The sequence below is a fragment of the Mycobacterium asiaticum genome, from assembly GCF_001673315.1.
Taxonomy (GTDB): Bacteria; Actinomycetota; Actinomycetes; order Mycobacteriales; family Mycobacteriaceae; genus Mycobacterium; species Mycobacterium asiaticum_B.
Window position 1 is genome coordinate 56,727 of record NZ_LZLQ01000066.1, and the last position, 42,358, is coordinate 99,084.

At 65.3% G+C, this 42,358-nt stretch carries 38 protein-coding genes and 1 tRNA gene (1 of these 39 running past the window's edge); 20 read left to right on the forward strand and 19 right to left on the reverse strand.

Going from position 1 to position 42,358, the window contains the following annotated elements; translation table 11 throughout:
* The 7 genes from A5636_RS10375 to A5636_RS10405 all read right to left on the reverse strand — a co-directional run.
* Positions 1-5, reverse strand: the start of a protein-coding gene (locus A5636_RS10375) for a sugar transferase (protein ID WP_065158586.1). 1,486 nt of this gene lie to the left of the window's left edge; only the first 5 of its 1,491 coding nucleotides appear in the window; it begins with the start codon at positions 3-5; its stop codon lies beyond the left edge, outside the window.
* Between the two features lie 17 nt (positions 6-22).
* Positions 23-874, reverse strand: coding sequence for a WecB/TagA/CpsF family glycosyltransferase (locus tag A5636_RS10380; protein WP_253900559.1), 852 nt, complete (start codon positions 872-874; stop codon positions 23-25).
* 36 nt (positions 875-910) lie between these two features.
* Positions 911-1,450, reverse strand: coding sequence for a dTDP-4-dehydrorhamnose 3,5-epimerase (rfbC, locus tag A5636_RS10385; protein ID WP_065158547.1), 540 nt, complete (start codon positions 1,448-1,450; stop codon positions 911-913).
* A 56-nt stretch (positions 1,451-1,506) separates the two neighbouring features.
* Positions 1,507-2,172: a PIG-L deacetylase family protein gene (locus A5636_RS10390; protein ID WP_065158588.1), complete on the reverse strand. Its 666-nt coding sequence runs from the start codon at positions 2,170-2,172 to the stop codon at positions 1,507-1,509.
* A complete protein-coding gene (locus A5636_RS10395; RefSeq protein WP_065158548.1) occupies positions 2,169-2,966 on the reverse strand; it encodes a glucose-1-phosphate cytidylyltransferase in 798 nt (265 codons plus the stop codon). Before A5636_RS10395 ends, A5636_RS10390 begins: the two co-directional genes overlap by 4 nt.
* Positions 2,967-3,312: 346 nt before the next feature.
* Positions 3,313-4,467: a PPE family protein gene (locus A5636_RS10400; RefSeq protein ID WP_065158549.1), complete on the reverse strand. Its 1,155-nt coding sequence runs from the start codon at positions 4,465-4,467 to the stop codon at positions 3,313-3,315.
* A gap of 15 nt (positions 4,468-4,482) precedes the next feature.
* A complete protein-coding gene (locus A5636_RS10405; protein ID WP_065158550.1) occupies positions 4,483-4,782 on the reverse strand; it encodes a PE family protein in 300 nt (99 codons plus the stop codon).
* A 398-nt stretch (positions 4,783-5,180) separates the two neighbouring features.
* On the opposite strand from A5636_RS10405, the gene A5636_RS10410 reads away from it, so the two are divergent.
* Both A5636_RS10410 and A5636_RS10415 read left to right on the forward strand, forming a co-directional pair.
* On the forward strand, positions 5,181-5,858 hold the full coding sequence (locus A5636_RS10410; protein WP_065158551.1) for a TetR/AcrR family transcriptional regulator: 678 nt from the start codon (positions 5,181-5,183) through the stop codon (positions 5,856-5,858).
* Positions 5,859-5,998: 140 nt separating this feature from the next.
* On the forward strand, positions 5,999-6,685 hold the full coding sequence (locus A5636_RS10415; RefSeq protein ID WP_065158552.1) for a TetR/AcrR family transcriptional regulator: 687 nt from the start codon (positions 5,999-6,001) through the stop codon (positions 6,683-6,685).
* A gap of 3 nt (positions 6,686-6,688) precedes the next feature.
* On the opposite strand, the gene A5636_RS10420 is transcribed toward A5636_RS10415, so the two are convergent.
* From A5636_RS10420 to metG, 3 genes are all read right to left on the reverse strand, one after another.
* Positions 6,689-7,240 (reverse strand): serine acetyltransferase, encoded by a 552-nt coding sequence (locus A5636_RS10420; RefSeq protein ID WP_065158589.1) that lies wholly within the window; start codon positions 7,238-7,240, stop codon positions 6,689-6,691.
* Between the two features lie 259 nt (positions 7,241-7,499).
* Complete coding sequence (locus A5636_RS10425) at positions 7,500-7,865, reverse strand: PAS domain S-box protein (protein WP_065158553.1); 366 nt, start codon at positions 7,863-7,865, stop codon at positions 7,500-7,502.
* Between the two features lie 125 nt (positions 7,866-7,990).
* Complete coding sequence (metG, locus tag A5636_RS10430) at positions 7,991-9,556, reverse strand: methionine--tRNA ligase (RefSeq protein WP_065158554.1); 1,566 nt, start codon at positions 9,554-9,556, stop codon at positions 7,991-7,993.
* A gap of 52 nt (positions 9,557-9,608) precedes the next feature.
* Between metG and A5636_RS10435 the strand changes: the two genes are divergently transcribed.
* From A5636_RS10435 to A5636_RS10455, 5 genes are all read left to right on the forward strand, one after another.
* Positions 9,609-10,472, forward strand: coding sequence for a TatD family hydrolase (locus A5636_RS10435; protein ID WP_065158555.1), 864 nt, complete (start codon positions 9,609-9,611; stop codon positions 10,470-10,472).
* Between the two features lie 204 nt (positions 10,473-10,676).
* The gene (locus A5636_RS10440) at positions 10,677-11,798 is read left to right on the forward strand and encodes a resuscitation-promoting factor (protein WP_065158556.1); all 1,122 of its coding nucleotides are present in this window, start codon (positions 10,677-10,679) and stop codon (positions 11,796-11,798) included.
* Positions 11,768-12,682, forward strand: a complete 915-nt coding sequence (gene rsmA, locus A5636_RS10445; RefSeq protein ID WP_065158557.1) for a 16S rRNA (adenine(1518)-N(6)/adenine(1519)-N(6))-dimethyltransferase RsmA — start codon at positions 11,768-11,770, stop codon at positions 12,680-12,682. Before A5636_RS10440 ends, rsmA begins: the two co-directional genes overlap by 31 nt.
* Before the next feature lie 55 nt (positions 12,683-12,737).
* Positions 12,738-13,691, forward strand: a complete 954-nt coding sequence (locus tag A5636_RS10450) for a 4-(cytidine 5'-diphospho)-2-C-methyl-D-erythritol kinase (RefSeq protein WP_216638830.1) — start codon at positions 12,738-12,740, stop codon at positions 13,689-13,691.
* Positions 13,692-14,054: 363 nt separating this feature from the next.
* Entirely contained in the window at positions 14,055-15,689 is a 1,635-nt protein-coding gene (locus A5636_RS10455; RefSeq protein ID WP_065158591.1) for a fatty acyl-AMP ligase, read from the forward strand.
* 753 nt (positions 15,690-16,442) lie between these two features.
* On the opposite strand, the gene pth is transcribed toward A5636_RS10455, so the two are convergent.
* The 4 genes from pth to A5636_RS10475 form a co-directional block, all read right to left on the reverse strand.
* Positions 16,443-17,018, reverse strand: coding sequence for an aminoacyl-tRNA hydrolase (gene pth, locus A5636_RS10460; protein WP_065158558.1), 576 nt, complete (start codon positions 17,016-17,018; stop codon positions 16,443-16,445).
* A 6-nt stretch (positions 17,019-17,024) separates the two neighbouring features.
* Positions 17,025-17,681, reverse strand: a complete 657-nt coding sequence (locus A5636_RS10465) for a 50S ribosomal protein L25/general stress protein Ctc (protein ID WP_065158559.1) — start codon at positions 17,679-17,681, stop codon at positions 17,025-17,027.
* 243 nt (positions 17,682-17,924) lie between these two features.
* Entirely contained in the window at positions 17,925-18,794 is an 870-nt protein-coding gene (locus tag A5636_RS10470) for an oxidoreductase (RefSeq protein WP_065158560.1), read from the reverse strand.
* A gap of 4 nt (positions 18,795-18,798) precedes the next feature.
* A complete protein-coding gene (locus A5636_RS10475) occupies positions 18,799-20,034 on the reverse strand; it encodes a cytochrome P450 (RefSeq protein WP_065158561.1) in 1,236 nt (411 codons plus the stop codon).
* Positions 20,035-20,185: 151 nt separating this feature from the next.
* Here A5636_RS10475 and A5636_RS10480 point away from each other — a divergent pair, with 151 nt between their 5' ends.
* The 3 genes from A5636_RS10480 (at position 20,186) to A5636_RS10490 (ending at position 27,379) form a co-directional block, all read left to right on the forward strand.
* Entirely contained in the window at positions 20,186-23,485 is a 3,300-nt protein-coding gene (locus A5636_RS10480; protein ID WP_155763741.1) for a LuxR family transcriptional regulator, read from the forward strand.
* Between the two features lie 54 nt (positions 23,486-23,539).
* On the forward strand, positions 23,540-23,983 hold the full coding sequence (locus tag A5636_RS10485) for a nitroreductase family deazaflavin-dependent oxidoreductase (protein WP_065158563.1): 444 nt from the start codon (positions 23,540-23,542) through the stop codon (positions 23,981-23,983).
* Positions 23,984-24,064: 81 nt separating this feature from the next.
* Positions 24,065-27,379, forward strand: coding sequence for a helix-turn-helix transcriptional regulator (locus A5636_RS10490; RefSeq protein WP_065158564.1), 3,315 nt, complete (start codon positions 24,065-24,067; stop codon positions 27,377-27,379).
* A 22-nt stretch (positions 27,380-27,401) separates the two neighbouring features.
* Here A5636_RS10490 and A5636_RS10495 read toward each other — a convergent pair whose 3' ends face one another.
* The 5 genes from A5636_RS10495 to A5636_RS10515 form a co-directional block, all read right to left on the reverse strand.
* Positions 27,402-28,049: an LpqN/LpqT family lipoprotein gene (locus tag A5636_RS10495; protein ID WP_065158565.1), complete on the reverse strand. Its 648-nt coding sequence runs from the start codon at positions 28,047-28,049 to the stop codon at positions 27,402-27,404.
* Positions 28,046-28,393, reverse strand: coding sequence for an arsenate reductase (glutaredoxin) (arsC, locus tag A5636_RS10500; protein WP_065158566.1), 348 nt, complete (start codon positions 28,391-28,393; stop codon positions 28,046-28,048). The genes A5636_RS10495 and arsC overlap by 4 nt, the downstream gene beginning before the upstream one ends.
* On the reverse strand, positions 28,394-29,374 hold the full coding sequence (locus A5636_RS10505) for a ribose-phosphate diphosphokinase (protein ID WP_065158567.1): 981 nt from the start codon (positions 29,372-29,374) through the stop codon (positions 28,394-28,396).
* Positions 29,375-29,467: 93 nt separating this feature from the next.
* Positions 29,468-30,940 (reverse strand): bifunctional UDP-N-acetylglucosamine diphosphorylase/glucosamine-1-phosphate N-acetyltransferase GlmU, encoded by a 1,473-nt coding sequence (gene glmU / locus A5636_RS10510; protein WP_065158568.1) that lies wholly within the window; start codon positions 30,938-30,940, stop codon positions 29,468-29,470.
* A 98-nt stretch (positions 30,941-31,038) separates the two neighbouring features.
* A tRNA-Gln gene (locus A5636_RS10515) sits at positions 31,039-31,110 on the reverse strand.
* A 181-nt stretch (positions 31,111-31,291) separates the two neighbouring features.
* Between A5636_RS10515 and A5636_RS10520 the strand changes: the two genes are divergently transcribed.
* From A5636_RS10520 to A5636_RS27225, 10 genes are all read left to right on the forward strand, one after another.
* Entirely contained in the window at positions 31,292-31,885 is a 594-nt protein-coding gene (locus tag A5636_RS10520; protein WP_065158569.1) for a TetR/AcrR family transcriptional regulator, read from the forward strand.
* Positions 31,886-31,949: 64 nt separating this feature from the next.
* Positions 31,950-32,210: a hypothetical protein gene (locus A5636_RS10525; RefSeq protein WP_065158570.1), complete on the forward strand. Its 261-nt coding sequence runs from the start codon at positions 31,950-31,952 to the stop codon at positions 32,208-32,210.
* A gap of 86 nt (positions 32,211-32,296) precedes the next feature.
* A complete protein-coding gene (gene mfd / locus A5636_RS10530) occupies positions 32,297-35,974 on the forward strand; it encodes a transcription-repair coupling factor (RefSeq protein ID WP_065158571.1) in 3,678 nt (1,225 codons plus the stop codon).
* Complete coding sequence (locus A5636_RS10535; protein ID WP_065158572.1) at positions 35,971-37,095, forward strand: nucleoside triphosphate pyrophosphohydrolase; 1,125 nt, start codon at positions 35,971-35,973, stop codon at positions 37,093-37,095. Before mfd ends, A5636_RS10535 begins: the two co-directional genes overlap by 4 nt.
* Positions 37,096-37,291: 196 nt before the next feature.
* Positions 37,292-38,023 carry a lytic transglycosylase domain-containing protein gene (locus A5636_RS10540; RefSeq protein ID WP_065158573.1) on the forward strand — a complete coding sequence of 244 codons (732 nt, stop codon included), beginning with the start codon at positions 37,292-37,294 and terminating at the stop codon, positions 38,021-38,023.
* A gap of 78 nt (positions 38,024-38,101) precedes the next feature.
* Positions 38,102-39,391 (forward strand): phosphopyruvate hydratase, encoded by a 1,290-nt coding sequence (gene eno, locus A5636_RS10545; protein WP_065158574.1) that lies wholly within the window; start codon positions 38,102-38,104, stop codon positions 39,389-39,391.
* 5 nt (positions 39,392-39,396) lie between these two features.
* Positions 39,397-40,092 carry an FtsB family cell division protein gene (locus A5636_RS10550; protein ID WP_065158575.1) on the forward strand — a complete coding sequence of 232 codons (696 nt, stop codon included), beginning with the start codon at positions 39,397-39,399 and terminating at the stop codon, positions 40,090-40,092.
* Positions 40,085-40,573 carry a DUF501 domain-containing protein gene (locus tag A5636_RS10555; protein ID WP_065158576.1) on the forward strand — a complete coding sequence of 163 codons (489 nt, stop codon included), beginning with the start codon at positions 40,085-40,087 and terminating at the stop codon, positions 40,571-40,573. The genes A5636_RS10550 and A5636_RS10555 overlap by 8 nt, the downstream gene beginning before the upstream one ends.
* A complete protein-coding gene (locus tag A5636_RS10560) occupies positions 40,564-41,505 on the forward strand; it encodes a Ppx/GppA phosphatase family protein (protein WP_172827204.1) in 942 nt (313 codons plus the stop codon). Before A5636_RS10555 ends, A5636_RS10560 begins: the two co-directional genes overlap by 10 nt.
* A 432-nt stretch (positions 41,506-41,937) precedes the next feature.
* Positions 41,938-42,261 carry a hypothetical protein gene (locus A5636_RS27225; RefSeq protein WP_065156726.1) on the forward strand — a complete coding sequence of 108 codons (324 nt, stop codon included), beginning with the start codon at positions 41,938-41,940 and terminating at the stop codon, positions 42,259-42,261.
* Positions 42,262-42,358: the final 97 nt, after the last annotated feature.

Sequence of the window (42,358 nt, forward strand, 5' to 3'; positions counted from 1 at the left end):
GTCATGCTGGCCGCTCCCTCGGTCATGCGGACGCTGCTTGTGTTGCTGTGCCGGGGGGTTCGACAACGTCACGGATGGCTGGGCCGGCGTAATAACTGCCGGGGTAGCAGATCAGTTGTGCGCGCGCGGCGCGTAGCAACGCCAATGGTCCCTGCAGCAGGTAGCGACGGGCCAGTCGGCGCGGTTCGCGGCTCAATCGGTAGAACCACTCCAGTCCGCTGCGCTGCATCCAGGCGGGGGCGCGTCGGGTCATGCCGGCGAGAAAGTCGATGGCCCCGCCCGACGGCAGAAAAACCCGGGCGCCCGTGGCGTGCCCGTGCCGGTCGACCCACAGTTCCTGGCGTGGCTTTCCCAGGCTGACCACGAGAATGTCGGTGCGCGCGGCACGGATGGCGGAGCAGAATGTTTCCGCGTCTGATTCGACATCCTCGGGCGTTGGTGCCCACATTCCCGAGACGATCAGTGCTGGATAGCGCTCCTGTAGGTATCGCGACAGCAGTTGATGGGTTCGGCTACTGCCGCCGAAGAATCCGACCCGCTGGCCGTTGGCTTCGGCCAGCGCCAGCACCGCCGGGAGGAGGTCGGCACCGGTGACCCGAGGCCACGGCTTCGCGGTCAACAGTTGCCCGCGCCAGGCGATCGGCATGCCGTCGGCCAACAACAGCCAATCCAGCATGCCGTTGGGGGCGGCGCCTGCGGTGCGGAAATGATGCAGATGGTCGAGGTTGACCGATCCCACTGCCAAGCCGCGACCGGACCGCGACTGGAGGTGAGAGGCGATGAGCGCCAACACTTCGTCGGCGTCGCAGCGTTCTACGATGCTGCCGCTGACGACCATGCGTACGGCGGCTGCGGGCAGCGTGTCGTGAGCCATGTCCGACCTATGCCAGACGTTCGTCGCTGTGGTTGATCATGATGCCTCGCCCGCCAATAGCGGCCAGCTGGCGTCTTTTTCGGAGATGACCGTGACGGGTAGCGGCCACTCGATCCCGAATTCCGGCTCATTCCAACGGAAGTTCTGCTCGCTGTCCGGCTGGTACGGCCCGCTGATCTGATAGAGGATCTCGGTGTCATCGGTGAGTGTTTGGAACCCGTGCGCGACGTACGGGGGCAGGAACAGCGCGCGGCGGTTGTCGGCGCTCAACTCCACCATCACGTGCTTGCCGTACGTCGGCGACTCGGGCCGCACGTCCACGGCGACATCGGCAATTGCACCGCGAATGCAGCGCACCAGCTTGGCCTCGGCGTGTGGTGGCACCTGGCGGTGCAGTCCGCGCACCGTGCCGCGAGTCTGGTTGAAGCAGATGCTGGTTTGGGCGACGTCGGGAATCAGCCCGTGCCGGGCGAATTCCGCAGCGCAGAAAACCCGGGTGAAAAACCCGCGGTGGTCACGGTGTGGCTCGATGTCGACGATCGTCACGCCAGCGACCTGCGTGGGCGTGTATTTCATACGGATCCCCCTGTTATCCCCTCGGTATTCGCATTGCGGTGCGATTCGGACATGCGCTATGGGTTGCAGTGACCGGCGATCTGACCCAAGACCAGCTTTTCCACCACGAACGCTTCGGCGTAACGGGATCGGCTCTGGACGCCCCGGATCCGCATGAGGCCGAGAAATGTCTCCTCGTCGAACCAGTCCCGTCCCGTCTGCGACGGATAGCACTGCGTCAGAAGGTGTGCCTTCTGCAACCCCGCCTCGGTCGAAACCGGTACGTAAAGCGAGGGATTGGGCAGATCCGACTCCCACTTGAGAATCTCGTAGCCCAGGACGAGATGCGCGCGAAATTCAGTCGGAATGAGTTCACCGAGTAAGCGATGATCCTGGTGGTGGTCGGCTCGCTGCGGACCGAGTACCAGATCCGGTTCGCAACTGCGACGGAACTCGGCGAGCCGGCGCTTGACGGCACCCCAATGCTCCGGCAACCGGCCGTCGGGTAGGTCGGCCACCGTCAACCGCACGTCGGCTCGCGGAAAAAACGCGGCGAAGGCGCTCTTCTCCTCGATCTCGCGTTCGGTGCCGGCGCCGGTCAGCACCAGTGCGTGAATAACGAGACCGGGACGGGCGCTGGCGATCTGGGCCAGTGTTGCGCCGGCGCCGATGAGGATGTCATCGCAGTGAGCACCGATGACGGCGACCGACCGGACGTCGTCGCCGAAGGTCATGGGGTTCATGCCGGCTGTGCTGTTGGCTGCGCTGTTTCCCAGGCCGCCCACGGGCGGATGCCGCGGTTGTAGTCGGCGTCGAGTTCAGCGCGTTCCTTGAAGGTGTCGGCCGGCTTCCAGAACCCATCGTGCTGGTAACCCACCAGTCGTCCGGTCCCGGCCAGCGCCATGCAGGCGTCGCCGACCAGGTCGCCGTTCTCCGGGATCAGGTCGATCACATCTTGACGAAGCACGAAGTAGCCGCCGTTGACCCAGATGGGGAACTTGGCGATCGGTGCTATCTCTTTGATGTCGCCGTCGGTGCCGACATCCACGCAGTGGAACGACGACTGTGGCGGCACCACGAGCATCGACGCCGAGGCACCGCCGGCGTGGAAGCGTTCAATCATGGTGTCCAGCGGCGCGTCGGTGAGCACGTCGGCGTAGTTGGCCAGGAAGTACTCGTCGTCACCGAGGTACTTGCGCACTCGTCGCAGGCGCTCGCCAATGGGTGATTCCAATCCGGTGTCTACGAACGTGATGGTCCAGTCGGACATGTCGGATTCCAGCAGTTCGACTTCACCGCCGCGCATGACGAAATCATTGGATTCGGTTTCGCGGTAATTGACGAAGAACTCTTTGACGAGCGCCTGGCCATATCCCAGGCACAGGATGAATTCCTTGTGGCCGTAGTGCGCGTAATAGCGCATCACGTGCCACAAGAGGGGTCTTGGCCCGACCATTTGCAGCGGTTTGGGGACGAGGTCGCCGTCGGCGCTGCGCATCCGCATGCCGTACCCGCCGCAAAACAATACGACCTTCATGTCATGCCCCCCTCGATGGCCGAACGCAATCCGTTTCCCCCAGGCGGCCACTGAGCAGCGGCTGCCGCGACAGCGAACGTTTGGAAACTCATCCGCTGCCTGAATCTAAGTATACATACTTTTAGAATGAAGTAAAGCAATTTTGATAACTTTGAGTATGCAGACCGGTTGGATTCGACGAGCGGGGATCGACTAGCGATTTGTTTGGTCCCGGGTTGATCAAAACGGCCATCAAAACGGCCATCAAAACGGCCTTCGAAACGGCCGATCCGCCGTACACCGAGTGCCGGAACACGCCTACCTCGCGCTCCGGACGCCACCGAACCCAGCGTCATCATCGGTCGACTCAGACGGTGCCGTATCCGGCTGACGGCGGCTGTGCCATCACTGTGGGAACCATCCCGTAGCGGGGACCGGCGCCCGGGCCTTGAGCCGCCACGCCGCGCGGTATTCCGCCCAATAGGCTCGGCGGCACCGTTCCCATCCCGCTGCCGCCGCCAGCGCCCGGCAGCGCAGAACTGATGCCGGTCAGGTGGGCGTTAGGAATCACGCTGGTCCAGGCCGCGGGGACGGACAATGAGCCGAGGCTGGCGGCCTGACCCATCGCGCCCAGCGCACCCGCGCCGGCCGCTTCGGCACCCGCGGCTGCTGCCTCTGCGGCACCGGCCGCCACTTCGGCGGCCTGCTGCGCCGCGGCCGCCGTCAGGCCCTGCATGGTCTGGGCAATGCCCAGCAAACTGCTCAGCGCGAACAGCGGCATGACGGCGATGTTGAGGTAGTTGGCCATATCGCCGCTGGAGGTCGGTATCGGCATCCCTGCCGCTGCTGTGGGCGCGCTGCTCAGCGAGGCCGGCGTCGACATGCCGCGCAGGGTCGTCGGCACCGAATTGACCAGCGAGGCCAGTTTCGTCTGCGTCGCCGCGGCCTCCCCGGTGGTTTGCGACACCGCGGCGGCCTGGGCGGCCGTGCCCGCAGGGTTGGTGACCTGGGGTGGAGCTTGAAAAGGCGTCAGGGCGGAGGCCGATGCCGAACCCGCGGCGTAGCTATACATCGCCGCGGCATCCTGAGCCCACATTTCGCTGTAGTGGGCTTCGATCGCCGCGATCGCGGGCGAGTTCTGACCGAAGAAGTTTGTCGCGACCATCGTTGCCAGCAACACCCGGTTGGCCGTGACCACACCGGGTGGAACCGTCATCGCGTAGGCCGCCTCGTACGCGCTGACGGCGGTCCTGGCCTGGGCGGCAGCTTCCTCCGCCTGCGCGGCGGTTGCGCTCATCCAGACCGCGTAAGGGGACGCAGCGCCTGCCGCGGCGATTGCCGCAGGTCCCAGCCAGGGGCCGCTGGTCAGCCCGGAGATCGTGGCGGCATATGCCGACGCCGCCGCTCGCAATTCGGTAGCCAACTCGTCCCACGCGAAGGAAGCGCTCAGCAGTGGGCCGGCCCCCGCACCGCTGTACATGCGCGCGGAATTGATTTCCGGTGGCAGTGCGCCGAAATCCATCGCAGTCCCCGCGCGTCAGCCGGCCGCAGCCGCGTTGCCGGCCTCGGTCTCGGCATAGGAAGCCGAACTGACCCGCATGACGTCGACGAACATCTGGTGGATCGCCGCTGCCTGCGCGCTCACGGCCTGATAGAGCTGGCCTTGGGCAGCAAATTGCATGGCGGTGAGCGCGGACACCTCGTCTGCGGCCGCCGGCACGACGGCCGTGGTGGGCACTGCGGCGGTGGCGCTGCCGGTGCTCACGGAGATGCCGATGCCTTGCAAGGTGTTGGCCGATGCGGCCAAGGCTTCTGGCTGTGTGGTCACGAACGACATTTGAGGCTCCCCCTACCCGAACTTTCGGCTGGTGACGAGGGTTGCGGTCATTGGTAGTGAGCAATACGTGGAGATCAGACCCGTTGAACTCCCCGAACCAAACTACAACCCTGCTAAAAGGCAACTATACATACTTTTCGGACGATGCCAAGGGTGGCGATGGGCTTTTAGTATTTTTGAGCCGTCGATGCAGACATGTTGGCGCGGAAGGCCGCGGTAGGGGGCGTACCTTGATAACCTCTCTGATGGCGCGCTCCGGGTGGCGTCGGCACAACGGCGACTAGGCAACAGCTGACGAAGCGGCCACATGTCTAGGAAAGGCATCGCAATGGTGAAGGTGATCGCTCGACGAAACGGCCGTTGCCGCAAGACGCGGTCCGGCGAGTCTCGCGGGCCATATGTCGACTGAATCGGCCGACGGACGAGCAGATACCACCCGGCAACAGATTCTGCGGGCCGCCGCCCACCAATTCGCCCGCCGCGCCTACCACGACGTCGGACTGGACGACATCCTGGCCGAAGCCGCATTGACCAAGGGTGCGATGTACTTCCACTTCCGGTCCAAGCACGCGCTGGCGGTGGCGATCATCGAACAACACAAGGATGAAGGGCGGGCCGCCGTCGAGGACCTGTTGGCTCGTCAGCTGTCGGGCCTGGAAACCCTGATCGATTTCTGCTATCTGGCAGCGGTACGGGACATCAGCCAGGACGTGGCCAGAGCCGCATCGCACCTCATCGAGTCGGTAGGCCGTACCGAGGGGCTGCAGGCCCAACTGCTGGGCGGCTGGACTGAGATGCTGGCCCACGTCGTCAAGCGCGCGATCGCCGAGGGTGATGTTGTCGAGGGATGGGACCCACGCGACATCGCGCGCTTGATCGTTTCGATGTACATGGGGTTACGCCAGACCAGCGACCTCGACGATGCGCAACGGTATCTAGTCGACCTGGAGAAGAACTGCATGCTGGTGCTGGCAGGCATTCTGCAACCCGACCGGCTCGACTACTTCAAGCAGTTCATCAGGCGACGCACCCATCTGGCGACCAATTCACTGGCGGCCGCTGCTCCCGCCCAGTGACGACACCGGTACGGTTTGGCACGCACCAACGAAAACAAGCTATGAACGGCTGCTAGTCTTGACCGGCTGACCAGGAACAACGACTTACGGCGCTCCGGATTTAACCGGATCGACATCATTGTGGAGGTGCGGAAAGGGCGATGGCGCGCCAGGTACGGTCCGAGGTAACCCGGCGGAAGATTCTCGACGCCGCGATCGATGTCTTCGGCGAGGTGGGGTACGCGGCCGCTGGCTGGGGCACCATCATCGAGCGGACTGGCATGACCAAAGGTGCGCTCTACCACCACTTCGATTCCAAAGAGGCCCTTGCGTCCGACATCATCGACGAGGGAACCGAGGTGCTCGTCGGTGCTTTCCGCAGTGTGTGCGGCTCAGCGTCGCCGGCACTGGAGAACATGATCCACGGAACTTTCGCCATCGCGCAGGTGCTCACCTCGGACAAGACCGCCCAGGCCGCCGAGCAGTTGATCGCCGCATTGGCCGGATTCAACGACGCGGCGGCGCGCTGCTGTGCCAGCTGGATCGCCGAGATGACCGTCCAGGCCAGGCGGGCGATCGCGGAGGGGGACCTGCGCGCCGACATCGACCCGGAAGTCCTCAGCGAATCGATCGTGGGGGCCATGTTCGGCGCGCGGATGCTCTCCATTTCGATGTCACGCATCCGCAGCGGTGACGAGCTCAACAGCCGATTGAGTCAGTTATGGATGTTGCTGTTGCCCGGCATCGCGGCCGAAGCCTCGCTGCCGTATTTTCAACAGTTTCTGGCCCGCGAGGCCCTTCGTCACACCAGGTCCGCGGCGACTGCGGCTGCCGGAGCCGAAAACTAATCGCTACGCGCTGACGACGCTGAGGCGGCGATCTTTGATGATTCGCGCCGGAACGCCGGCGACGTCGACGTCGTCGGGAACCGGTTTGGTGACTACCGCTCCCGCGTAGATGCCCACGCGACTGCCTACATCGGCACCGAGCACCATGGCGCCGGGAAAGATGAAAACATCGTCGCCGATGGTGGGGTATTCCCCCGGGCGGCCTTCACCGATGGTCACCCCTTGGTGGATGCGGCAGTTGGCGCCGATTTTGGCTCGGTGGTGGACGTGGACCCAGCCGACGTGGGCCACCGAAAGGCCGGGGCCGAACGCGTTGAGCGGAATGCCGAATCCGAGCTTTTCGCCTAGAAATTTGAGCCGTAGCCGGAGGTAGGCGGCCACCAGGTGACCAGCCGGCGTGCGGGCGGTGTTGGTCCAGTATTCCGTCTTGCGCAGCATGCGCTGGAAGTAAGGCGCGCGATGCATGATCCGATAGCGATGCCGCCAACGGTCTAAGCCTTGAGCATGCAAGTCAGCCGCGAGGTACGACTCCAAGTCGTTGCGAGTCCTGATCATTCGCAAAACCATACAACAGGTATCTAAAAGTTGGTATAGCTATACTGAGAGTTTGTTGGCGTAGCGGAGGCGGTGGGAGCTGTGCTGGCAGTTGCGTACCGAACTCGCTGCCTCATTCGCGCAGACTCGTTAGGGACTGGCAACGCGCTAAAGCAAAGCTGCGAAAAGCTGCGAAAGGGTCAGTACCCACTGGCGCGGCGGTTAAACCTGCGAGGCCGGTGAGAATGATCACCGCTCCAGAACGCCCTCGGGCCGGGCTTTAGCGCTCCTCTTCCCAGAGTTGTTCAGTCAAATCCTGGAAAGCGGCAAGGGCGAATTTGTCGTCGGCGCGCATCACGGCCGACCTGCTCATCAGTGCTCGCACCACCGACCCGTCCTTGTGGGCCAGTTCGACGACCATGTTCGCCAGCGCATGGACGAAGGACAGCAGCGACGATTCCTCGTCGGGTGCCTGGTGAAATATTTCGTGAAACCGCAGCGCAAGGACCTCTTCTGGGTCACAGCCCACCATTTGGGCAAAGGCAGAATTGGTGAACAGGATGCTGCCGTCGTCGCCGATCGCCAGTACGGGAACCGGTATTCGCTCGAGGACCACCAGCGCAGGCAATTGCTTCAACGTGGTCATCGGCGATTGAGTTGGTTGCCGATTCCGTCTGCGTTCCACGAGCCGATTATGGCCCATATCGGAAATTACGCGAACCCGCTTCGTCGCTATTCATATCGAAGTTGCGTCCCCGCACCGGTTTCCGCTCATTCCTCCTGGGCGGGCGGCTGGTAGCGGGGGAACACCCCGCTTGGCGGCGGCAATGGTGTCCCGGGCGTCAGTCGCACCCCGGCGGCGCCGAATGTCCGACGGTCCGCGGTCTGCCCCAGCAGATCCAGCAACTTGCCGGCGGATTCCGGCATCACCGGTTGCACCAGCAACGCAGCAATGCGGACCACCTCGCACGTCACATAGAGCGTGGTGCGGAATCGGTCCTGATCGTCCTGCGACTCGCTCTTGCGCAATACCCAGGGTTGCTGCGCCGAAAAGTATTTGTTGGCGTCACCGAGCATCAGCCAGATTGCTTCTAGCGCCAGATGCATCGCCTGCACGTCGAATTGCGCGCGCACCCGCTCCAGCAGACCGTCGGCAGTGGCCAGCAACTCGGTGTCGGCCTCGATGAACTGCCCCGGTTCGGGCACCACCCCGTCCAGGTTCTTGGCCACCATCGACAGCGACCGCTGAGCAAGGTTTCCCAGTTCGTTGGCCAGGTCGGTGTTGATGCGGGTGATGATCGACTCGTCGCTATAGGCCCCGTCCTGCCCGAACGGGATCTCCCGCAACAGGAAGTAGCGGAGCTGATCCGCCCCGAACGTATCGACCATCGCCACTGGGTCGACGATGTTGCCCACCGACTTGCTCATCTTCTCGCCGCGGTTGTGCAGAAAACCGTGCGCGAAAACCCTTCGCGGCAAATCGATTCCGGCCGACATCAAAAATGCCGGCCAGTACACGGCGTGGAAGCGGATGATGTCCTTGCCGATCATGTGCAGATCGGCGGGCCAGTATCGCTCGAACAACTCCGAGCCGGTGTCGGGAAAGCCCGCCCCGGTCAGATAGTTGGTCAGCGCGTCCACCCAGACGTACATGATGTGGTCGGGATGCCCGGGCACCTGCACGCCCCAGTCGAACGACGTGCGCGAGATCGACAGGTTGTCCAGTCCGCCGGAGACAAAACTGATGACCTCGTTGCGGCGAGTCTCGGGTGCGATGAAGTCCGGGTTGTCCCGATAGTGGGCCAGCAGCTTGTCGGCGTATGCCGAGAGCCGGAAGAAATAGGTCTGCTCCTCTGTCCAGGTGACCGGCGTACCCGTCTCGACGGCGACGCGGGTGCCGCCGTCGAGCAGTTTGGTCTCAGATTCGACAAAGAAGCGCTCGTCGCGAACCGAGTACCACCCCGCGTAGTTGTCCAGATAGATGTCGCCCGCGGCTTCCATGCGCCGCCAAATTTCTTGCGAGGCATCGTGGTGGTCGGAATCGGTGGTGCGGATGAACCGGTCGAAGGAGACGTTGAGCTTCTCTTGCATGCGTTGGAAAACATCGGAGTTGCTGCGCGCGAGTTGCGCGGTCGGGATCCCGGCCGCCGTCGCCGCCTGCGCGACCTTGAGGCCGTGTTCGTCCGTTCCGGTCAGGAAACGCACGTCGAAGCCGTCGAGGCGCTTGAATCGCGCGATCGCATCGGTCGCGATGTATTCGTACGCGTGACCCATGTGCGGTGCGCCATTGGGATAGGCGATCGCCGTGGTGACGTAGTAGGGCTGCGGTGGCTTCATCGGGAACCCACCCTAGTGGGGTGCGCCGGCACCGCGCGTGTGGACATATCGTGTGGCCGTGAGCTCCAACCGGTCCGGCCAGCGCGACGCGCCCCCCGCCCCCGAGCCGCTCTCGCCGTTGATCGACGCCCACACTCACCTCGATGCGTGCGGTGCCACCGACGCCGCGGGAGTGCGCGTCATCGCCGATCGTGCCGCGGCGGTCGGGGTCGGCGCGATGGTCACCATCGCCGACGACCTGGATTCGGCCCGGTGGGTGCGGCAGGCAGTGGACTGGGACCCACGGGTCTACGGCGCGGTGGCACTGCATCCGACCCGAACCGATGCCCTCACCGAGAGCGCGCGCACTGAGATCGAGGCGTTGGTGGCCCACCCGCGGGTAGTGGCGGTAGGGGAGACCGGCATGGACATGTACTGGCCGGACCGGCTCGACGGCTGCGCGCGGCCCGACGTGCAGCGCGAGGCCTTCGCGTGGCATATCGATCTCGCCAAACGGACCGGCAAGCCGTTGATGATCCACAATCGGCAGGCCGACCGGGAAGTCTTGGACGTGTTGCGCAGCGAGGGTGCGCCGGCCACCGTGATCTTCCATTGTTTTTCGTCCGGGAGTGAGATGGCTCGCACTTGCGTCGACGCCGGTTGGTTGCTCAGCCTGTCGGGCACTGTGAGCTTCCGTAACGCCCGTGACCTGCGCGAAGCCGTTCCGCTGATACCGATCGACCAGCTCTTGGTGGAAACGGACGCACCATTTCTCACCCCGCACCCCTACCGGGGGGCAGCGAACGAACCGTACTGCCTGCCCTACACCGTCCGCGCACTGGCTGAGCTGCTCAATCGCCGGCCGGAGGAGTTGGCGGAAATTACTACCAGCAACGCCCGCCGCGCCTATGGACTGGATAACGCGCCGGCGGCGTAGATCCAATCCGCAATCCAATCCGCCCCGAAACATCGGCATGCCCGAGTTGCTCAGCATTGGACGGTTCGTTACCGTCTTGTGATCGAACGGGTGGGCCTCTGGGCCCATTTCGTCATTTCAGCTGAATAGGGTCGTGAAGCTTGCGTGGGAAGTTGCTGCTGACGGTTGTAGTGGGTCGAAACAGACTTGGACTTGGAATAGACATTGAAACTGCTTACTAAACTTCATCAAACCGAATCGCCGTTATTGCGCCTGGTAGTGGGCGCTTTGCTATTGGCCCTGACGTTCGCTGGGGGGTATGCGGTCTCCGCATCCAAGACCGTGACGCTGACCATCGACGGAACCTCGATGCAAGTCGCGACGATGAAGTCGCGGGTCATCGACATCGTCGAGGAGAACGGGTTCGACGTCGACGAGCGCGACGACCTCTCGCCGGCCGCAGATGCCTCCGTCTCGGACGCCGCCACCATCGTGCTCCGGCGTAGCCGACCGCTCCAGATCACGCTGGACGGCCAGAACACCCGTCAGGTCTGGACCACCGCGTCCACCGTCGACGAGGCCCTGGCCCAACTGGCCATGACCGACACCGCGCCGGCCGCCGCTTCTCGCGCCAGCCGCGTCCCCCTGGCGGGGATGGCGCTGCCGGTCGTGAGCGCCAAGACGGTTCAGCTCAACGACGCCGGCGCGATCCGCACGGTCCACCTGCCGGCGGCCAATGTCGCCGAGTTGCTGGCCGCGGCGGGCGCACCGCTGGTCGACAGCGACGAGGTGGTGCCGGCCGCGACGGCTCCGATCGTCGATGGGATGGAAATCCAGGTGACCCGCAACCGCATCCAGCGGGTGACCGAGCGGATGCCGCTGCCGCCGCCGGCGCGCCGCATCGAGGACCCCGAACTCAACATGAGTCGCGAAATCGTCGAGGACCCGGGCAGCCCCGGTGAGCAGGATGTGACATTCGCCGTGGCGAAGATCAACGGCGTCGAGATGGGTCGGCTGCCGATCGCCAACAGCGTGGTGACACCCGCCCGCGAGGCCGTGGTCCGGGTGGGCGCAAAACCAGGCACCGAGGTGCCACCGGTCAGCGATGGCGGCGTGTGGGACGCCATCGCAGGCTGCGAAGCCGGCGGCAACTGGGGTATCAACACCGGTAACGGGTATTTCGGTGGTGTGCAGTTCGACCAGGGGACCTGGGAAGCAAACGGCGGACTCCGTTACGCGCCGCGCGCCGACCTGGCCACCCGCGAGGAGCAGATCGCCGTTGCCGAAGTGACCCGGCAGCGTCAAGGCTGGGGTGCCTGGCCGGTGTGCAGCGGGCGAGCCCGCTGACCGTTCGGTTACTCGGACGCACCGAGATTCGGAGACTGGCCAAAGAGCTCGATCTTCACCCGCGCAAATCGCTCGGACAGAACTTCGTGCACGACGCCAACACGGTCCGACGAGTGGTCGCCGCGTCCGGCGTGGGCAAGACCGACACCGTTCTCGAGGTCGGCCCGGGGTTGGGATCGCTGACCTTGGCGTTGCTTGACCGGGGCGCGGCCGTGATCGCCGTCGAAATCGACCCGGTTCTGGCCGCTCGGCTGCCCCAGACCGTCGCCGAGCACTCGGGCAACGAGGCCCAGCGGCTGGTCGTGGTCAACCGCGACGTCCTGAGGCTGCGCAGCCAGGATCTGACGGCCGAACCCACCGCGGTGGTGGCCAACCTGCCGTACAACGTCGCCGTTCCTGCCCTGCTGCATCTGCTCGCGGAATTCCCCAGCATCCGGGTCGTGACGGTGATGGTTCAGGCCGAGGTCGCCGAGCGGCTCGCCGCCCAACCCGGCAGCAAGGAATACGGCGTGCCCAGCGTCAAAGCCAACTTCTTCGGCCAGGTACGGCGCTGTGGCACCGTGCCGCCGACCGTGTTTTGGCCCATCCCGCGGGTTTACTCCGGTCTGGTCCGCATCGATCGATACGAAACCGCGCCGTGGCCCACCGACGAAACGTTCCGCAAACGGGTCTTCGAGCTAGTGGACATCGCATTCGCGCAGCGCCGCAAGACCTCACGCAACGCCTTCGTGCAATGGGCAGGATCGGGGAACGAGTCGGCCAACCGACTGCTCGCGGCCAGCATCGACCCCGCTCGTCGCGGCGAGACGTTGTCGATCGAGGATTTCGTGCGCCTGCTGCAACGTTCCGAGGACCAGCATGGCCGCGAAGCGCAGCGGATGTAGGACGCCGGCGGCGCCGCTGCGTGTGGTTCGCCGACGGCAGCGATAGTCTGCTGCGGTGTCTGACGGCAACACCGCCGAGTTGTGGGTGCCTACTGGGTCGGTCACCGTTCGGGTCCCTGGGAAAGTGAACCTGTACCTGGCCGTCGGTGATCAACGCGACGACGGCTATCACGAGCTGACCACGGTATTTCACGCCGTCTCGCTGTTCGACGAGGTGACCGTGCGCAACGCCGACGTGCTCTCGCTGGAGCATGTCGGCGAGGGGGCAGACAGGTTGCCGACCGACGAGCGCAACCTGGCGTGGCAGGCCGCCGAACTGCTGGCCGAACACGTGGGCCGGGCACCGGACGTGTCGATCCTGATCGACAAAGCCATTCCGCTGGCCGGCGGCATGGCGGGTGGCAGCGCCGACGCCGCGGCAGTACTGGTGGCGATGAATTCACTGTGGGAGCTCAATCTGCCCCGGCGTGACTTGCGCGCGATGGCGGGACAGCTGGGCAGCGATGTGCCGTTCGCACTGCATGGTGGCACGGCGTTGGGCACCGGCCGCGGCGAGGAGCTAGCTACGGTGCTGTCGCGCAACACCTTTCACTGGGTGTTGGCATTTTCCGACAGCGGTCTGCTGACACCGGCGGTGTACGCCGAGCTGGACCGGCTAAGGGATACCGGTGACCCGCCCCGGCTGGACGAGCCAGGCCCGGTGCTGGCGGCGCTGGCTGCGGGCGATCCGCACCAACTGGCCCCGCTGCTGGGAAACGAGATGCAAGCGGCTGCGATCAGCCTTGATCCCGCGCTGCGGCGTGCCCTGCGCGCGGGCGTGGAGGCCGGCGCGCTGGCCGGCATCGTGTCCGGTTCGGGGCCTACGTGTGCGTTCCTGTGCACCTCCGCGGCATCGGCGGTGGACGTGGGAACTCAGCTCTCCGGAGCGGGTGTGTGCCGCACCGTCCGGGTCGCCGCCGGGCCGGTACCGGGGGCGCGGGTGGTGCCGACGCCGGCTACCGACGCTTGAGGCCGTCGACGCCTTCGACGCCTTCGACGCCTCTGATGCCTTTGACGCCTTTGACGCCTTTGACGCCGTTGACGCTGCTGACTCCTCTGGCGCTGCCCCAACCACCGCCAACGCCGTTAACGCCGCTGTGATATCGCCCTCAATACACGCCAGCGTTTTGCACATCTTTAAGAGATGCTTAAGATAAGCCGCGGTGACGAATGACGGTAGGCAAGCAGTCCGACGTGGGACCGCTGGCCCATCACCAAATCGAGACCTAACCGCTCCCCAACTGTGTGCGCGCGCCTGCTTCAAAGTGAGATCTGACAGGTGGAATATGAAAAATTGGGCCTTGGGGAAAAAGCCGGAACCGAGGAGGTTTGCGTGAGCAGGTTTACCGAGAAAATGTTCCGCAATGCCCGCACCGCGAGTACGGGCATGGTCACCGGTGAACCCCACGAACCTGTCCGGCACACCTGGGGCGAGGTGCACGAGCGTGCCCGGTGTATCGCGGGCGGTCTGGCCGCTGCGGGCATCGGACTCGGCGACGCCGTCGGGGTGTTGGCCGGCTTCCCGGTGGAGATCGCACCGACGGCCCAGGGCTTGTGGATGCGGGGCGCCAGCCTGACCATGCTGCACCAGCCCACTCCGCGTACCGATCTGGTCGTATGGGCCGACGACACCATGACCGTCATCGGCATGATCGAGGCCAAGGCCGTCATCGTCTCCGAACCCTTCCTGGTTGCCATCCCGGTACTCGAGGAGAAGGGCATCAAGGTCCTGACCGTCGCCGACCTACTGGCGTCGGAGCCGATCGACCCGATCGAGGTCGGCGAGGACGACCTGGCGCTCATGCAGCTCACCTCCGGATCCACTGGATCTCCTAAAGCGGTCCAGATCACCCACCGCAATATCCACTCCAACGCCGAGGCGATGTTCATCGGCGCCGAGTACGACGTCGACCGGGACGTCATGGTCAGCTGGCTGCCCTGCTTCCACGACATGGGCATGGTCGGCTTCCTCACCATCCCGATGTACTTCGGTGCGGAGCTGGTCAAGGTCACCCCGATGGACTTCCTGCGCGACACGCTGCTGTGGGCCAAGCTCATCGACAAGTACAAGGGCACCATGACCGCGGCGCCCAACTTCGCCTACGCGCTGCTGGCCAAGCGGCTGCGCCGCAACGCCAAGCCCGGCGACTTCGACCTCTCGACGCTGCGCTTCGCCCTTTCGGGCGCGGAGCCCGTCGAACCCGCCGACGTCGAGGACCTGCTCGATGCCGGTAAGCCGTTCGGGCTGCGGTCCTCGGCGATCCTGCCCGCCTACGGCATGGCCGAGACGACGCTGGCGGTGTCGTTCTCCAAGTGCAACTCCGGTCTGGTCGTCGACGAGGTGGACGCCGACCTGATGGCGGCGCTGCGCCGGGCAGTGCCCGCCACCAAGGGCAACACCCGCCGGCTGGCCACACTGGGTCCGCTGCTCAAGGACCTTGAGGCCCGCATCGTCGACGAGCAGGGCAATGTGATGCCGCCGCGCGGTGTGGGTGTGATCGAGTTGCGCGGCGAATCGCTGACACCCGGCTACATCACCATGGGCGGCTTCATCCCGGCCCAGGACGAGCACGGCTGGTATGACACCGGCGACCTCGGCTACATCACCGACGAAGGCCACATGGTGGTCTGCGGCCGCGTGAAGGACGTCATCATCATGGCGGGCCGCAACATCTACCCGACCGACATCGAGCGGGCCGCGGGCCGCGTCGACGGCGTCCGCCCGGGGTGCGCGGTGGCGGTTCGATTGGACGCCGGGCATTCGCGGGAATCGTTCGCCGTGGCGGTCGAGTCGAACGCCTACCAGGACCAGGCCGAAGTGCGCCGCATCGAGCACCAGGTGGCGCACGAGGTCGTCAAAGAGGTGGATGTGCGCCCCCGCAATGTGGTGGTGCTCGGGCCCGGGACGATCCCGAAGACGCCGTCGGGCAAGCTGCGTCGCAACAACTCGGTCACCCTGGTCACTTAAGCCGAGCGGGCTCGTAAGCGTTTTGCGTCTGCTCGCTGGTGGGCGAACGCTGGTGCGCCTAGGGACTTCAGTGTGCATCTAGGGACTTCAGTGTGTACCTACGCATTTCGGTGTGCATCTAGGGACTTCATTGTGCGCCTACGCATTTCAGCGTGAGCCTACGTATTTCACTGTGCACCTACGCATTTCGGTATGCATCTAGGGACTTCAGTGTGCACCTACGCATTTCAGCGTGCGCCTAGGGACTTCAGAGTGCACCTAGGGACGGCAGTGTGCACCTAGGGACAGCGGTGTGCACCTAGGGATTTCAAAGTGCACCCACGGCGGGAAAGTCGATCATTTACCGCCAAGGATGCGCACTCAAATCCCTGCACGCACACTCGATTGGCACTCAAATCCCTGGACGCACACTCGATTGGGATTCAACCCCTGGATGCACACTCGATTGCGCACTCAATACCTTGGATGCACAATCGACCGACAAACCCGCTACCTGGATACGCCATCGACTGACACACCCGCGCAACCCGTCTGCTGGGGCCACCTCGCGCTAGCGAGCAGACGCAAAAGTGCTCCTATTGCGACGTGTCGAAGCGATTTTGCTGGCCGAGATTACGGTGCCCACCGCAGGCTTGGCGCGGTGGGCACCCACCGCGGCTGGCGCGCTTCCCTAAAACACACACTGAAATCCCTAAAACGCACACTGAAAACCGCAGGAGCACAACAGAATCCGATCCTGCATACCCGGACGCCCTACCAGGCGTGGACGCGATTCTGTGCGGGCTCCAGCCCCAACTCGATCAGCAATTCGGTGGCGTCGGCGGCTTGCTCGCACACCGTCGGCACCTCCGCGCGCTCAGCCGCGTTGAAGGCCTCGAGCACGAACGTCGCGGGGTCTTTGCGTCCGGGCGGACGGCCGATCCCGATGCGCACGCGCTGAAAGTTCTTGGTTCCCAACGCCGACGCCACCGAACGGAGTCCGTTGTGGCCGCCTTCGCCACCGCCCAGCTTCAGGCGGATGCGCGCGAAGTCGAGGTCCAGTTCGTCGTGGACGACGATGATGTCGGCGGGCGGCACCGAGTAGAACTTGGCCAGCGGACCGACCTGCCGGCCGGATTCGTTCATGTAGCAGCGCGGCTTGGCCAGCACCACTGAGCGACCACCCAGCCGACCGGTGACGATTTCGGCCCCGGAACGCTTGTGCGCCTTGAACTTTGCGCCCAAACGGGCAGCGAGCACGTCGGCAACCATGAACCCGAGGTTGTGCCGAGTCCGGGCGTAGTTCTCGCCAGGATTGCCGAGGCCGACCACGAGTAGCGGTTCGGCCACGTCGCGCTACTCGGACTCGTCGGTGGCCTCGGGCTCGCCGGCCTCGTCCTCGCCGGCAGCTTCGGCGGCCTCGTCCTCGTCGCCGCCGCCCTCTTCGGCGAGGTCCTCGGCGGTGGGCGCCTGGACCACGTTGACCACGAGCAGTTCTGGATCGGAGACCAGGTTGACACCGCTGGGGAGCTCGATCTGGCCGGCAGTGAACTGCGTCCCCGCCTCGGCACCCTCCACCGACAGAGTCAACTGCTCAGGAATGGAGAGGGCTTCTGCCTCGACCTCGATCGCATTGGATTCCTGGGTGACCAGCGTGTCGGGGCCGGCGTCGCCCTCGACCACGACGGTGACCTCGACGTTCACCTTCTCACCGCGACGCACGACCAGCAGGTCGGCGTGCTGGATGGTGCGCCGGATCGGGTGGATGTCGATCGACTTGGTCAGCGCGAGTTGCTCCTTGCCGGCGATGTCCAGGCTGAGCACCGCGTTGGTGCCGGCGTGGCGCAGCACGGCCGCGAAGTCGTGCCCGGGCAATTCCAGGTGCTGCGGGTCGGAGCCGTGACCGTAGAGGACCGCGGGGATTTTGCCTTCGCGGCGGGCTCGGCGGGACGCGCCCTTGCCGGTCTCGGTACGCACCGTGACGCTGAGCTGATTGCCTGCGGATTTAGCCATGTGTCGCTCCTGTGTCTAGAGCACGGCCAGGGAGCGCGACAGTCTGAGAAGTGATGTCGGTCTCCGTCGATAACGGTGGGCTGGCGATTTGCCGGCCACCCTCGCCGTGACGCCCGGTCAGGTTAGCAAATCCGCCCCTCAGAGCGGAAATCTGGCGGCCCAACCCGTTGACCTTGCGGCTGCGGCGCGAATGTTCGAGTGGCCCCCGCCACTGACGCAGAATCAACGTCAAGCGTTCGCCCCTCAGAGCGGAAATCCGATGCTGGTCAGACGCTCGGACAACTCCCACAGGGCCGCGGCCATTTGCGGGTCACGCGCCCGTCGGCTGCGGCCGATCTGTTGGGTGCGTCCCAGGTAACCGAATCGGGGCCCGACGAAAGAGTCGCCGGGCAGGTCCTGCGACGCGGCGTACAGCGTCTGGCGGGCGCCGAAATCGGCGTCGGTGGCCATCACGCCGGTGCCCCACGACACCACCGCGTCGCTCAGCTTGCGCCCGGAAGCCCCCTGCAAGTTGGTGTGCGAGAAGCCGGGGTGGGCGGCCACGGCGCGCAGCGCTGAACCGGCCGCGGCCAGGCGGCGCTGAAGTTCACTTGTGAACAGCAGGTTGGCCAGCTTGGATTGGCTGTACGCCAGCCACGGCGAATATCGCCGGGATTGCCAATTCAGGTCGTCCAGGTTGATCCGGCCGGGCCAGTGCGCCATCGACGACACCGTCACCACCCGGTCGGTGAGCTTGGGCAGCAGCAGATTGGTCAGTGCGAAGTGGCCGAGGTGATTGGTGCCGATCTGGCTTTCGAATCCGTCGACGGTCAGGGCGTACGGGGCAGCCATGATGCCGGCGTTGTTGATCAGGATGTCGGCACCGTCCACCCCGTCGGCGAATCGCCGCACCGAGCCGAGGTCCTGCAGGTCCAGCGGCCGTACCTCGACGGCGCCGCTCATCTGCCGGGCCGCCGTGTTGCCTTTCCCGATATTCCGGACGGCCATGATGATCGTGGCACCGCGACCCGCCAGTTCCCTTGCCGTCACCGCGCCGAGCCCGGCGTTGGCGCCGGTGACGATGACGGTGCGCCCGGCGAACGACGGAAGATCCTCTGCTGTCCAGTCGGCCATGCCCCTAGTCTGCGATGTCGAACTGCAACGGCACGCTCAGGGGTCCAGTGATGCCCGCCATCGTCTTCCAGGAAACATGACCGGTAAGCCGCGCGTTGGGCATCCGTGCGGTGATCGCGCGCAATGCCTCGGTCAATTCCAGCCGGGCCAGGTGGGCGCCAAGACAGTAGTGCACGCCGCCGCCGAAGTTGAGGATTGCCGAGGGGTTGTGACGGGAGATGTCGAGGCGATCTGGATCCTCGTAGGCACGGGAATCGCGGTTGGCCGACGCGGTGTTCGCGACCACGAGAGTGCCGGCCGGAATGCGCACCCCGGCCAACTCGACATCCTCGGCGGCCTGCCGGGCAGCGCCGAAAATGATTGGGTTGAAACGCATTAACTCGTGCACAGCGGCGGGTGCCAGTTCTGGTCGACGGGCCAGGGCCGCCCATTGTTGCGGATATGCGGCCAGTGTTTGCACCGCGGCCGCAAGCTGGTTGCGTGTGGTGTCGGTGCCGGCACCGAGCAGGGTCGCGCACAGCATGAGCAGTTCGTCGTGGGTGAGGCGGTCGCCGTCATCTTCGGCCCTGATGAGGTCGGAGATGAGGTCATCGGTCAGCGAGGCTCGTCGGCAGGCGATCAGGTCCTCCAGGTAGGCATCCAATTCGCGCCACGCGGCCAGGATCGCCGGCGCGTCCTCGGCGACACTCGGTTCGAAGAGCTTCTTGATGTCGTCGGTCCAGTCGGAGAAGAGTTGCCAGTCCTTGGCGGGTGCGCCCAGGAGCGCACAGATGATCGCGGTCGGGAATCCGCGGGCGATGTCTGTTACGACCTCGCAGTGCCCGACGGCCGTCAGCGGCTCGACCAACCCGGTGATGACCTCGACGATCAGAGCGCGCAGCCGTTCGGCGGCCCGTGGGGAGAACGCTTTCGAGACGAGTCGGCGCAGACGATGGTGCTCGACGCCGTCCATCCCGAGAATGTTGCGCACCGCGCGGTCCCACAGTGGACCCGACGTAATCCCGCGCGCGCCCAGTCCCAAATCGTGCGCGGTGACAAACCTGTTGTCCCGCAACACATGACGGACCAGCTCGTAACTGAGCACCTCAGGTCCGTACGGGCCGAGCGCGATAGGGGACCGCGAGCGCGCAGCGCCCAGGACGCTGTGCGCTGCCGCCGGATCGGTGAGGTGGTTGTAGGCGATGTGGGGCAATTCGGCAGTGAAGACGGTGGGACAGTCGAGAAGGGATTGGCTTGTCATGCGCTCGACTATCCGTCCATCGATCGGCGGGATCATCCGCCGCAGCGCGTAGATCCGCGCGGTGCATAGCGCAATTCGGCATGCCGAGGCGGCGCAATCTGCGCGTTCTGGCTGATGTATTGCATAGGCGGCAGGCGTGATGCTGGCTACCATGAGCCAACACGTGGAGATGCCGCCGCTGACTTGGAGCTTGACTGAGTTGCTGCCGACCGGGACTGTGACGCTGCTATTGGCCGACGTCGAGGGTTCGACCCGGCTGTGGGAGACGCAGCCCGACCAGATGGGCGCGGCGCTGGCGCAGTTCAACCGAGTGGTGAACGAGAAGATCGCCGCACATGGGGGAGTGCGCCCCGTGGAGCAGGGTGAGGGCGACAGTTTTGTGGCGGCCTTCGCGCGTGCATCCGACGCGGTGGCATGTGCGCTTGCCTTGCAGCTGGCGCCGTTGGCGCCGATCCGGATTCGGATTGGGTTGCACACCGGGGAGATTCAGCTTCGCGATGAGGGCAATTACGCGGGCCCGACAATCAACCGCGCGGCGCGGATCAGGGATCTGGCCCACGGTGGGCAGACGGTGTTGTCGGGTGCAACGGAGCCGCTGGTGCTCGACCGGCTGCCCGACGGGGTTTGGCTGAATGAGTTGGGCAGCTACCCGTTGCGCGGGGTCCCGCGTCCGGAGCGGGTGGTGCAATTGTGCCACCCGGAGCTACGCAATGAGTTCCCTCCGCTGCGGGTGCGTGATCTGGCTGCCTCGCATAATCTTCCAGCGCAGCTGACGAGTTTCGTTGGGCGCCGGACTGAAATCGACGAGCTCCGTCGAACCATCTCGGACAACCGATTGGTGACCCTGACCGGCGCTGGTGGAGCCGGCAAGACCAGGCTAGCTGTGGAGGTCGCGGCAAAACTGGGCGCCGAGTCCGCCGATGGGATCTGGTACATCGACCTGGCGCCGATCACCAACCCCGCGGTCACGGCGGTCACGGTCGCGCGGACACTGGGCCTTCCCGATCAGCCGGGGCGCTCCACCATGGACCTGTTGTTGCAGTACTTCGGCGAGAAGAGAACGCTGCTGTTGCTGGACAATTGCGAGCATCTGCTCGATGCGTGCGGGACGCTGGTCATCGAATTGTTGGCGGCCTGTGCGCAGTTGACGATCCTGGCCACCAGTCGCGAACCCCTCGGGGTGCCTGGCGAGCTGAGTTGGCGGGTGCCGTCATTGTCACTGGCGGATGAGGCTCTCGAGTTGTTCGCCGACCGCGCGCGGCGAGTCCGGCCGGATTTTGTTGTGAGCGAAGACAACATGTCGCTCATCAAAGAGGCTTGCGAACGCCTCGACGGTATGCCGCTGGCCATTGAACTTGCGGCAGCGCGCATTCGGGCGTTGTCGCTGAGGCAGATCGTGGACAGTCTGCACGACCGGTTCCGGTTACTCACCGGAGGTGCGCGTACCGCGGTTCGGCGGCAGCAGACGCTTCGCGCGTCGGTGGATTGGTCGCATGCATTGTTGACCGAACCTGAGCGAGTGTTGTTTCGGCGCCTCGCGGTGTTTGCAGGCGGATTTGACCTGGAGGCCGCACAGACCGTCGGTGCCGACAGTGAAATGGAGCGCTATCAGCTGATGGACCAACTGGGTCTGCTGGTGGACAAATCATTGGTGGTGGCTGACGACCTGCCCCACGGGATGCGCTACCGACTGTTGGAGACGGTGCGCCAATATGCGCAGGAAAAGCTCGGTGAATCGGGCGAAGCCTACGAGGTGCGCGCCCGGCACCGCGACTTCTACTGCGAGATGGCCGACACGTTCGCATCGACGGCGAAGCCCAACGACGAGCGGCTGATGGACTGGGCTCAGTTCGAGATCGAAAACCTGCGGACGGGTTATAGCTGGAGTCGGGAGAATGGCGCTCCCGAGACGGCGCTGCGGCTCGTCTCGGCCTTGCAGCGCTTCTGGATCAGAAGTGGGCGTTTCCGTGAGGCATTGGTCGCGTTCGACGCCCTGCTCACTGACTGGGATAGCTCCCCGGTGGCACCGCCGGTGTGGGTACGTGCGGTGGCCGACCGTTCCGCCCTCGCAGTATGGGCCGGTGCGACAACGGATTTGGACCGGGCGGAGCAGGCGGTGGCCGTTGCTCGCAAGCTGGACGACCCGGCATTGCTCACCCATGCCCTGATCGGATGCGGAATGCTCGCCGTCTACAACGCCGAGATCTGCCAGCCCTACCTTGATGAGGCGATCGAACTGGCCCGCGCGCGCCGTGATCAATGGGCACTGAGTAAAATTTTGAATTATCAGGCGGCCGTGAGTGTTTACCTCGGTGACGTCACTACCGCCCGAGCGGCCGGTGCAGAAGGGCGCGACATCGCTGACGCGCTGGGCGACCAGTTCACGTCCTGGGGCTGCCGAGTGTGGCACAGCGCAGCACTGGGCCTGCAGGGTGAACTACCCCGCGCCGAAGAAGCTCTGCGGTCGCTTGCTCGCGAAGTTGATGCCACCGGGGATCTGGCGATGCAGGCGGTGGTGCACACGACCTATGGCAATGTGCTCGCCTATAAAGGGTGTGCGGACGGGGCGTCCGCGGCCGCCCACACCGCGTTGCGTGCCGTAGAGGCGGTGGGCGGCTACTACGGCGACGCCGTGTACGCGGCGTTGGCGAACGCCGCCTTGACCGGCGGCGACACTACGGCTGCCAGACAGGCCGCCGAAGAGTGCCGGCGCCGCACCGTTCCCATCCGCGAAGCATTCATCAGGGCCTTCAATCCACTGGCCGAAGCGGCGTTGGCGTCCGGTGATCTGGCCGCCGCCCGTAGCTGGGTCGACGACACGCTCGCCATCGTGCCCGGCGGCCACCAGGTGACCCCACTGTCACTGCGGGCCTGGGTTGCAAAGGCTCAAGGCGAGTCGGACCAGGCCGAACGCGATGCGCATGAAGCCCTCACGGTCGCCGCACGGACGCAGGCATACCTTCGTGTTCCCGACACCCTGGAATGTCTCGCCCGCCTGGCGGCAGACGCCGGCAACCATTCCTACGCGGCGCGACTGCTGGGCGCGGCGCGTGGTATGCGCGAGCGCAATGGGCAAGTCCGTCTACCGATGTATCAGGCGGACTACGAAGCGACTGTTGCTGAGGTTCGGGAAGCATTGGGAGACAATGATTTCGAAAACAGTTCGGCTGAGGGGCACGCGCTCTCCCGCGAGGAGGCGATCGCGTACGCGCAGCGGGGCCGTGGCGAACGCAGACGTCCCGCCACCGGCTGGGGTTCGTTGACGCCGATGGAGCTCGACGTGGTGCGCCTCGTCACCAGCGGACTGGGCAACAAGGAGATCGGCGCGCGGCTGTTCGTCTCACCACGTACGGTGCAGACCCATCTGACCCACGTCTACGCCAAGCTCGGCATCACCTCGCGGGTGCACCTGGTCCAGGAGGCCGCTCGTGCCGAGGAACTGCGCATGTGACTTAGTCGGCAGGCCCTCTAGCGCGACTCGACCCGACTCCACAAGACTGACACGATGACATCTAAGGCCGAGCAGGTGCTGTTCAAATTCCTCAGTGTGCACGACAAGATCTACCAAGCGACCAACGGCCGGATCGGGCATCGGGTGCCAGGGATGCCGCCGAACCTGCTGCTGCACACTGTGGGCGCCAAAACGGGTCAGGCGCGCACCACAACGTTGACCTATGCCAGGGATGGCGATGACTACCTGGTAGTGGCGTCGAAGGCCGGCTCTCCCAGAGCTCCCGGTTGGTATCACAACCTGAAAGCCAATCCCGACGTCGAAATCAACGTCGGCTCGCAGCGTTTCGCTGTCACGGCCCGCCCGGTCCTACCCGACAGTCTTGACTACGCGCGATTGTGGAAGCTCGTCAACGCGAACAACGCCAACCGCTACGTCGAGTACCAGAAGAAGACGTCGCGACCCATTCCGGTGATTGTTCTGACGCCCAGGCCCTGAGCGCCGAGTGGGTCCTCCCGTCGGGGCAGTCGCGCCGACTTCTGCGCGGTTGCGCTGATGTAATCCACGACCTCGAGCGCAATGCTGGCTACCATGAGCCAACACGCGGAGATGCCTGCGCTGAATTGGAGCGACCTTGGTGTGAGCGAGTTGCTGCCGACCGGGACTGTGACGCTGCTCTTGGCTGACGTCGAGGGTTCGACCCGACTGTGGGAGACCCAGCCCGAGCAGATGACCACCGCGTTGGCAGCGCTGAACCGCACTGTTGACGATGCCCTCGCTGCCTACGGTGGGGTGCGTCCGGTGGAGCAGGGTGAGGGCGACAGCTTTGTGGCGGCCTTTGCGCGTGCATCCGACGCGGTGGCATGTGCGCTCGCGTTGCAGCGGGCGCCGCTGGCGCCGATCCGGATTCGGATTGGCTTGCATACCGGCGAGATTCAGCTTCGCGATGAGAGTAACTACGCGGGTCCGACGATTAACCGTGCGGCGCGGATCAGGGATCTGGCGCACGGCGGTCAGACGGTGTTGTCGGGGGTGACTGAACTGCTGGTGGCGGAACGGCTGCCCGAGTCGGCCTGGCTGAGCGATTTGGGTAGTTATCCGCTGCGGGGGGTGCCGCGTCCGGAGCGCGTGGTGCAGTTGTGTCATCCGGATTTGCGCAATGAGTTTCCGCCGTTGCGGGTGCGCACCGTTGTCACGTCGCATAATCTTCCGGCGCAGCTGACGAGTTTCGTTGGGCGCCAAGCACAGCTGTCCGAATTGCGGCAGCTGGTCGCGGGAAACCGGTTGGTGACCTTGACCGGCGCCGGGGGAGCCGGCAAGACGCGTCTTGCCCTGGAGGTGGCCGCTGGGTTGATTGACGAATTCTCCGACGGGGTTTGGTACGTCGACCTGGCGCCGGTGACGGTTCCGGCCGTGGTTCCCGTCACCACCGCACGCACGTTGGGGCTTCCGGACCAGCCGGGCCTCTCCACTATGGAGACGTTGGTGCGGTTCATGGGGCCGAAGGAAACGTTGATGGTGCTGGACAACTGTGAGCATCTGCTCGATGCCAGCGGCGCCATGGTCGTCGAATTATTGAGCGCTTGCCCGCAACTGAAGATCGTGGCAACCAGCCGTGAGCCGCTTGGGTTGCCAGGCGAGTTGAGTTGGCGGGTGCCGTCGTTGTCGCTGACCGACGAGGCGGTCGATTTGTTCGGCGACCGGGCACGCCGGGCGAGACCGAATTTCCTTGTAAGCGAGGAAAATTCGGCGCTGGTAGCCGAGATCTGCGAACGTCTCGATGGCATGCCTTTGGCGATCGAGCTTGCCGCCGCCCGAGTTCGGGCGTTGTCGCTGAAGCAGATCCTGGACAGTCTGCATGATCGGTTCCGGTTATTGACCGGTGGTGCTCGCACCGCGGTGCGCCGCCAGCAGACGTTGCGCGCCTCGGTGGATTGGTCCCACGCTCTGCTCACCGAACCGGAGCGGGTGCTGTTCCGCCGCCTTGCGGTGTTCGCGGGCGGGTTCGACTTCGACGCCGCCCAGGCCGTCGGTTCCGACAGCGAGGTAGAGGGCTTCCAAGTGATCGATCAGCTGAGTCTGCTGGTGGACAAGTCACTGGTCGTCGCTGTCGAAAGTGCCGCAGATGATGGCATGCGGTACCGATTATTGGAGACGGTGCGCCAATACGCGCAGGAAAAGCTGGGCGAGTCCGGCGAGGCGGACCGGGTGCGCACCCGGCACCGCGACTACTACGCGGTTATGGCAGCCGACTTACATGCCCGCGGCCCATCGGCAGATGCGGAGTTGTTGCATTGGGCGCAAGTTGAAATCGAGAACCTGCGCGCCGCGTTCGCGTGGAGCCGGGAGAACTGCGATTCCGAGGTCGCGTTGCAGATGATCACCTCGTTGCTGCCGTTATGGCTCTGGGGCGGACGTGTTCTCGAGGCTCTTGCCGGGTTGGACGCCATCCTGGCCGAAGACGAAAGGTCGGGACTCACCCCGGCTGTGTGGGCAGGTGCGGTGGCCGAGCAGAGCATCCTGGCGTCCTGGGTCGCGATGCCACCAGACTTGGCGCGGCCCCAGAAAGCCCTCGCCATCGCCCGTGAGCTTGGCGATCCGGCGCTCGTCGAGCAAGCCCTGATCGCCTGCAGCATGCACGCCCTGTACAACCGCGACCTCGCCCAGCAATATGTCGCCGAGATGCTGGAACAATTCAACGCGACCGGTAGCCGGTGGGGTCTGTGTCAGGTCTTCGCGTATCAGGCAACCGCGTGCGTTATGGCCGGCGAGCCGGTGGCCGGACGACCGAGCGCCGAGCGAGCGCGCGATCTGGCCGACGAACTCGGCGACCGGTTCTTCTCGCGAAACAGTCGCGCGTGGCTGACTATCGCGTTGGTGTTCCAAGGGGAACTCGCGGATGCCACCAGTGTTGCCAGTGCCTTGGCCGAGGAGGCGGAGGCGGCCGACGATGTCACCATGGTCCTCTTCGGCAATCTGGGCCACAGCCTGGCGTCGTCATTCCAGGGGCATGCGGACGCGGCACACACTTCCGCGCAGAGGGCACTCTCGGCCGCCGAGCGGATGGGCGGGATCTCCGGCGACACGGTGTACGCAGGGCTGGCGTACGCGGCCCTCGCCGGTGGCGACGCCGCGGCGGCCAGGCACGCCGTCCAGGAGGCGGTGCGGCACACCGTGCCCCTGCGCGAGGTGTTCACTCGCAGCGTCGTTCCGATGGCCGAGGCGCTCTTTGCCTGCGGTGACCTGGCCGCCGCCCGACAGTGGGCGGACGAGACCGCCGCGGTGGCCGCGGGCTGGTATCAGCTCATAACGCTGACAGTGCGAGCGTTCATCGCTCTGGCGCAGGGTGATCCGGAACAGGCGGAGCGTGATGCCCACGACGCACTTGCCGTGGCTTCGCGCACCGGGTCGTTCATGCGGGTCGCCGACACCCTGGAATGCCTGGCGCGCCTGGTATCTCTGGAGGGCAACTACGCGCACGCGGCGCGGTTGTTGGGTTCGGCCGGCGGCATTCGGCAGCGCCTGCACCACATCCGCTATCCGATGTACCAGGCCGACTATGAATCGGTGGTGGCAGTTGTTCGGGAAGCGCTGGGCCACAATGATTTCGATGGTGCCTGGGCTGAAGGTGCCGCGTTGACCACCGAGGGGGCGATCGCCTATGCCCAGCGTGGCCGCGGTGAACGTAAACGTCCCGCCGCCGGGTGGGGTTCGTTGACGCCGATGGAGCTGGACGTGGCGCGTCTGGTCGCCGAGGGGCTGGGCAACAGAGAGATCGGCGCGCGGCTGTTCATCTCACCGCGTACGGTGCAGAGTCATCTGACCCATGTCTACGCCAAGCTCGGCATCACCTCGCGGGTGCAGCTGTCCCAAGAGGTGTTGCGGCACAGCTAAACTCGCGCACAAGACCGGTGCGCTACTTTTTGGCGACGACGAATCCCCGAATGATCGCCTCGACATCGGTGCTCTCCGAGACGGCCTGGTCCGCCAGGCTGGTGATGATCAGTTGGACCAGGTATCGCTGGTTGCCCGGCGGCTTTCCGGTCGGCAGCACCACCCGGTTCCAGCTGCGCATTCGGGCACCCTTCAGTTCGTAAGTGCCCTGGACCATGTTCGACGGAAACCCGTTGAAATCCGCTGTCGAGGCGTCCAGTTGGTGGAAACTCTGCGGTAAGTCGGTATTGGCGTGCTTGATCGCCTCGGCCGGATTGAACTCTCCGCGAAGCTTGACCACCACCAGCATGGCCGCAGGGTAACTATCGCCCTTGGCAATCAGCACCGCTTTCGACGGCGAGTTGGGATCGCTGCGAAGTTTCCACCCCGGAGGGGTCGGAATAGACACCGTCAGGTCGGGCAACCCGTCCGGGGCCACCGGATCACCGGCCACCCCTTGATCTTCCAAGTACTTCGACAGCGGGACGGGCGGCGCCGTCGGTGCCGGAGTGTCGCTTGTCGTTGTGCTCGTCGTCCAGATTGCTTGATAGTCTGCGACTTTGGGCCCGCAACCGACCGTCGTCAGGAAAACCGCAGCAGCAGCGATAGCGCGCAGTGTCTTGGCCGTCACAGAATTTCGCGCACGGTGTCGATTGGGCGCGCCAACCGAGTGCCCTTCGGGGTGACGACGAAGGGCCGTTCGATCAGGATCGGGTGCTCGGTCATGGCGTCCAGTAACTCGTCGTCGCTCGCGTCGGCCAAATTCAGCTCCTCGTAGAGCGATTCGCGCTTACGGACGGCGGCGCGCACCTCGATACCGGCATCGGCGATCATCGCCACCAGCTCGTCCCGGGACGGCGGCGTCTTCAGGTACTGCACCACGGTGGGCTCGTAGCCGCTGTCCCGCAACAAGTCCAGGGTCTTGCGCGACGTGCTGCACTTGGGGTTGTGGTAGATGACGGTCTGGTCGTCCATCTATGCGTCTCCGTCGAACAGTCCTGTGACCGAGCCGTTTTCGAAGACCGCACGAATCGTACTGGCCAGCAGCGGTGCAATGGACAGGACGGTGAGTTGGGGGAACCGTTTCTCCTCGGTGATCGGCAAGGTGTTGGTGACGATCACCTCACGGGCGCCGCAGCCGGCCAGGCGCTCGGCGGCCGGGTCGGAGAGCACCCCGTGCGTGGCCGCGATGATCACGTCCTTGGCGCCGTCGTCATGCAGCAGTTTGACTGCCCCGGCAATGGTGCCACCGGTGTCGATCATGTCGTCGATCAGCACGCAGGTGCGGCCGGCCACCTCACCGACCACGCGGTTGGAGACCACCTGGTTGGGCACCCGCGGGTCGCGGGTCTTATGGATAAAAGCCAGCGGGACACCACCCAACGAGTCCGCCCATTTCTCGGCGATGCGCACGCGTCCGGAGTCGGGGGATACCACCACCATGTTGCTGTCGGGGTAGTTGTCCTTGATGTAGCCGGTCAGCAGGTTCTGGCCACGCATGTGGTCCACGGGCCCGTCGAAGAAGCCCTGGATCTGATCGGTGTGCAGGTCCACGGTCACGATCCGGTCCGCACCGGCGGTCTTGAGCAGGTCGGCCACCAGCCGCGCCGAGATCGGTTCGCGGCCCCGATGTTTCTTGTCCTGCCGCGCATACGGGTAGAACGGCATGACGGCGGTGATCCTTTTGGCGCTGCCCCGTTTCAGCGCGTCGATCATGATCAGCTGTTCCATCAGCCACCGGTTCACCGGCGCGGGGGCCGATTGCAGGACGAACGCGTCACAGCCGCGCACCGATTCCTGAAAGCGCACGAAGATCTCGCCGTTGGCGAACTCCCGCGCTGTCTGTGCGGTGACGTGGACGTCGAGTTCTTTGGCTACCTGCTCGGCCAGCTCCGGATGAGCGCGGCCGCTGAAGAGCATCAGATTCTTGCGGTTATCGGTCCAGTCGTGGCTCACCGGGCTGCCCTTGCCGTGTCGGGATCTGAAATGAAGGCACCATCGTACGTAGTGAAGGGCCTGGTTCTGCGTCCGGGTTACTCCGAGGTCGGCTCATGATGTCTGGTCCGGCTCCGACTCGACGGCCTGCTGTGCCGCCTGCGCGGACGCCGTCCCGGGCCGCTTGCGCGCTACCCAGCCTTCGATGTTGCGTTGCGGCCCGGCTGACACCGCGAGCGCCCCGGGCGGGACGTCCTCGCGAACTACCGTGCCGGCGCCGGTGTACGCACCGTCGCCGATGGTCACCGGCGCCACGAACATGGTGTCCGAACCGGTCCGCACGTGCGAACCCACCGTGGTGCGGCGCTTGGTGATGCCGTCGTAGTTGACGAACACGCTGGACGCGCCGATGTTGGTGTGCTCGCCGATGTCCGCGTCGCCGACGTAGGTGAGGTGCGGCACCTTGGTCCCGGTGCCGATCGTTGAGTTCTTGGTCTCGACGAACGCGCCCAGCTTCCCGTCGCCGCCCAGCACGGTTCCGGGCCGCAGGAAGGTGAAAGGGCCGACGGTGGCGCCGTCACCGATGGTCGACGAGGTTCCGTGGGTCCGGCACACCGTGGCGCTATCGCCCACATTCACGTCGGTCAGGGTGGTGTCCGGTCCGACCACACAGTGCTCGCCGATCCGGGTGCGACCCAGCAACTGGGTGCCAGGATGGATAACGGTGTCACGGCCGATCGTCACGTCGACGTCGATCCAGGTGGTCGCCGGGTCGATCACGGTGACACCGGCCAGTTGGTGCGCGGCCACGATGCGACGGTTAAGTTCGGTGCCCAGTTCGGCGAGTTGGACGCGGTTGTTGACGCCCGCAACCAGCGCGCTGTCTTCGATGTGTCGGGCGCTGACGGTGTGACCCTCGCGCCGCAGGATCGCGATCACGTCGGTCAGATACAGCTCCTGCTGAGCGTTGTCGGCGCTCAGCTTGCCCAACGCCGATCGGAGCGCGGCGATGTCGAAGGCGTAGACACCGGTGTTGACCTCGCGGATTTCTCGCTGCGAGGGCGTCGCGTCGGTCTGCTCGACGATCGCCATCACCTCGTTGTCCTGCGTCCGCAGAATGCGGCCGTAGCCGTGCGGGTCGTCCAGCGTGGTGGTCAGCACGGTGACCGCCGCCTGGCCACCAGGGTGAGCCGAACTGTGGGTGGCGATCAGGTCGGCCAGCGTGTCGGCGTCCAGCAGCGGCGTGTCCCCCGCGGCAACGACGACGATGCCGGCGTAGTCGTCGGGCAACGCGGACAACCCGCACCGCACCGCGTGTCCGGTTCCCAGCGGCTGATCCTGCAGCGCGATGTTGATGGACCGGCCGAGATCGTTCGCCAAGTCGGCAACCAGCGGGGAAATGCGCTGGTGATCGTGGCCGAGGACGACAACCAGGTGCTGTGGCGCGAGCTTGGTCATGGCGTGCAAAGAATGCGACAGCATGCTGCGTCCACCGAGGGTGTGCAGCACCTTCGGGGTGTCGGAGCGCATCCGGGTGCCGGGCCCGGCCGCCAGGACCAGGACCGCAGTGTCACCGCGAAACGTCATCAACTCCTCCTAATACCCCGCCGAGCGCGCGTGTCTACACGACGACACGCCGTCAAGAGTGACATTTCGCGGACGCTCGCGGCAAAACCGTTCCCAAGCTCCGTCGCCAGGACTCGAACCTGAACTATCTGAACCAAAATCAGAGGTGCTGCCGATTACACCACGACGGATTGTTGCTCAGCGGCCCGTGAGCCGCCGATGAAACCTTATCGAACCCGGTCGGTATTCCTGAGTCGACTGCGGGTTGCTCGATCGGCTCTCGATAGGTTCTCGATTGGTTCTCGATAGGGTGATGACGTGGCCGCACCGGAGAGAAGCCCGGACAAGGAGCCCCGCACACCACGCGCCCGGATGACCGGAAGCGAGCGCCGGCACCAACTCATCGGCATCGCCCGTTCACTGTTTGCCGAGCGGGGCTATGACGGGACCTCGATCGAGGAGATCGCGCAGCGCGCCAACGTGTCCAAACCCGTGGTATACGAGCACTTCGGCGGGAAAGAAGGCCTGTATGCCGTGGTTGTCGACCGGGAGATGTCGGCATTGCTGGACGGCATCACCTCGTCGTTGACGAACAACCGGTCCCGGGTCCGCGTCGAGCGGGTTGCGTTGGCGTTGCTCACCTACGTCGAGGAACGCACCGACGGCTTCCGCATCATGATCCGCGACTCGCCGGCCTCGATCAGCTCCGGCACCTACTCCAGCCTCCTCAACGACGCGGTCAATCAGGTCGCCTCGATCCTGGCCGGGGACTTCGCCCGCCGCGGACTAGATCCCGAGCTGGCCCCGCTGTATGCGCAGGCGTTGGTGGGTTCGGTGTCGATGACGGCGCAGTGGTGGCTGGACGCGCGGGAACCCAAGAAGGAAGTGGTGGCCGCGCACCTGGTCAATCTGATGTGGAACGGTCTGACGCACCTGGAGGCCGATCCGCAGCTGCAGGACGAGTAGTTGGGATCGGTAGCGACCGCTGCCCGGTCCACTTGTCGACACCATCCCATCGACGAGGACCGACATGAAACCACCATCGCGCTTACTTCTGGGTTTGGCGGCGGCCGCCGCGCTGTCACTGATCGCCGCGCCGTCAGCCCAGGCCGATCAAGGCAACTGCCCGCGGCTGCAGGCCTGCACCACCTGGTGTCCCGGCGACCCCAATCCTGCGGGCCGGCCCGTGCCCTGGGACGGCGGTGTCTGCCACGACTACTACTGGGACTCCTACGGCGTGCACGACGTCGGTGACGGTGCGTTCTACTCCTGGGCAACGATGCCCTGGTAGCGCGCTGGAATTGCTGCTCGTCCCCACAGGCGACGAGGTGCTCGCCCGGTCGGAGCGGCAAGTCGGCCCCCTAGAATGGCGGAATCATGACCGCACCGGGGGCTGCTAGCCCAGATACCCCGATCGCGGGGCTGGTCGAATTGGCGCTGACCGCACCAACCTTCCAACAGCTCATCGAGCGTGCCTCCGATCGACCCGACAAACTCGCGCTGGTAGGCCCTGCCAGCGCGCGCCTCTTCGTGGCCGGCGCGCTGGCGCAGCAAGGCCCATTGCTGGTGGTCACCGCCACCGGCCGGGAGGCCGATGACCTGACCGCCGAGTTGCGGGGAGTGTTCGGCGACGCGGTGGCCGTCTTCCCGTCCTGGGAGACCCTGCCGCACGAGCGGCTCTCGCCAGGCATCGACACCGTCGGCACCCGGATGATGGTGTTGCGCCGTCTGGCGCATCCCGACGACTCCCGGCTGGGTCCGCCGTTGCGGCTCGTGGTCACAGCGGTCCGTTCGTTGCTGCAACCCATGGCGCCCCAACTCGGACTGCAGGAACCGCTGATTCTGTCCGTTGGGGACGAGACGCCGTTCGAGCAGGTCGCGGCGCGGCTCGTCGAGCTGGCCTACACCCGGGTGGATATGGTCGGCCGGCGCGGCGAGTTCGCGGTGCGGGGCGGGATCCTGGACGTGTTCGCTCCGATCGCCGAGCATCCGGTGCGGATCGAGTTCTGGGGCGACGAGGTCACCGAGATGCGGATGTTCTCGGTAGCAGATCAGCGCTCGATCGCCGAGATCGAAGTCGACACCCTGGTCGCGGTCGCGTGCCGCGAATTGTTGCTCACCCACGATGTCCGGGCCCGGGCCGCCGAACTGGCCGGACAACATCCCCCGTCGGAGAACTCGGTCACCGGCAGCATCATCGACATGCTGGCCAAGCTGGCAGAGGGCATTCCGGTGGACGGCATGGAAGCGCTGCAGTCGGTGTTGCAGCCGCCGGGAAGTGACGCCCACGCCCTGCTCACCGATCAGCTGGCCGAGGGGACGCCCGTCCTGGTGTGCGACCCGGAAAAGGTGCGTACCCGCGCCGCCGACCTGATCAAGACGGGCCGGGAATTCTTGGAGGCGTCCTGGTCGGTAGCGGCCCTGGGCTCGGATGCCCCCGTCGACGTGGAACAACTGGGCGGCTCGGGCTTCGCCGAACTCGCGGAGGTGCAGGGCGCTGCGAGCGCTTCGGGGCATCCGTGGTGGACGTTGAGTCAGCTCTCCGACGAGTCGGCGATCGAGTTGGACGTCCGGCCGGCGCCGTCCGCGCGGGGTCAGCACCACGACATCGACAGCATCTTCGCGATGCTGCGTGCGCATGTGGCGACCGGCGGGCACGCCGTCATGGTCGCGCCCGGGACCGGCACGGCCCATCGCGTCGTGGAACGGCTGGCCGAATCGGACATTCCGGCGGCGATGCTGGACTCCGGTGCGGCACCCAAGCCAGGCGTGGTCGGGGTGTTGAAGGGACCACTGCACGACGGTTTGATAATTCCGGGCGATCCCGCCAACCTCGTCGTCATCACCGAAGCCGACCTGACCGGCAGTCGGGCCACCGCCGTCGAGGGCAAGCGGTTGGCCGCCAAACGGCGCAACACTGTCGATCCGTTGGCGCTGACCGCCGGTGACCTGGTGGTGCACGATCAGCACGGGATCGGCCGGTTCGTGGAAATGGTTGAACGCACCGTTGGCGGTGCCCGGCGTGAGTATTTGGTGCTGGAATACGCATCCAGCAAACGTGGGCAGCAAGCCGACCGGCTGTACGTCCCGATGGACTCGCTGGACCAGCTCTCGCGGTATGTCGGTGGTCAGGCGCCTGCGCTCAGCAAGCTCGGCGGCAGCGACTGGGCCAACACCAAGACCAAGGCGCGGCGCGCCGTCCGGGAGATCGCCGGCGAACTGGTGGCGCTGTACGCCAAGCGGCAGGCCAGCCCCGGGCACGCGTTCGCTCCGGACACGCCGTGGCAGGCCGAGATGGAGGACGCGTTCGGCTTCACCGAGACCATGGACCAGCTGACCGCGATCACCGAGGTCAAGTCGGATATGGAAAAGCCGATCCCGATGGATCGCGTCATCTGCGGCGACGTCGGGTACGGCAAGACCGAGATCGCCGTGCGGGCGGCGTTCAAGGCGGTCCAGGACGGCAAGCAGGTCGCCGTGCTGGTGCCCACCACCCTGTTGGCCGACCAGCACCTGCAGACCTTCACCGACCGGATGGCCGGCTTTCCGGTGACGGTGAAGGGGTTGTCCCGCTTCACCGACACCGCCGAGTCCCGCAAGGTCATCGACGGTATGGCCGACGGTTCGGTGGACATCGTGATCGGCACCCACCGGCTGTTGCAGACCGGAGTGCGCTGGAAAGACCTGGGCCTGGTCGTGGTCGACGAAGAGCAGCGGTTCGGTGTCGAGCACAAGGAGCACATCAAGTCGCTGCGCACTCACGTCGACGTGCTGACCATGAGTGCCACTCCCATCCCGCGGACGCTGGAGATGAGCCTGGCCGGCATTCGGGAGATGTCCACCATCCTGACGCCGCCCGAAGAGCGCTACCCGGTGCTGACCTACGTGGGTCCCCAGGATGAGAAGCAGATTGCCGCGGCGCTGCGCCGCGAGCTGTTGCGCGACGGGCAGGTCTTCTACGTGCACAACCGGGTGAGCTCGATCGACCGGGCCGCGGCCCGGGTGCGCGAGCTGGTGCCTGAGGCGCGGGTAGTCGTCGCGCACGGCCAGATGCCCGAAGAGCTGTTGGAACGAACTGTGCAGGGCTTCTGGAACCGCGAATACGACATCCTTGTGTGCACCACGATCGTGGAGACGGGGCTGGACATTTCCAATGCCAACACGCTGATCGTGGAGCGCGCCGACACCTTCGGCCTCTCCCAGCTGCACCAGTTGCGCGGGCGGGTGGGCCGCAGCCGCGAGCGCGGGTACGCCTACTTCCTCTATCCGTCCGACGCGCCGTTGACCGAGACCGCCTACGACCGGCTGGCGACGATCGCGCAGAACAACGAGCTCGGCGCGGGCATGGCCGTTGCGCTGAAAGACCTGGAAATCCGCGGCGCCGGCAACGTGTTGGGCGTCGAGCAGTCGGGCCACGTCGCCGGTGTCGGCTTCGACCTGTACGTGCGACTGGTCGGCGAGGCCGTCGAGGCATACCGGGCCGCGGCCGACGGGCAAACGGTAACCACGGCCGAGGAGCCCAAAGACGTGCGCATCGATCTGCCCGTCGACGCTCACCTGCCGCCGGATTACATCGCCAGCGACCGGTTGCGGCTGGAGGCCTACCGGCGCCTGGCGTCAGCGACCGACGATGCCGGCGTCAACGCCGTCATCGAAGAACTGACCGACAGGTACGGCCCGCCTCCCGAGCCGGCCCTACGGCTGGTGGCGGTGGCGCGGCTGCGTTTGCTGTGCCGCGCTTCCGGCATCACCGAGGTCAGTGCGCCGTCGGCGGCGACGATCCGGCTCGCGCCGCTGAATCTGCCGGATTCCGCGCAGGTGCGCCTGGCCCGGATGTACCCGGGCGCGCGCTACCGCGCGACGACGGCCAACGTGCAGGTCCCCATCCCACGGACCGGGGGTGTGGGGGCTGCGCGCCTGCGCGATGTCGAGTTGGTGCAGATGGTCGCGGATTTGGTGACTGCTCTCGCGGGCATCCCGCAGCAAGATATCGGTATGACGAACAGCGAGTCGGTCAAGTCGAGTAAGTCGAGTAAGGAGCGGCAAGCGCAATGACTGTCGTTCTGGTCGACCCCCGCCGCCCCTCCCTGGTGCCGGTCGAGGCTGTCGAACTCCTCAGTGGCGAAGTGCAATACACCGAGGAGATGCCGATCGCGGTGCCCTGGTCGCTGCCCGACGCGCACCCGGCGTACACGGGGGCCGACGCGCCGGTGCTGTTGTCCTCGGATCCCAACCATCCCGCGGTCACGGCCCGGTTGGCCGCCGGCGCCCGGTTGATTTCGGCGCCCGCCCGCCAGCGCGGCGAACGGCTGGTCGACGCCGTAGCAATGATGGACAAGCTGCGCACCGCGGGGCCCTGGGAAAGTGAGCAGACCCACGACTCGCTGCGCAGATATCTGCTGGAAGAGACCTACGAACTGCTGGATGCTGTGCGCAGCGGCGACGTGGAACAAGTGCGTGAGGAACTCGGTGACCTGCTGTTGCAGGTGCTGTTTCATGCCCGCATCGCAGAGGATGCGGCGCTGCTGCCGTTCACCATCGACGACGTCGCCGACACGCTGATGCGCAAGCTCGGCCACCGGGTGCCGGGAGTGCTTGCCGGCGAATCGATTTCGTTGCAGGACCAGCTGGCCCAGTGGGAGGAAGCCAAGGCCTCGGAGAGGTTGGCGAAGTCCAGGAGTTCGGTGCTGGACGAGGTGCACACGGGTCAGCCGGCATTGGCGTTGGCGCAGAAGGTGATTCAACGTGTCAGTCAGGCCGGCCTGCCCGCGGAGTTGATCCCCGAAGAGCTCACCACGATCACTCTGTCGACCGAAGTCGATGCCGAAAACGACCTGCGGGCAGCAGTTTTGGACTTTGTCGACACGGTTCGCGATGTCGAGAAAGCGATCGCAGCTGCTCGTCGCGGCGACAGCGTCGCCGAGGAATTGGACGTGACCCCGGTCGGTTTCGTCACCGAGGACGAGTGGCGTGCCCACTGGCCGCTGGGCGAGGTGGCCGAGGCGGAGGCGGCGGCGTCGGAGACGGCATCGGGGTCGGAGTCGGAGTCGGGGTCGGAGTCGGGGTCGGAGTCGGAGTCGGAGTCGGAAGAACCGTCATTGCTCGAAGACCCGCAGGAATCCGTGGTTCAGCCGGTCAAGGAATCCCGGCCCAAAAAGCGCAAAGGACGGCGGTAACCACGCGGTTGCCGATGTTTGCGGCGACTCAGACAGTTTTCACAAACATGCTGTTGGTGAGTTGCCGAACCGTCGCAATAGGGCACAAACATGTGTGCTGGATGGCGAACTCGACGGGGCACTGTGCAAACCCATGGGACGATGATTGGGGCTGAATCGGGTAAACGGCCGCGCGGGGAGATCAACAGGAGAGTTTGTGTCGCCGAGACGCTGGTTGCGTGCGGTCGCCGTGATAGGGGCGACCGCGATGCTGTTGGCGTCAAGTTGCACCTGGCAGCTCAGCCTGTTCATCCCCGAGGGCGTGCCACCCCCGGCGGGGGATCCGGTGCCCCCGGTCGACACGCACGTCAGTGGCAGGCCGGCGGATCAGTTGCGGGAATGGGCCGAGCAACGTGCTCCGGCACTGGAAATGCCGGTCATCGCGCTGGAGGCGTACGCGTACGCCGCCCGGGTCGCAGAGGTGGAGAACCCGAAGTGCCATATCGCGTGGACGACGCTGGCGGGTATCGGTCAGGTGGAGAGCCATAACGGCACCTACCGGGGCGCGACGATAGCGCCCAACGGGGACGTGCGGCCGCCGATCCGGGGTGTTCGATTGGATGGCACCGGAGACACCCTGCGCATCGTGGACACCGACGCCGGCGCCCTGGACGGAGACGACGGGGTGGAGCGCGCGATGGGGCCGATGCAGTTCATCTCCGAGACCTGGCGCTTATACGGCGTCGATGCCGACAACGACGGCATCGCAAGTCCGGACAACATCGACGATGCCGCTCTCTCTGCTGCGGGTTATTTGTGCTGGCGTGGAAAGGATCTCGCCACGCCTCGTGGGTGGATCAACGCCCTCCGGGCCTATAACAACTCCGGTGTCTATGCACGGGCGGTCCGGGACTGGGCGACCGCCTACGCGGCGGGTCATCCGCTGTAGAAGGATGGTCGAAGTAACCCAGGCTTTAGGCTGAAGGCTGCCGGGGGCTTTTCAGCTAGGACACATAAGGAGAACCCAGTGCCGATTATCGAGCAGGTCGGAGCGCGCGAGATCCTCGATTCCCGCGGCAACCCGACCGTCGAGGTCGAGGTCGCTCTGATCGACGGGACGTTTGCCCGCGCGGCCGTGCCATCGGGCGCGTCGACCGGCGAGCACGAAGCGGTCGAACTGCGTGACGGCGGCGACCGTTACGGCGGCAAAGGGGTCAAGAAGGCCGTTCAGGCGGTGCTCGACGAGATCGGGCCGGCGGTCATCGGGCTCAACGCCGATGACCAGCGTCTGGTCGACCAGGCGCTGGTGGACCTGGACGGCACTCCTGACAAGTCACGGCTGGGAGCCAACGCCATCCTCGGCGTCTCACTGGCTGTCGCCAAGGCGGCCGCGGATAGTGCCGCTCTCCCGCTGTTTCGGTACCTGGGCGGACCGAACGCGCATATCTTGCCGGTGCCGATGCTCAATATCCTCAACGGCGGCGCGCACGCCGATACCGGTGTGGATGTCCAGGAGTTCATGGTGGCGCCGATCGGTGCGCCGAGCTTCGCAGAGTCGTTGCGTTGGGGTGCTGAGGTTTATCACGCGTTGAAGTCGGTGCTGAAGAAAGAGGGGCTGTCCACGGGCCTGGGCGACGAGGGCGGCTTCGCTCCTGACGTGGCCGGCACCACCGCCGCGCTGGACTTGATCACGACGGCAATCGAGGCGGCAGGGCTGCGACCCGGTGCTGATATCGCGCTGGCCCTCGACGTCGCCGCCACCGAATTCTATGAAGACGGCACCGGATACCGCTTCGAGGGTTCGACCCGCACTGCCGAAGAGATGGCTGATTTCTATGGCCGACTGCTCGGGTCCTACCCGCTGGTGTCCGTCGAAGATCCATTGTCCGAAGACGATTGGGACGGTTGGGCGGCCTTGACCGCGAGCATCGGGGACCGGATCCAGATCGTCGGCGACGACCTGTTCGTCACCAATCCCGAACGCCTCGAAGAGGGTATCGAACGGGGTGTGGCAAATGCGTTGCTGGTCAAGGTGAATCAAATCGGGACGCTGACTGAGACCCTGGACGCGGTGGCGCTGGCGCACCACAGCGGGTACCGCACGATGATGAGTCACCGTAGCGGCGAGACGGAGGACACCACGATCGCCGACTTGGCCGTGGCCGTCGGCAGCGGGCAGATCAAGACCGGCGCGCCGGCACGGAGCGAGCGCGTCGCCAAGTACAACCAGCTGTTGCGCATCGAAGAGGCGCTGGGCGATGCGGCCCGGTACGCCGGTGATCTGGCGTTCCCGCGGTTCGGCGTAGACCCGAAGTAGGCAGCTTGGCCGCCAAATCCGATCCGAAACGTCGTTCCCCGGCCTCACGTCCGGGGAAGCCCGGCGATTCGGCTCGGGGGCGTCGGTCTGGCGGTTCGGCGAAGCCGATCGCCAAGCCGCTGTCCCGGCCGCAGTCCAAACCAGCGCAGACCGCGCCCGACGAGAGTCGTAACGCGGCCCGCTCGCTGCAGGAACATGTCGTCGAGCCGATCAAGAGGTCCTTTACCGAATCCGTTGGGCAGCGGTCGGATCAGCGATTGGGATTCACCGCGCGGCGAGCGGCGATCCTGGCGGCGGTGGTGTGCGTGCTGACGCTGACCATCGCCGGCCCGGTGCGCACCTATTTCGCGCAGCGCACCGAGATGGCGCAGTTGTCTGCGACCGAAGCCGCGCTGCGTAGCCAAATCAAGGACTTGGAGCAACGCAAGGGGCAGCTAGGCGATCCGGCATACATTGCCGCGCAAGCCCGCGAGCGGCTCGGATTCGTCAAACCCGGCGACATTCCTTTCCAGGTGCAGCTTCCGCCGACGGCCGCGGTGGCGCCCCAGCCGGGAGGTGAGGTGGGCAGCCAGCTCAAGAACGAACCTTGGTACACCTCGCTATGGCACACCATCGCCGACGTACCGCACCTGCCTCCGTCTGCCCCGCCCGCGCCCGATCCCGAACAGGCGCCCGGCAATCCGATGGCCCCCGGTGGTTGATCGTGCCGACCTGGAGGTGGTGGCGCGCCAGATCGGCCGCGAGCCGCGCGGGGTGCTGGAAATCGCCTATCGGTGTCCCGATGGTGCACCGGGTGTGGTGAAGACGGCACCGAAACTGCCTGACGGAACGCCTTTTCCCACGCTGTACTACCTCACGCATCCGACGCTCACCGCTGCGGCCAGCAGGCTGGAGACGACCGGCCTGATGCGTGAGATGACCTCGCGGCTGCAAGCCGATCCTTCTCTGGCTTCGGCTTATCGGCGGGCGCACGAGTCGTATCTGGCCGAGCGGGACGCGATTGAGCCACTGGGGACTACGTTTTCGGGCGGCGGCATGCCCGAGCGGGTCAAGTGCCTGCATGTCCTGATCGCACATTCGCTGGCAAAAGGGCCCGGTGTGAATCCTCTTGGTGACGAGGCGGTCGCGTTGTTGGCCGCCGAGCCGGGTACGGCTCCTCTGATTGCGGGACAGTGGCGATGACGCGGCTGGCCGGAATCGACTGCGGCACCAACTCGATTCGCTTGTTGATCGCGGATGCCGTCGATGGGCGACTGCGTGACGTGCATCGTGAAATGAGAATCGTACGGCTGGGCCAGGGCGTCGATGCGACCGGCGAATTTGCTCCGGAGGCGATTGCCCGTACCCGGGCTGCCCTGGTCGATTACGCGGCGCTACTTCGGGTGCACAGGGTCGAGCGGGTACGGATGGTCGCGACGTCGGCTACCCGGGATGCCGCCAATCGTGATGTGTTCTTTGCGATGACGAGGGAAGTGCTGGGTGGCACGGTCGCCGAAGTCATCTCCGGAGAGGAGGAAGCTTCGCTGTCATTCGCCGGTGCGGTGGGTGAATTGGACGGCGCCGAAGCGCCTTTCGTCGTTGTCGACCTGGGCGGCGGATCGACGGAGATTGTGGTCGGCAAGGCTGCGGACGAAGTGGTGGCAAGTTATTCGGCTGACATCGGTTGTGTCCGCCTGACCGAGCGTTGTCTGCACTCTGACCCGCCCACTGTGCAGCAGGTGGCGGCCGCCCGTGAGGTGGTTCGTGAACAGCTTGCCGTCGCGTTGCGTGCGGTGCCGGTGCAGGGGGTGCGAACCTGGGTCGGGGTGGCCGGGACAATGACCACCCTGGCGGCGCTGGCTCAGGGCATGACGACGTATGACTCTGCGCTGATTCATCTTTCGCGCGTGCCGGTCGATTCGCTGCTGGGAGTGTGTGAGCGGCTCATTGGCATGACCCGGTCCGAACGTGCCACGCTGGGGCCGATGCATGAAGGACGCGTCGACGTGATCGGAGGAGGCGCGATCGTGGTGCAAGAATTGGCACGCGAACTGTATTCTCGGGCGGGCATCTCCGAATTGACCGTCAGCGAGCACGACATTCTGGACGGGATTGTCCTGTCCATCGCCGGCTAGATTCGGTATAGATCCGGTCACCGTTCGGTCTTCGCCGTTCGCGGTTTCGCTCTTTCGGGTTCGCTGTTCGCTGTCGTTGTCGTCGTATTCTGCGGCGCCGGCAGCCGCCGCCGCGGTGCGCATGTGTCTCTTTGCCCGGCTTGTAGCGACAACGGCTAATTGAGCGACAGTGTTGGGCACCTGCCGCGGGGCCGACAGGTTGCGTTGAATCTTGCCCGTGCCCGTGCCCGTGCCCGTGCCCGTGCCCGTGCCCGTGCCCGTGCGATTGCCGATTGCCGATCAGCCCAGTGCCCCTTGTCCATTAGCCTGCGCCGCGCTTCCGGAAGCATGTGCCTGTTCGCCCGGCTTGTAGCGACAACCTTCAATCGAGCGACAAACAGCATGAATGCGCGCTGACTGGCGACGGATCGATGCCCATGGCACGGTTCAACGATGAAACTTTGCCTACGAGGAACGGAGCTGCGCTACGTGCTCACCTGGCAGCTGGCGCTGCATGGGCCCGCGACTATCCGTGAGTTGATCGATGCCCTTGAGTACCACGGGTTTTGCGTCAACGGCCGAGCGTCAAAGGCGATCTCGGACGCGTTGCGTTGGGAGATCGGACGGGGCCGGGTGCGCCGGCTCCGGCGGGGTCGATACGGACCGCTGGAATTTCCACGCGGCACCGAACACCGAATCCATCAGCGTGTGCTGACTTTGCGGGCCGAAGCAAGGCGTCTGCGGAGGTCTGAGGATCGCGGTGAGTGGTTTGGCTGATTGTCGCTACGGTCGGGCAAAGTGAGATGTCCGGACATAGGGGTTGTCCCGCATCCAGCATTGTCGCTCGATTGAAGGTTGTCGCTACAAGCCGGGC

Bases quoted from the DNA above. Each gene is read 5' to 3' on its own strand.
- A5636_RS10380 (WP_253900559.1), bottom strand. From the start codon at position 874: ATGGCTCACGACACGCTGCCCGCAGCCGCCGTACGCATGGTCGTCAGC.
- rfbC (WP_065158547.1), bottom strand. From the start codon at position 1,450: ATGAAATACACGCCCACGCAGGTCGCTGGCGTGACGATCGTCGACATC.
- A5636_RS10390 (WP_065158588.1), bottom strand. From the start codon at position 2,172: ATGAACCCCATGACCTTCGGCGACGACGTCCGGTCGGTCGCCGTCATC.
- A5636_RS10395 (WP_065158548.1), bottom strand. From the start codon at position 2,966: ATGAAGGTCGTATTGTTTTGCGGCGGGTACGGCATGCGGATGCGCAGC.
- A5636_RS10400 (WP_065158549.1), bottom strand. From the start codon at position 4,467: ATGGATTTCGGCGCACTGCCACCGGAAATCAATTCCGCGCGCATGTAC.
- A5636_RS10405 (WP_065158550.1), bottom strand. From the start codon at position 4,782: ATGTCGTTCGTGACCACACAGCCAGAAGCCTTGGCCGCATCGGCCAAC.
- A5636_RS10410 (WP_065158551.1), top strand. From the start codon at position 5,181: ATGTCGACTGAATCGGCCGACGGACGAGCAGATACCACCCGGCAACAG.
- A5636_RS10415 (WP_065158552.1), top strand. From the start codon at position 5,999: ATGGCGCGCCAGGTACGGTCCGAGGTAACCCGGCGGAAGATTCTCGAC.
- A5636_RS10420 (WP_065158589.1), bottom strand. From the start codon at position 7,240: ATGATCAGGACTCGCAACGACTTGGAGTCGTACCTCGCGGCTGACTTG.
- A5636_RS10425 (WP_065158553.1), bottom strand. From the start codon at position 7,865: ATGACCACGTTGAAGCAATTGCCTGCGCTGGTGGTCCTCGAGCGAATA.
- metG (WP_065158554.1), bottom strand. From the start codon at position 9,556: ATGAAGCCACCGCAGCCCTACTACGTCACCACGGCGATCGCCTATCCC.
- A5636_RS10465 (WP_065158559.1), bottom strand. From the start codon at position 17,681: ATGGCTAAATCCGCAGGCAATCAGCTCAGCGTCACGGTGCGTACCGAG.
- A5636_RS10470 (WP_065158560.1), bottom strand. From the start codon at position 18,794: ATGGCCGACTGGACAGCAGAGGATCTTCCGTCGTTCGCCGGGCGCACC.
- A5636_RS10475 (WP_065158561.1), bottom strand. From the start codon at position 20,034: ATGACAAGCCAATCCCTTCTCGACTGTCCCACCGTCTTCACTGCCGAA.
- A5636_RS10480 (WP_155763741.1), top strand. From the start codon at position 20,186: ATGAGCCAACACGTGGAGATGCCGCCGCTGACTTGGAGCTTGACTGAG.
- A5636_RS10485 (WP_065158563.1), top strand. From the start codon at position 23,540: ATGACATCTAAGGCCGAGCAGGTGCTGTTCAAATTCCTCAGTGTGCAC.
- A5636_RS10490 (WP_065158564.1), top strand. From the start codon at position 24,065: ATGCTGGCTACCATGAGCCAACACGCGGAGATGCCTGCGCTGAATTGG.
- arsC (WP_065158566.1), bottom strand. From the start codon at position 28,393: ATGGACGACCAGACCGTCATCTACCACAACCCCAAGTGCAGCACGTCG.
- glmU (WP_065158568.1), bottom strand. From the start codon at position 30,940: ATGACGTTTCGCGGTGACACTGCGGTCCTGGTCCTGGCGGCCGGGCCC.
- A5636_RS10520 (WP_065158569.1), top strand. From the start codon at position 31,292: ATGACCGGAAGCGAGCGCCGGCACCAACTCATCGGCATCGCCCGTTCA.
- A5636_RS10525 (WP_065158570.1), top strand. From the start codon at position 31,950: ATGAAACCACCATCGCGCTTACTTCTGGGTTTGGCGGCGGCCGCCGCG.
- mfd (WP_065158571.1), top strand. From the start codon at position 32,297: ATGACCGCACCGGGGGCTGCTAGCCCAGATACCCCGATCGCGGGGCTG.
- A5636_RS10535 (WP_065158572.1), top strand. From the start codon at position 35,971: ATGACTGTCGTTCTGGTCGACCCCCGCCGCCCCTCCCTGGTGCCGGTC.
- A5636_RS27225 (WP_065156726.1), top strand. From the start codon at position 41,938: ATGAAACTTTGCCTACGAGGAACGGAGCTGCGCTACGTGCTCACCTGG.